This is a genomic window from Streptomyces actuosus (genome assembly GCF_016921115.1).
Lineage (GTDB): Bacteria > Actinomycetota > Actinomycetes > Streptomycetales > Streptomycetaceae > Streptomyces > Streptomyces actuosus_A.
This window is the reverse complement of record NZ_JAFFZS010000048.1, coordinates 1-45,696: the sequence shown is the minus strand read 5'-3', so window position 1 is coordinate 45,696 and position 45,696 is coordinate 1. Positions and strand designations below refer to the sequence as shown.

The 45,696-nt window shown below is 71.2% G+C and carries 37 protein-coding genes and 1 pseudogene; 18 read left to right on the top strand and 20 right to left on the bottom strand.

All coding sequences use genetic code 11. From position 1 onward, the window contains the following. Positions 1-105: 105 nt before the first annotated feature. The 3 genes from JS756_RS33060 to JS756_RS33050 form a co-directional block, all read right to left on the bottom strand. A complete protein-coding gene (locus JS756_RS33060; protein ID WP_205386960.1) occupies positions 106-843 on the bottom strand; it encodes a hypothetical protein in 738 nt (245 codons plus the stop codon). Between the two features lie 1,102 nt (positions 844-1,945). Continuing rightward, positions 1,946-2,281, bottom strand: a complete 336-nt coding sequence (locus JS756_RS33055; protein ID WP_205386959.1) for a helix-turn-helix domain-containing protein — start codon at positions 2,279-2,281, stop codon at positions 1,946-1,948. Then, a complete protein-coding gene (locus JS756_RS33050) occupies positions 2,278-3,444 on the bottom strand; it encodes a tyrosine-type recombinase/integrase (RefSeq protein WP_205386958.1) in 1,167 nt (388 codons plus the stop codon). Before JS756_RS33050 ends, JS756_RS33055 begins: the two co-directional genes overlap by 4 nt. Positions 3,445-3,990: 546 nt before the next feature. On the opposite strand from JS756_RS33050, the gene JS756_RS33045 reads away from it, so the two are divergent. Together JS756_RS33045 and JS756_RS33040 are read left to right on the top strand one after the other, a co-directional pair. After that, positions 3,991-5,484 (top strand): sugar transferase, encoded by a 1,494-nt coding sequence (locus tag JS756_RS33045; protein WP_205386957.1) that lies wholly within the window; start codon positions 3,991-3,993, stop codon positions 5,482-5,484. Positions 5,485-5,498: 14 nt separating this feature from the next. Beyond that, positions 5,499-6,698 (top strand): hypothetical protein, encoded by a 1,200-nt coding sequence (locus JS756_RS33040; protein WP_205386956.1) that lies wholly within the window; start codon positions 5,499-5,501, stop codon positions 6,696-6,698. Here the strand turns inward: JS756_RS33040 and asnB are convergent. Together asnB and JS756_RS33030 are read right to left on the bottom strand one after the other, a co-directional pair. Continuing rightward, positions 6,677-8,581, bottom strand: coding sequence for an asparagine synthase (glutamine-hydrolyzing) (gene asnB / locus JS756_RS33035; protein WP_240204724.1), 1,905 nt, complete (start codon positions 8,579-8,581; stop codon positions 6,677-6,679). The two genes, JS756_RS33040 and asnB, sit on opposite strands and share 22 nt — an antisense overlap. Next, positions 8,581-10,857, bottom strand: coding sequence for a bi-domain-containing oxidoreductase (locus JS756_RS33030; protein WP_307791338.1), 2,277 nt, complete (start codon positions 10,855-10,857; stop codon positions 8,581-8,583). Before JS756_RS33030 ends, asnB begins: the two co-directional genes overlap by 1 nt. Positions 10,858-11,132: 275 nt before the next feature. Between JS756_RS33030 and wecB the strand changes: the two genes are divergently transcribed. The 3 genes from wecB (at position 11,133) to JS756_RS33015 (ending at position 15,163) form a co-directional block, all read left to right on the top strand. Beyond that, entirely contained in the window at positions 11,133-12,461 is a 1,329-nt protein-coding gene (gene wecB, locus JS756_RS33025; RefSeq protein WP_307791335.1) for a non-hydrolyzing UDP-N-acetylglucosamine 2-epimerase, read from the top strand. 427 nt (positions 12,462-12,888) lie between these two features. Beyond that, the gene (locus JS756_RS33020) at positions 12,889-13,623 is read left to right on the top strand and encodes an O-methyltransferase (RefSeq protein WP_205386953.1); all 735 of its coding nucleotides are present in this window, start codon (positions 12,889-12,891) and stop codon (positions 13,621-13,623) included. 361 nt (positions 13,624-13,984) lie between these two features. Then, complete coding sequence (locus JS756_RS33015) at positions 13,985-15,163, top strand: glycosyltransferase family 4 protein (protein WP_205386952.1); 1,179 nt, start codon at positions 13,985-13,987, stop codon at positions 15,161-15,163. Between the two features lie 70 nt (positions 15,164-15,233). Here the strand turns inward: JS756_RS33015 and JS756_RS33010 are convergent, their stop codons facing one another. After that, positions 15,234-16,646, bottom strand: coding sequence for a lipopolysaccharide biosynthesis protein (locus JS756_RS33010; RefSeq protein ID WP_205386951.1), 1,413 nt, complete (start codon positions 16,644-16,646; stop codon positions 15,234-15,236). Between the two features lie 263 nt (positions 16,647-16,909). After that, positions 16,910-18,253 carry an O-antigen ligase family protein gene (locus JS756_RS33005; protein WP_205386950.1) on the bottom strand — a complete coding sequence of 448 codons (1,344 nt, stop codon included), beginning with the start codon at positions 18,251-18,253 and terminating at the stop codon, positions 16,910-16,912. Positions 18,254-18,571: 318 nt separating this feature from the next. Between JS756_RS33005 and JS756_RS33000 the strand changes: the two genes are divergently transcribed. Continuing rightward, complete coding sequence (locus tag JS756_RS33000) at positions 18,572-19,594, top strand: glycosyltransferase family 4 protein (RefSeq protein ID WP_205386949.1); 1,023 nt, start codon at positions 18,572-18,574, stop codon at positions 19,592-19,594. A gap of 128 nt (positions 19,595-19,722) precedes the next feature. On the opposite strand, the gene wecC is transcribed toward JS756_RS33000, so the two are convergent. Together wecC and JS756_RS32990 are read right to left on the bottom strand one after the other, a co-directional pair. Continuing rightward, entirely contained in the window at positions 19,723-20,964 is a 1,242-nt protein-coding gene (wecC, locus tag JS756_RS32995; RefSeq protein WP_205386948.1) for a UDP-N-acetyl-D-mannosamine dehydrogenase, read from the bottom strand. A gap of 118 nt (positions 20,965-21,082) precedes the next feature. Next, positions 21,083-21,853, bottom strand: coding sequence for a WecB/TagA/CpsF family glycosyltransferase (locus JS756_RS32990; protein ID WP_240204723.1), 771 nt, complete (start codon positions 21,851-21,853; stop codon positions 21,083-21,085). Positions 21,854-22,416: 563 nt separating this feature from the next. On the opposite strand from JS756_RS32990, the gene JS756_RS32985 reads away from it, so the two are divergent. Continuing rightward, a complete protein-coding gene (locus JS756_RS32985; RefSeq protein WP_205386946.1) occupies positions 22,417-23,286 on the top strand; it encodes a class I SAM-dependent methyltransferase in 870 nt (289 codons plus the stop codon). A 376-nt stretch (positions 23,287-23,662) separates the two neighbouring features. Here the strand turns inward: JS756_RS32985 and JS756_RS32980 are convergent, their stop codons facing one another. From JS756_RS32980 to JS756_RS32965, 4 genes are all read right to left on the bottom strand, one after another. Beyond that, entirely contained in the window at positions 23,663-24,289 is a 627-nt protein-coding gene (locus JS756_RS32980) for a cytochrome b/b6 domain-containing protein (protein ID WP_205386945.1), read from the bottom strand. Then, complete coding sequence (locus JS756_RS32975) at positions 24,273-25,019, bottom strand: molybdopterin-dependent oxidoreductase (protein WP_205386944.1); 747 nt, start codon at positions 25,017-25,019, stop codon at positions 24,273-24,275. The genes JS756_RS32980 and JS756_RS32975 overlap by 17 nt, the downstream gene beginning before the upstream one ends. 267 nt (positions 25,020-25,286) lie before the next feature. Beyond that, the gene (locus JS756_RS32970; RefSeq protein ID WP_205386943.1) at positions 25,287-26,819 is read right to left on the bottom strand and encodes an APC family permease; all 1,533 of its coding nucleotides are present in this window, start codon (positions 26,817-26,819) and stop codon (positions 25,287-25,289) included. Positions 26,820-27,076: 257 nt separating this feature from the next. Then, positions 27,077-28,033 carry a hypothetical protein gene (locus tag JS756_RS32965; RefSeq protein ID WP_307791332.1) on the bottom strand — a complete coding sequence of 319 codons (957 nt, stop codon included), beginning with the start codon at positions 28,031-28,033 and terminating at the stop codon, positions 27,077-27,079. A gap of 488 nt (positions 28,034-28,521) precedes the next feature. Between JS756_RS32965 and JS756_RS32960 the strand changes: the two genes are divergently transcribed. From JS756_RS32960 to JS756_RS32945, 4 genes are all read left to right on the top strand, one after another. Then, positions 28,522-29,415 carry a DMT family transporter gene (locus JS756_RS32960; RefSeq protein ID WP_205386942.1) on the top strand — a complete coding sequence of 298 codons (894 nt, stop codon included), beginning with the start codon at positions 28,522-28,524 and terminating at the stop codon, positions 29,413-29,415. Between the two features lie 195 nt (positions 29,416-29,610). Next, the gene (locus tag JS756_RS32955) at positions 29,611-30,144 is read left to right on the top strand and encodes an NUDIX hydrolase (RefSeq protein WP_205386941.1); all 534 of its coding nucleotides are present in this window, start codon (positions 29,611-29,613) and stop codon (positions 30,142-30,144) included. 9 nt (positions 30,145-30,153) lie between these two features. Further along, a complete protein-coding gene (locus JS756_RS32950) occupies positions 30,154-30,546 on the top strand; it encodes a YidH family protein (RefSeq protein ID WP_205386940.1) in 393 nt (130 codons plus the stop codon). Next, complete coding sequence (locus tag JS756_RS32945; RefSeq protein WP_307791329.1) at positions 30,543-30,851, top strand: DUF202 domain-containing protein; 309 nt, start codon at positions 30,543-30,545, stop codon at positions 30,849-30,851. Before JS756_RS32950 ends, JS756_RS32945 begins: the two co-directional genes overlap by 4 nt. Positions 30,852-30,952: 101 nt before the next feature. On the opposite strand, the gene JS756_RS32940 is transcribed toward JS756_RS32945, so the two are convergent. Next, positions 30,953-31,900, bottom strand: coding sequence for an NADP-dependent oxidoreductase (locus JS756_RS32940; protein ID WP_205386938.1), 948 nt, complete (start codon positions 31,898-31,900; stop codon positions 30,953-30,955). Between the two features lie 111 nt (positions 31,901-32,011). Here JS756_RS32940 and JS756_RS32935 point away from each other — a divergent pair, with 111 nt between their 5' ends. From JS756_RS32935 to JS756_RS32925, 3 genes are all read left to right on the top strand, one after another. Then, the gene (locus JS756_RS32935; RefSeq protein WP_205386937.1) at positions 32,012-32,314 is read left to right on the top strand and encodes a hypothetical protein; all 303 of its coding nucleotides are present in this window, start codon (positions 32,012-32,014) and stop codon (positions 32,312-32,314) included. Between the two features lie 451 nt (positions 32,315-32,765). Next, positions 32,766-33,800, top strand: coding sequence for a phosphotransferase family protein (locus JS756_RS32930; protein ID WP_205386936.1), 1,035 nt, complete (start codon positions 32,766-32,768; stop codon positions 33,798-33,800). Between the two features lie 6 nt (positions 33,801-33,806). Next, positions 33,807-35,021: an acyl-CoA dehydrogenase family protein gene (locus JS756_RS32925; RefSeq protein WP_205386935.1), complete on the top strand. Its 1,215-nt coding sequence runs from the start codon at positions 33,807-33,809 to the stop codon at positions 35,019-35,021. 366 nt (positions 35,022-35,387) lie between these two features. Here the strand turns inward: JS756_RS32925 and JS756_RS32920 are convergent, their stop codons facing one another. Genes JS756_RS32920 through JS756_RS32910 form a run of 3 tightly spaced genes read right to left on the bottom strand, consistent with a single transcriptional unit; the run spans position 35,388 to position 38,430 of the window. Further along, the gene (locus JS756_RS32920; RefSeq protein ID WP_205386934.1) at positions 35,388-35,981 is read right to left on the bottom strand and encodes a TetR/AcrR family transcriptional regulator; all 594 of its coding nucleotides are present in this window, start codon (positions 35,979-35,981) and stop codon (positions 35,388-35,390) included. A 26-nt stretch (positions 35,982-36,007) separates the two neighbouring features. Next, entirely contained in the window at positions 36,008-37,669 is a 1,662-nt protein-coding gene (locus tag JS756_RS32915; protein ID WP_205386933.1) for a class I adenylate-forming enzyme family protein, read from the bottom strand. Beyond that, positions 37,666-38,430: an SDR family oxidoreductase gene (locus tag JS756_RS32910; protein WP_205386932.1), complete on the bottom strand. Its 765-nt coding sequence runs from the start codon at positions 38,428-38,430 to the stop codon at positions 37,666-37,668. Before JS756_RS32910 ends, JS756_RS32915 begins: the two co-directional genes overlap by 4 nt. A gap of 217 nt (positions 38,431-38,647) precedes the next feature. On the opposite strand from JS756_RS32910, the pseudogene JS756_RS37320 reads away from it, so the two are divergent. Beyond that, a pseudogene (locus tag JS756_RS37320) lies at positions 38,648-38,779 on the top strand (DUF1343 domain-containing protein); the annotation flags it as partial. 105 nt (positions 38,780-38,884) lie between these two features. Next, positions 38,885-40,210 carry a serine-threonine protein kinase gene (locus JS756_RS32905; RefSeq protein ID WP_205386931.1) on the top strand — a complete coding sequence of 442 codons (1,326 nt, stop codon included), beginning with the start codon at positions 38,885-38,887 and terminating at the stop codon, positions 40,208-40,210. Between the two features lie 24 nt (positions 40,211-40,234). On the opposite strand, the gene JS756_RS32900 is transcribed toward JS756_RS32905, so the two are convergent. Then, on the bottom strand, positions 40,235-43,024 hold the full coding sequence (locus tag JS756_RS32900) for a penicillin acylase family protein (protein ID WP_205386930.1): 2,790 nt from the start codon (positions 43,022-43,024) through the stop codon (positions 40,235-40,237). A gap of 341 nt (positions 43,025-43,365) precedes the next feature. Here JS756_RS32900 and JS756_RS32895 point away from each other — a divergent pair, with 341 nt between their 5' ends. Then, complete coding sequence (locus tag JS756_RS32895; RefSeq protein WP_205386929.1) at positions 43,366-43,971, top strand: hypothetical protein; 606 nt, start codon at positions 43,366-43,368, stop codon at positions 43,969-43,971. A gap of 138 nt (positions 43,972-44,109) precedes the next feature. Here the strand turns inward: JS756_RS32895 and JS756_RS32890 are convergent, their stop codons facing one another. Continuing rightward, positions 44,110-44,385, bottom strand: a complete 276-nt coding sequence (locus JS756_RS32890) for a hypothetical protein (protein ID WP_205386928.1) — start codon at positions 44,383-44,385, stop codon at positions 44,110-44,112. A gap of 79 nt (positions 44,386-44,464) precedes the next feature. Between JS756_RS32890 and JS756_RS32885 the strand changes: the two genes are divergently transcribed. Then, positions 44,465-44,692 carry a recombinase gene (locus JS756_RS32885; RefSeq protein ID WP_240204722.1) on the top strand — a complete coding sequence of 76 codons (228 nt, stop codon included), beginning with the start codon at positions 44,465-44,467 and terminating at the stop codon, positions 44,690-44,692. A gap of 20 nt (positions 44,693-44,712) precedes the next feature. Here the strand turns inward: JS756_RS32885 and JS756_RS32880 are convergent, their stop codons facing one another. Beyond that, complete coding sequence (locus JS756_RS32880; RefSeq protein WP_205386927.1) at positions 44,713-45,525, bottom strand: phosphotransferase family protein; 813 nt, start codon at positions 45,523-45,525, stop codon at positions 44,713-44,715. Positions 45,526-45,696 lie beyond the last annotated feature (171 nt).

Here is a 45,696-nt window from a genome sequence, read left to right as displayed (position 1 = left end):
TAGTCGTCGCGCACCTCGGCGACCATGCGCACCGCGCGACGGCGCAGCTCAAGCGGGTAACGGGAGGGTCGTGCCATGACTCAATCCTTTCACGGAATCGAGTCTCTACCTGACACGGGGCGGTTCAAAGAGCCCGGCCAACCGGTCGGGTGCCAGAGTTGTGGGCAGCAGTTCCTGACGGGTGATGCGGAGTCCACGGGTGGGGTCGACGAAGACGAGCTTGGCGTGTTTCAGGGCTCGAAAGAGCGACCGGATCGCCACAGCGCGCTCGTGGGCGCGTGGGCCTTTGACCGCGGTGACAGCGGCTGTGACGTCAGCCTCCGTCACCTGACGCAAGGTGGTGTAGCGGGTGGTCCAGGCAGCAAGTGGCGCGGCCAGGTAGATGAGGTAGCGGCGCAGGGTGGCGTAGTCGGTGACGCGGTGGTGGGGCCTGCTGGCGCCACGCAAGACCCCGACCCACGTGCCGAGTTCGTCGCTGATTCGTGGAGGGAAGGCGGCGATGGTGCGCTGGACGAAAGCCTCGTGGCGGTTGCGCCGCGGCGGCGAGGTGACGAGCTGTTCGCGTTGGTCCAGGAAGGCGAGAAGCCCGCGAATACGACCCTTGCCACCGGCCACGCGGTGCAGCGCCCGGAGCTCATCCTCGCGGAAGACGGTGTCGGCGCCCAGCCAGGTGGCGGCCACTCGTAGAACCCGAGCCATCGGCTCGTAGACTTTCTGGTGCCAGCGGTTCTCGGAGGTGTACCGGGCGAAGTCCGCCAGGAGGGCCTTCACCGGCGGTAGCGGGGCCGGCAGCAGGGCTCCGGCCAGCGGGCGCCAGTCCCGCTCGACCTCGAAGATCGTCACCTGACCTTCAAGTACGGCTGGCGGACTGAGCTCTGGGCGATCCGCGCGGAGCTCGCGACGGGCCGCGCTGCCGTTCGCCAAGGACGGTCCGGCAAACCGGAGTTGTCGCCAGGAAGAGGCGTCGGTGTCAGGTCCCAGGCGAAGGCGCTGTCGAGTGCAGTCGCGGCATCGACCGTTCCGAAGAGGAAGCGGCCCGGCGCCACACCGACCGCAGCATCCTTGCTGGTCAGCGTATACGCGACGCCAATGCCTACAGCCGTCGCATATCTGGTTTCGGCCCCACGAAAGGCAGTGATCGCAACTTCGTGGCTGAGATTGGGGGCGGGCCCGCTGGGCGTGCGGCAGCAGGACCACCTCACGGTCCAGGTCAGGGGCGAGCCAGCCAGCCTTGTTCAGGACCTGAGTGACTCCGACGGGCCGGTGAGGCAGGGCGTCAAGGATCGCGGCGTCAACCACGTCCTGGCCGGCCGCGTCGCGCGCCGCCAGCGCAAGGGCCAACATGTTCATGGCACTGACGCGCCAGGCACGCCCGAGGCAGTGCTCGGCCTGCACTTGACCGACCATCGGTTTGAGTCGGATCAGATCGTCTTGGAATCGGCTGCGAATCGCGACGGCGTGGCGCTCCAGCAACCGGTACGGCGCAGGGAACAGGGCCACCTGTCCACGCACTGCCGGCGGACAGATCCGCTCGTCGTCCACGACGTGGGCGGGGCGCTGGGCGCGTGCCCAGCCAGGTGCGTGGTAGCGGCCGTCAGTCTGCAGGCGGTAGGTACCGGTGGGCAGGGCAGGCCGGCCGACGGAAGCGGGCAGACAGAACGCGAGCTGGGTCGATGTCGGCTGCTCTGCGGCCCGTGCGGGTTCGAAGTACCAGGCCGCGTCGTACTCGGTGACAGCTACGACGCACGCCCGGCAGAAGCCTTCGTCGTTGATGCGCCACAGCCGCTTGCACCGTCTGCACTCGCCCTCCGGGTGGTTCCGTTTGGAGCGCCACTGGTGGCAGGGGGAGCAGAACGGTGACTGGACCCGCAGCCCCCAGCCGAGGCAGCCGGTGCACTGCCCCAGCGAGGGCAGGCGCTTGGGGCGCTTTCGTATTGGGGCCACCTCAGTTCGGTGGGAGTGACCTGGGCCGCCCCGCCCCGGTGGACCGGCGCGGCACCGGCCTGGGCGGCTCGCCCGCAGCCGTCGCGAGCCCCTCGTCCTGGGCCACCGGCGTCTTCCCGGCTACAGGTTCGGCGACGAGCAGGTCCGCGACCGTGCACTGAAGGGCAGCGCAGATCAGGTCCAGGTCGTCCAGCCGCACCGTTACCGGTGTGCCCGACCAGAGCGCGGAGACCTTCGACACCGACGGAGTGAAGCCGACTTCTTTGAACACGGGCATCAGGTCACTGGGCCTCCAGATGCCTCGGTTGGCCGCCGCCCACCGCAGGTTCCACTTCACGACAGACCCCCCGTGTCTACGCGTAGGCGTTGTGCGGCCCGAGCCGACGAACGTCGGCTGGCCATCTCTGGATCGCTCTGAGCGGACAAAATGTACCGAACCGTGGTCGTCGTCCAGTCATGACCGAGCAACTTCTGCACCTCCCACAGCGACATCCCCGCCTCGTAACGGTGTGTGGCACAAGCATGCCGAAGCAGATGAGGAAAGATCCGCTCGACCGGACCTGCCAGGTGGGCCTCCGAGGCTCTCGCCAGGGCCTTCCGTAGCGTCGACGTTGTCACCGCCGGGCCGACAGGGTTCGGCACGCCGCCAAGATCTCGCGCCAGGCGCTCCGAGGGCCAGACCGGCGACTCAGGGTGCTCCGGGTCGTCTGAGAACAACCCGCGGACTTCCTCCACGTACCACCACAGCAGCTCACGTCCCTCGGCGAACAGAAACGCTTCTCGCTGCCGGGGCCCCGACCCTCGGGCGCCCTTGCCCTGGACCACGAACCGCCCGAAGTCGCCGGCCTCCCAGTGCAGGTCCTTCATGCGCATCTGGCACAGCTCCGAAGCCCGCACCCCGGATATGTAGATCAACTTCGCCATCACGTAGTCCCTGCACGCCACCGCCTCCTTGCGTGCGTGCGCCAGCTCCTGCCGCCAACCGGCGAAGAACTCGTTGACCGCCCGGGCCGACGGTGGCACCCGAAGGCCGAAGTCACCGCGGTGTGCGTGTCGGTTGAACGGATCGACCGGCGACTCGACCACCGCCCCGAACCGCCGAAAGATCTCGTGCGCGTAGCGTTGCTCCAGGAACGCGAAGAAGTGGTCGATCCGGTTCAGCTTCGATCGCACCGTCGGCGCCTGGCGCTTGCCGACCCCGGCGAAGTAGGCGTCGACGTGACGCGGCGTCAACCGCCACGGGACCACACCGTAGTGGTCGCACACCTCGATCACCGGTTTCGTCAGGCCGTCCAGCGTCGAGGACGCCAAGCCCGCCACGTCTCGCGCCCACTGGTACTCGACCAGCGCGTCCATGAAGAACAGTTGCTCGTCTTCCTCGTCCGCCCCGCCTGCATACCGGCGTTGCAGCAACAGCACGTCGCTCAGCCCCGGCTCGCCTCCCAGCAACTCCGCCTCTGCGGGCGACGGTTCGCTGGGAGGCGGTACGAGGGAGAGCACGCGAGTCCCGGGATCTGCCACGGACGTTGAAATTACAGCAGAGAGTCCTGAAATTCAGGAGAACGGCCTAACATCCTGAGCAGCAGATGCAGGAGCCCATCGAACCTCCTGCCAGCTGAAATGGAACGACGCGCCGATCAGCCCCTCAAAGAACCCGCCCGTACTCCAGTTGTCCCCAGCACCGCGCGCAGGCCGTCGCTTCGCTCACAGGTCCGCCCTGTCGCGGCCCCGGCGTTGCCGGGCCGGGTGGCTGTCAGGCTCCTCATCAGCGGTCGAGCAGTGCCTCAGGCCATGTGCGCCCGGACCGTCGGCACTGCCGTGCGTACGGCGGGGACGAGTAGTCGTACCGGGGCCGGGAGCCCCGTCGCGGATCCGCGAAGACGGCGAGGGGACCGTCGGCGCGGCCTTCGCGGGGGCCTGAATCAGCACAGCATGCGATCTGCCCATCGGGTGAGATTCACCGTCGTCACCAGCGTCGCACCGCGCTCCCCCGACGGGGGCCGTACACACTCGGCTTGTCCCTTGTTTTGCCATTTGGAGGGCGAAATGTGGCTGTTAGGGAAGATCAAGCCCCAGGTATCAGCGGTACGACATCCGCGGACACAGGTCGTCCAGGAGCAGCCACCGGCCGGACGCCCCACCGGCAAAGCCGTCTGGTACACACCGGCCGCCGTCCTCGGTGACGCGGTCGGCGTCGCCCTGCCGGTGTACCTTGCCGGTGCCCTGATGGGCGGTGCGCATGCGGTGGCCAACGCGGCGGTGGCCGCCGCGTGCTGGCTCCTCGTACGGGCCTCGCGGAACCGCTACGCCGAACGCCGCCTCGGCGAGTACGGTGCCTTCCGCCCCGCGCTGCAGGACTGGCTGGTCCTGGTCGGAACGCTCGCGGTGGTCCGGGCGGCGACGGGTGAGGAGTCCCCCTTCTTCCTCGCGCTCGCCGCCCTCGTGCCCAGCGCCCCGACGAGCGCCGTCGTGCACGCGCTCATCCACCGTCATCTCGCCGCCCGGCGCCATGGCGGCCGCACGGTGCGCCGCGCCCTGGTGATCGGGGAGGTGAGCGCGGTCGACGGGCTGGTCAGCCATCTGGCACGGCGGACGGACCACGAGTTCGCCGTCGTCGGAGTGTGCCCGGTCGGCGACGGGGAATCCTGTGCGTCGGCTCCCGTGACCGCCCGCCTCGACGCCGAGGCACCATCGAGCATGTCGGCCGACTCCGCACCGGTGCTGGAGGCGGCCCGGCAGCTCCGTGTCGAGGCGGTCCTCGTCGTACCGGGACCGGGTCTGACCGGAACACGTCTGCGCCGGCTGTCCTGGGCACTGCACGGCGAGGGGTGCCGGCTCGTCGTCGTACCCGGTCTGACCGAGGTCGCCGGGCGCCGGGTGGGCGTCTTCTCGGTCGCCGGGCTCACCATGCTCAACGTGGCCCCGCCGCTCAGGCGGGGTTTCGCCGCTCTGCTGAAGACGGTGATCGACGGGCTCGGCGCGGCGCTGCTCATCGTCCTTCTCGCTCCGGTGTTCGCGGCGATCGCCCTGGCGGTACGCCTGGACTCCCCGGGCCCGGTTGTGTACCGGCAGACCCGGATCGGCCGTGACGGGGTGCCCTTCACGATGGCGAAGTTCCGCACGATGGTCGCCGACGCGGAACGTCTGCGGTGTCAACTGGCCTGGACCAACGAACAGGACGGCCGAATGTTCAAGATCCGCCGGGATCCGCGGATCACCCGGGTCGGCCGCGTGCTGCGCCGCTGCTCTCTGGACGAGCTGCCGCAGCTGTTCAACGTGATACGGGGGGACATGTCCCTGGTCGGTCCGCGGCCGCCGCTGCCGGACGAGGTCGCCCGCTACGACGAGGTGGAACTGCGCAGACTGGCCGTCAAGCCGGGCCTGACCGGCCTGTGGCAGATCAGCGGCCGCTCCGACCTGTCGTGGGACGAGACGATGACGCTGGACCTGAGGTACGTGGACAACTGGACCCCGTCCGCGGACCTCGAGGTGCTGGTGCGAACGGTCCGGGCCGTCATGACGGGCGCGGGAGCCTACTGAGCAGAAGGAGACGCATGCCATCCCACACCGACGCCTCCGGCGCCGCCACGGACGTGCTCACGTGGGCGGAACAGCTGTTCCGGTGGGCCGACGCCCGCGACTGGGCGGGACCCGACCCGTACGACGGATTGGCCGGTCCGCTCAGGCGACTGGCCGTTCATCGAGTGCTCCGGCAGGCACTGCTGCAGACCGTCAAACGCAGCCCGGTCGACCTGCGGCCGGTCCTGGGCATCCTCCCGCTGCGCACCGCCACGGCCACGGGATGCGCGGCGAGCGCTTGCGCCCGGCTCTCCGCGTCCCCGGTGTGGCGCGAGCGCGCCGTCCGCCTGGGCCGCCGGACGGCCGCCGAGCAGATGGCGGGGCGCTACGCCGGGCTGTGGCGCTACGAGTTCGACGTGCAGACCCGCTGGGCGTACTACCCGGCCACCGTCCCCAACCTCGTGGCGACCACCTTCTGCGCAGAGGGCTGCCTGGACACCGGGACGCTCGACGACGACGCCGTACGGTCGCTGGCACGCGGGCTGCTGGAGCACCTGCACAACGGCACGTACTTCACCTACACCCCCACCAGCGGCGTCCTCGTCCACAATGCCAACCTCATGGGCGCCGCTCTCGCCGCCCGGCTGTCACTCACCGGTGTCCTGCCCGGCGCCTCGGCGGACCGTCTCGCGGACTCCGCACGCCGTGCGGCCGAGGTCAGCCTGGCCGGCCAACGCCCCGACGGCTCGTGGCCGTACGGGCGGGGGCGTCGCCTGGGCTGGGTGGACGGCTTCCACACCGGATACACGTTGCTGCGCCTCGACCAGGCGGCGACGCTGCTCGGCATGGACGTCCGAGCCCCCCTCGAACGGGGCGTGAACCACTACCTGCGGCATCTCTTCGATGGCCCGCTCCCCCGCTACTTCGCTGACGGAGGACCCCGCCGGGACCCGAACAACGACGCGACAGCGGTGCGGATGGCGGCCTGGGCAGCCGAGCGCGGCTTCGTCGCGGCGGACTTCGCCCACGCGGTACTCGCGGCCGTCGCGCACCGCTACCCCGGCCTCGGTACGCCCACCGGGGTTTCCCGGGCGAACAGCGCCCTGTGGGAGTCACCCCGCTGGAGTGCCGCTCCCCTCCTGGACGCGCTGACGGCCCTGCACGATGCCCTGCCGGACGGACCCCGCCCGGCCGCTGCGCCCGCCCCCGTGAGTCAGCCCACCGCTGAAGCCTGATACCCGGCCAGGGCCTCCGCGCTCCGCCCGGCGCCCCCGGCCGCGTTCCGGTCCCACCACACGGCAGCGCACAGCAACCCGAACACGGCGAGTCCGCGGTCGTGCCGGCCCTGCACATGCTCGGCGACGATGCGATCGGCGGTCCGCCGGTCGAAGACGTCGTCGAACAGGGGGGAGCGCCGTACCTCGGACCACAGCTGACCGCCGTGCTCGCGCAACAACGACCGCACCGGCGCCCCGAACCCCGTCTTGGGACGGCGGGCGACGAAATCCGGCACCCCGGACGCCACGGCAGCCGCGCGGAAGCGCGCCTTGCCGTCGCCGAGGCTCAGCTGATCTTCCGCAACGGCCCCGAGGGCGGCGGCCACCACCGGCTCCCCCAGGAACGGAACCCGCAGCTCGACGCTCGCCCGCATCGACGCACGATCGCCGTACAGCAGGTTCAGCCCCGGCAGGAACAGCCGGCGGTCGCACTCCGCCAGCGCCGCGAGGGGCGTCCCGCCCGCATCGAGGACGGCTCCCGCCACCTCACGGTGCCGTTCTGTGACCGCGTCGAGCCCGACGAGCGGCGACAATGACGCCCATTCACGCCCGGAGTAGTACGCCTGCGTCGCCCACGACCAGTCCCGGGCGCCCAGTTGCAGCAGCCGCCCGAACTTGGCCGCGCGGCCCCGGAAGCGGCGAGGGCTCGGCACCGAGGTGGTGGCCCCCAGGGCGGGGCGTGCCCAAGCAGGGAGCCGTTGCAGCAACAGCACAGCCTGGTAGCGCTCGTAGCCCAGGAACAACTCCTCCACTCCCAGCCCCGACAGCAGCACGGTGGCCCGACCACGTGCGGCACGGGAGAGCTGCAGGAGGGCGAGGGCTGCCGGGTCCCCGAACGGCACCTCCATGACGGCGACCAGCTCCGGGATCCGGCGCAGCACGTCGATGTCGAGGTCGACCCAGGTCAATGGCAGGTCCAGCCGATCGGCGACCCTGGCGGCGTAGGGAGCGTCGTCCTCGAAGGGCTCAGTGCCGGCCGCCGCCCGGTGCGGCCGGGCGGCGAAAGCCGGGCCGGTGAAGCCTTCGCGCGCCAGCTCCACTCCGAGCCAGGTGCTGTCGAGGCCTCCGCTGAGCAGCAACCCGACGGCCACGTCCGCACGCACCTGCCGGGCGACCGATGCGCGCACCGCCGCCCCGATGTCCTCCACCGCAGCCACCGCACCGGAGCTCCATCGGCATGACGCCTCGTCGTACTCGGGGGCGCGCCGTGACAGAACCGTCCCCGCCGGAACGGCACGCACGCGCTGCCAGCCGGTGCGCGGCGGCGGCGTCCACAGGAACATGGCGCCCTGGGCCACCGCCACCGGATCGACGTCGCCGGCCAGGCCGGCGGCCCGCAGCGGCTCGATCTCGCTGGCGAGCGCCACCAGACGGCCCGACGGGTCGGACGCGGCGTACAGGGGCTTGATGCCCAGTCGGTCGCGCCCGTAGCGCAATTCGCCGTCGGGCAGAAGCAGGGCGAAGGCGAACATGCCGTCCACCTCGTCGAGCAGGCGTGGCGCATCCGGCTGGAGCAGCAGTTCGTAGAGGACCTCGGTGTCACCCTCCGTCGTGAACCTCACGTGCCGCTTGCGGAGGAGATCGCGGAGGTGGGGCACGTTGTAGATCTCACCGTTGTAGACCAGCACGCCGCGCCGGCGGGAACCGAAGGGCTGATCGCTGCGCGGGTCGAGATCCACGACGGCCAGGCGGCGGAAGTACAGCGCCGCCTGCCAGTCCGGGCCTTCCAGGTTCATGTGCCCGCTCGTGTCGGGGCCGCGGTGGGCGATCGACGCGCAGGGGGCGGGCTGCCGCGGCCGGGCTCGCGCGGCTCGGTTGAGCAGCACGACGAAGCCGCACATCAGGACGCTGCCGTGGTCGAAGGGGATCCACCGGTCTGCTCCTGCGTCCCGGGCACCTCGGTGGCGGGGACCGCAGGGGGTGGCGGGTCCCCCAGTGCTGTGGCCAGGGCCGGTGTGCCGGGGACGCACTCCACGACTCGGTCCTCAGTGAGTGAGCGGGCCGCCAGGCAGGTGACGAGTGAGCTCCGCAGCGCCGATGCGAAGTCGGCGGCGGCCGCCGTCTCCGCGTCCAGGGGCCCGCCCCGCAGGAGACGGAGGAGGGTGCGCATCTCCGCCGCGTGGCCCTTGGGCGCGCCCCGGTACTTCCTGGTGGCCGGACGGCCCCCCTTCCAGACGGTGAGCGAACGGAAGTCGTCGATCCTGGACGCCACTCCGTCACAGGCCACCTCGAGGAGTTCCTTGGGAGCGCCGGGCGGAGTCAGGCCTCCGTAGACGATGGACGCGGCCGATCCGTCGTCGTACGTGAGCTGGAGGACGAGACTCTGCGCGGTGGCCGGGTCCTTCGCGTCCACGCTGACGGTCCGCACGGCGACCGGCCTGCCGGGGGCCAGGAAGTTCGCGGTGTCGATGAAGTGACACACCTCGCCGAGCAGCCGACCGCCCTGCCGGGGGTCGAAGTACCAGTGGTCCGCCGGGAGCCGGCCCGCGAACACCCGGTAGACGACCTGGAGCGGGGCTCCTGGGGGGAGTGCGGCGCGCAGGTCTCGCACCGCGGGGGCGAAGCGCCGGTTGAACCCGGCCAGCGCCGGGGCACCGCTTTCCCGCCATGCTTCCGCGATGTCCTCCAGTTCCGTCTCGCTCAGGCCCAGTGGCTTCTCGCAGTACAAGGCTGCGCCGGTACGCAGCACCTGCGCCGCGTAGCGCGCGTGGCTGTCGTGGCGGCTGAGCACCAGCACACAGTCGGCGTCGCCCGAAGCGAGACCGGTATCGACGGTCTCGGCGACGGTGCGGAAACCCCATCGCCGGCCCTGGTGTGCGGCCGACAGCCCTCGCCCGCCGGCGACCCACGAGAACGCGAGGCCGGGTTCCTTCTTCAGCTCGGGGAAGAGCGTCCTCGTCGCGAAGTTGCCCGCACCGACGGCCGCGATCCGCAGGGTGCCGCGCGGGGCCGACCAGGTGCGGCTGTCGGCCCGCGCCGCCGGTGGCGTCGGGAGCTGCGCGGTTCCGGGGTAGCGCAGCAGCAGGGCGACGCTGCGCCCCGTGTCGGACGGCTTCAGCGCCTCGTAGGCTCGGCCGGCCTCCTCGATGCCGAAGACCCGCGGGTCGAGCAGGGAAAGGTCCACGGCACCCGTCGCCAGAAGCCGCAGTACCTCGGCGAGGTTGCGACGTTCCGTCCAGGGGACGTAGCCCTCGGGATAGGGCTGGCCGCGCTCTTCGAAGCGGGGGTCGTACCGGCCGGGGCCGTAGGACCGCGCGTAACGGATCGACAGTTCCTTGTGGTAGTACGACGACCGTGGCGGCGCGACGCCGACGTCGCCGACCACGACCACCGTGGCGCGGTCGCGGGCGAGCCGACCTGCGAACTCGACGGGATCGGAGCTGGAGGTGGCGGCGGTGACGAGCACCGCGTCCGCGCCCCCGCTCGCCCACCGCCGGCAGACCGCCCCCGGCAGACCGTCGGCGTCGCGCGGCAGGGCCGCGAGGCCGGCGGACTCGGCGAGCGCCACCATGGCCGGATCCGGATCGATGCCCAGCCCGTCGTACCCGTAGGCGCGCAGCAGATGCAGCGTGATCTGGCCGACCAGTCCCAGGCCGACGACGGCGATGCGGGAACCTGGCACGGCATCGGCCTGGTGGATGCCCTGGAGCGCGATCGCACCGACCGCGGCGAAGGCGGCCCACCGGGTGTCCACACCGTCCGGCACGGGAACCACGAGGTTGCGGGGTACGGCGACGATCTCCGCGTGCGACGCATAGCGGGCCCCGGCTGCGGCGACTCGCATCCCCGGCCGGATGTCGTCGATCCCCTCGCCCGTGCGCAGCACCGTGCCCGCGCAGGAGTAGCCGAGCTGCACCGGGCGGTCCAGGCGCGACTGGACGGTCCGGTAGGTGTCGAGGAGGCCCGTGCGCTTCACGCTGTCGAACACCTGCGCCAGCTGGTCGGGTCGCTGTCGCGCCTTGCCGATCAGCCCCTTGGTGCCGGTGGCCACGGTCGCCCGCTCGGTACCCGCACTGATGAGCGACCATTCGTTGCGGATCAGCACCATCCCAGCGGCTGCCTCGGGGGCGGGGATGTCTCCGACCGTGATGGAACCGGTGCGCGGGGACAGGAGCACTGTCTTCAATGTCCAGCCTTACGAGAGAGGGATGCACGGCCTGCGGGACACCGTATGGACGGCTGCGCACCCGGGTGGCCGTCGGTCCCGCATCAACGGACCAGACGGACCAACATCTCCATACGCGGGAGTGATCATGCCGACGGCATGACGGAATTCTCCACGCATTGGCGGTTCGCTGGTGCCCGAACAGCTCTGCTTCCGCTCCGGAGAACAGGGCCACGCATGCGCCACGGCCCCGAGTGCGGACGAGCGCCACTCGGAAGGAGACTCGGGTGAAACGACTGATGGCCGTCTACGGAACCAGACCGGAGGCCATCAAGATGGCACCCGTCATCGAGGCGCTCCGCCGGTCCCCGATGTTCCGGTCGACGGTGGCGGTGACCGGTCAGCACCGTGCACTGCTCGACCAGGTGCACACGTTGTTCGGCATCCGCGCCGACCACGACCTCGACATCCTCACCCGCCGCCAGTCCCTGTGCGACATCACCGTTCGCGTCCTCGACGGGATCTGCCCCCTGCTGCAGCACGAGCGCCCGGACGCGGTTCTGGTCCAGGGCGACACGACGACGGCGTTCGCCGGGGCTCTGGCCGCTTTCTACACCAGCGTCCCCGTGGTCCACCTGGAGGCCGGACTGCGCACCGACAACCGGTGTGCGCCCTTCCCCGAGGAGATCAACCGCCGGCTGGTGACCCAGCTGGCATCGCTGCACCTGGCGCCCACCGGGCACGCGCGGGACAACCTGCTGCGGGACGGCGTGCCCGCCGCGTCCGTCGTCGTCACCGGCAACACGGTCATCGACGCCCTGCGCTGGGCGGTCGGGCGGAAGGCCGACTACGGGGATCCGGCTCTGGCCGACCTGGACGACACCGCCCGCAGGGTGCTGCTGGTGACGGTCCACCGCCGTGAGTCGTGGGGCCGTGCGATCGAGTCCGTCGGAGGCGCCCTCGCCGATCTCTCCCAGATCGAGCCGGACTTGCTCATCGTGCTGCCGCTGCACCCGAACCCGGTGGTGCGGGCGGCGATCCTGCCGCACGTGGGGCGCCTGGAGAACGTGCGGCTGACGGAACCGCTCACCTACGCGGCCTTCGCCCGGCTGATACACCGCTCGCACCTGATCCTCACCGACAGCGGCGGCATCCAGGAAGAGGGGCCCGGCCTGGGCAAGCCGGTACTGGTCATGCGGAACAGCACAGAACGACCCGAGGCGCTGGAGGCCGGTACGTCCCGGCTGGTGGGCACCGATCGGGAGCGCATCGTGAAGGAGGTGCGACGGCTCCTGCACGACCGGCAGGCGTACGCCACGATGGCACAGGCCGTGAACCCGTACGGGGACGGCCGCGCCGCGGACCGTACCGTACAGGCGATCGGGCACTGGCTGGGGCTGTGCGGGCGTCCTGCGGAGTTCGGCGGGACGTCGCATCCCGTGTGTGCTGCGGCGTCAGCGCCAGAGACCGCGGGGGTCGACCACGGCCGTGCCGCCCATCGCGGTTCGCTCGACGCTGCGGAAGGTGTCGTGGCCGACGAGGAGTACGACGATGCCCGCGTCCCGCAGGGCGGTGACGATGCCGACGAGTTCGACCCGGCCCAAGTCTGCCGGTGACTCGCGCACCAGCAGCCGACCGGCCCGGCGTCGGCGAGCCATGTGAGGTGTCACGGGGGCGGGACTCTCCCTCAGGCCGTCGGTGTTCGTCTTGAACACCCGACCCAGGAAGGCGATCACCGGGCCCCTGAACCGTCCGGCGGACCGCACGGCCTCGCCGATCAGTTGGTCGGGCCGGTCGTCGTCGGCCTCACGGGCGAGCCGGACGAGCCGCGGCTGCCGGGGCGCGGCGGAGACGATGAGCCGGGGATCCCAGGCGATGCAGTGCCCGCGGGCTCCCGGGCCCGGCCGCGGACTGTCGACGCGAGGGTGACGGTTGGCCAGGTCGACGACCTCCGCGGCGAGCGTGCCGCGTGGCGCACGAGCGGCACAGCACGGTATGGAGAAGCATAGGGGGTGCCAGGTTGTCAGATACGAACGGAGTTCCATGTCGGACCAGGTCATGCAATCCGCGATGTACCGGCGGTTCAGGCGCGGTTACTTGTTCCTGCGGTACATTGTTTTCGCCGGATCGATCATCTGTCTGGGGAGCCAGCGGAAGCATCTGCTGAAATGGATTCGCTCGGTTACCCCCGGCTATCTTCTGCGTGCTCCCTCTCCCTGGCTCACCTTTGACGCCATCAGCTATCTGGAGGATCAACCCCTCGCCGGGAAGAAGATCTTCGAGTACGGCAGCGGAGGATCGACGCTCTACTGGCTCTCGCGGAATGCAGAGTGTGTGAGCATCGAGCACGACCGTCGCTGGTACGAGACCCTGCGCCCGCTCCTCACCAGGGGCACCGTCGACTGCCGGCTGGTCATGCCGAGGCCGCTTCCGGGCGATGCTCTCCTGAGCGAACCCGATGATCCCGCAAGCTGCCTGTCGTCCGACGAGCGCTACCACGGGTATTCCTTCGAGGAATATGTCTCGCAGATCGATGAATTCCCGCCGGAGCACTTCGATCTGGTGCTGATTGACGGAAGAGCACGCGCGTCCTGCATCCGGCGTGCCGTATCGAAGGTGCGGCCTGGCGGGATGCTGGTGGTCGACAACAGTGAGCGTCCGGACTACTTCCGCCGCACCGGCGAGGACCTGAAGGGCTTCCAGAAGCACTCCTTCCCCGGAGCCAGTCCGAGCACCTTCATCTGGACCCGGACGGATGTCTTCGTCAAGGATGTGTGAGAGGTGACAGGGACCCCGGTTGTCCAGTTGGCGATCCCACTCGTCAGCGCCTGGACGGCTGGGCCCTGTTGCTCCCGGTTCGTGCCGCGTGGGTGGCTGCTGAGCTGCCTCCAGTGCCACAACAGGCAACGTTCGCCCCGTCGCGACGCCCGGCACGCTCCCCCACTGCCCCGAGGGGCGCGGGCGGTGCCCCGACCCGCCGAACCGGGCTCCACACCCGACATCGCCGCCACTCGGATCCATGCGTTGCCCGTGTCGTGCGAAGCGGCCGCCGGCGGACTGCAGCGGAAGCTGTCGGAGTCGTCCAGTTGCACGCGTCCCGTGGGCCGAGCAGCATGCCGATCGACCAGGAGGAGCCGGTATGAACCGTCCGAGGATCACGATCGTCCAGCCCTGCATCCCGCCCTACCGCCTCCCCTTCTTCAGACGCCTGGCAGCCGACCTGCACGAGCAGCTGGGAGCGGAACTGACCGTCGCCTACGGCTCCCGCCCCTACGTCTCTCGCGCCGACGGCGACGCCGAGGGCCGCGATGTCGAGGGCGCCGTACCGCTCGTCGAGCGTTCCTGGCGGATCGGCGGCCTCCCTGTCCGCCTGCGGCGGCTGGGCGACCTGCCCCGGCGTTCGGACGTGGTCATCGTGGAACAGGCCCTGCAGAACCTGGAGACGTATTATCTGCTCGCCAAAAGGTGGTTGGACGCTGCGCGAGGCCGATCCGGGCCGGCCGTGGGCATGTGGGGCCTGGGCCGCAACTACAAGCAGGTCCCTTTCCCGATGGAGTCGGCCAAACGTCTCCTCACCCGGCAGGCGTCGTGGTTCTTCGCCTACACCCTGGGCGGCGCCCGCCATGTCGCCGGTCACGGCTTCCCTCCCGGCCGCATCACCGTCGTCCGCAACGCCACAGACACCACAGCCCTGGTGGCGGCCCGCAACGCCGTCACCGATCAACAGGTCCGCACGTTCGCCGAACATCATCACCTGGTCCCCGAACGCACCGCCCTCTACCTCGGTGGGCTCCACGCGACGAAACGCATTCCCTTCCTGCTGGAGGCAGCCGCACACATCGTCCGCCGTATGCCGGACTTCAGGCTCCTCGTCGTGGGCGACGGCCCCTACCGCCCGGTGGTCGAGGCGGCGGCCGCACGCGGAGACGGCGTGGTGCATCTGGGCGCCGTCCACGACGAACGCCGCGCTCTGTTCGGCGCGGTCTCACAGCTCATGCTCGTACCCGGAACCGTCGGCCTCTGCGCGGTCGACTCGTTCGCGCTGGGCACACCGGTGGTGACGACCGACTGGCATTGGCGCAGCGCAGAATTCGAATACCTTCAGCACGGCCGCAACGCCCTGGTGGTCTCCGGGGACCCGCAGCAGTATGCCCGGGTGGTACTCCAGACACTGTCCGACCCCCAGCGAGTGGCTCAGCTGCAACAGGGCTGCGCTTCTGACGCCCACCGCTACACGGTGGAACAGATGAGCGCCCGGTTCACCCAGGGCGTGGCCGGGCTGCTGGACCTGCACACGTCCACGGCTTCCCGCTTCTGACCGTCCGACGTGATCGCCCTGGTGGCTGCACCGTGAAGGACCCCAGCCGCTCCGCCGCGCAGCCGTGGCCTCACGCCCGGCGGTGGGCGCGGATCAGGCTGGGTACGAGGACGACGAATGTGTAGGACAGGACCGAACCGATGACGGGGCCGTGCGCACCCAGTTGAGCGAGCGGGATGGACAGGGCGATGTTCGCCACGGTCATCAGGCTGAAGGCGATCGCCTGGAAACGCAGCCCTGAGGCGTCGGTCGACCACATGTTGGCCGGATAGCTGGCGGCCCGGACGAACAGCAGTGCCGCGAAGGCTGCCATGAGGTCGGTTCCCACACGGACTTGTCCGTGCAACATCCAGCTGCCCAGGACGGGGCCGACGACGATCAGGCCTGCACCCATCACCAGACCGCCCAGTGCGAAGTACACGGTCAGACGGGCGAGATGTTTCCGGGCTGAGCCCTCGGCCTGTCTCCGCTGGGCGAACAGCGCCCACAGCGGCAGGGCGGCGGCGGCCAGCAGACTGGTGGCGGGTGAGAAGAACTGGGCCCCGGCTGAGTACTGGGCGACTGCGTTCGCGTCGTCCATGTGGCTGAGAACGAGCCGGTCGGTGCCGTACGCCACGACGGTGGCCGCGGTGATGACGGTCATCGGCACGGCGAGCTGAGCGAACGGAATCTGGCTGCTCGAGCTGTGACGTGCACTTCGGACGACGAGTCGCAGCAGCGGCAGGCCGGTCAGCCGACCCGTCACCACCATGCTCACCAGCCCCGTGAGCAGCTGCGAGAAGAAGGCGGCACAGATGAAGACGGCCGTGGAAGCGCCCACCGAGGCGGCGGCCATCACCAAGGCGCTCTGCAGGACACTCCCGGCCCCCAGCAGGAGGAAGGCCACGTCGTTGCGGTTCACCGCCAGCAGCACGGCTCTGCCTACCCCCAGCGGCACGGAACAGCCGTACAGCACCGCAGCAACTGCGGCCACCACGTTCGACCCCGGCTGCGCGGCACTGCCCAGCACCCGGTCCCACATCCCCAACAGGCCGAGCGCCACTCCCGCCAAGGCGATGGCGACTCCGGCCCCCAAGAGGTTGCGCGCCGCGGTGGACACCGTCCTGCGCACCAACGTCCGCTCGCGTGACTGGTCGCGTGCGCAAGCCTCCACGATGGCGGCACCGGCTCCGAGATCGGTGACGGGAAGCATGGCCGGCAAGGTGGTGACCAAGGTGAAGAACGCGTACCCGGAAACCCCGACGGCCCCGACCACGGAGTGGGACATCACCAGGTTCGTGACGGCAGTCACGGGAAGCGTCACCGCCCGCGCCCCCACCGACCGGGTGAGGGAGCTGATCAGACGCGCCCCGCTCTTCCCGCCACCCTGTCCCGGCGTGTCGGCCGCCGGTTCGAGTCCACCGCATGCGGGCGTGTCAGCGGCGTCCAGACCGACCGGTGCTGCCTTGCGTGTCAGGCCGAACGGCTGGTCGGCTGCTTTCACCTGTATGCGGTCCCTTCGGTTTCAGGCCGGACCCCGCAATCAGCGCGGTGCCAGAGAGGCAGACGCGTGAGGGGCATGCACTGCGAGGCAGCCCGACGGGCGATCCCGTGCACCGTGGAGCCCTCTTCTGGAACGCACTTGTGCTGCCCCACAGCGTAGGCGGTTCATCTCCGATCCACCCGTGTTCTGGATACGTGTCGCCCTTGCTGAAAAGTCAGCGCCCGTACAACATCACCAGTCAACCAGGGGGTCTTGGGGGATCGTCACACACTGCTTGAGGAAAGGACCGGAACTCCCTCGCCCTTTTCCGGTGCCACCCGTTGCTCTGTCCGCGGTTGTGCCGCGCCTGCGGAATCTGTCGCATCCTTGTCGGCGATACTGAGCCCGACGACGGCACCGAGCGGCAACATCGCGTAGTAGTAGATCAAAATGTTGTCGGTGATCATCACCACGCCGGTGGCAAGGAGAGCGAGAAGGGCTGCGTAATGGGGTCTTGCGTTGCGGCCGGCATTCCTGCGGGCCAGCAGGGCACAGCGCGCGATGAGGCCGAAGAAGCAGATGACCCACAAACCCAGTCCGACGAGGCCGAAGTCGTGCCAGATCCGCAGCCAGTCGTTGTGCGGTTCCCCTGAGGTCCTGACGAATTGACGGACGAAATTGGTTGCGCTCCCGCCCCCGAACCCGACCCATGGACTGTCAGCCGCATGATCACTCACGACCGACCAGAGCAGGTCCCGGCCCGACACGTTCACCACAGCGCCCTCCACGGGGACCATGTCGCCGGTGAAGAAACGGTCGTGAAGAACCTGGATATGCATCAGTCCGGCGTATCCGGCGGCTGCGACCACCGACATCCGCAACAGGTACCTCACCCTGCGGGCTCCGCTGGTGCTGCACAGCGGAGCGCACGCGAGGAGCAGGCCGGCCACCACCATGGCCGTACGCGACCCGCTGAACACCACCTCGACGAAAAGCGCATAGGGCAGAAGACGAGCGGCCCACCCCGATCCGCGGCTCAGCGGAATGGCCACCGCCATGATGAGTGTGGCCTCAATGGCGAACGACCGGGCGGCGAACACGCCCTGCGCGCCGAACCCGAACCGCATCAGGTCCACCGCGTAGATCCCGGCCCGTGCCCAGCCGACAGCAATCACCGCGCGGGAGAAACGGTGGGCGTCCCCGCTCCTGGCGCAGGAGGCCACCAAGAGGACCGTGCTGACGAACAGGAAATAGCAGGCCAGATTCTGCGCGCCTTGAACCGTGAAGTTCTGCAACGCAGTGTCGAGGACTGTCCAGCACATGAACATCCACAGAATCACGTGCACCCAAGCTGCCGATGTGTGGCGCTTCCTGTTCTTTGGGGCGCCGCCATGGATGAACTCCGCGTGTTTGCCCGGCAGGGAGTCATCGGCGTCACGGAAAAGGGGAAGGGTCACCGTGAGGAGCACCCAGAGGAATGTGAGCAGAGTCGTCACGACCGCGGACAAGGTGACCGACGGGGCGAATTCGACCGCACGGCCGGTGTCTCCGGCCAGAAGGGTCAGCAGCGCTGCTGCCGCAGCGAAACAATGACCACGCTGGGCCGTCGCCCCGGTCGTTTTCATCATGACGCCTGAGTGTGGCACGGCGGTGGCTTCCTCGCCGGGAGGCGCCGCGGCAGGTCGCGTGAGGCGACAGTCGCTGCCCGCAACGTGTCGCACTGGACCCGCTCATACGCAGGTGGTCTGATGGTCCAGGTGAACACACTGCTGCGTAGAAGGCCGGCCGTAGCGCCGCTGTTCTGACCGGTTGACTTCCCTCGGGCCCGGTTGTGTTGGGCACTCTTCACAAAGAAATCGGCAATGATTCATCTCGCCAAGAGGAAAACGTCCGCAAGGCCCAAGCCGAAGGTCCTGGTTCTCAGACACCGGGCAGACCTGGGTGGTATGGGGCGCGCAGCGGAGTTCTTCACCCCGATCCTTCAGGCCCACTGCCGGGTGGTGGGCGTCGTATGCCTCTCGGCCGACCGGGCCGGCAAAGACTTCGACGCACGCTGGTCGGCCAAATTCCGCGCCACCACGGGTGCGGTGTGGCGCTGTGCCGTCAGGCTGCTCACCGCTTCACCCGACGCTCTCTACCTGCCTGTCTCCCAGGGGGGACTTCCGCTCTGCCGCGACTTGCTGATCGTCACGCTGGCCAGGATGTTCGGGTGTGCCGCGGTCGTGCACCTGCACGGGTCGCAACTGCCGGCCCGGCTTGCCTCGAGCCGCGTGCTGCGCGCACTGCTCACCGGGGCGCACTGGATCGTCCTGAGTGAAGCCGTCGCGGCGGAACTGCGTGCCAGCGGCTGCCGGGCACAGTCCGTCGCCGTGGTGAGGAACCCGGCCCCCCCGATGAGCGCGCCGCCCGAGGCGAGCGCGCCGGGCGACGCGCTGTGCGTCGGCTGGCTCGGCACGATGTGTCGGGCCAAGGGCTTCGACATCGTGTGCAGATCCGTGCGACGGCTCAAAGACCGGGGCCTGCCGTTGACGTTCACCGTCGCCGGTCTGCGCCTGGACGGTTCCGCCGCTGACATGGCGTGCGTGGACGAGGACCTCGGCGTCCTCGGACCGGGCCAGGTCGTTGCGTTCTGGCGCAGTGCCGATGTCTTCGTGCTGCCCGCCCGCTGGGCCGAAGGCCTTCCCTTCGTGCTGCTCGAAGGGCTGCAGGCGGGGTGCGTCGTCGCCGCCACGCGGTCTGCCGGGGCTGCTGAACTCTTCGGACAGGGGTGTGTCGAGTCCGTCGACAGCACGGTGGACTCGGTCACCGGATTCCTCCAGGCGTGCACCGCCGACCTGGAGGCGATGAGACGCCGCCAACGCAAGGCTTGGCTGGATCTTGCGCCCCTGTATGAACCCACATGCGTCGAGGAGTCGTTCGTGCGGTTCTGGCAGGACAACGTCCGCCAGAAGAGGGAACGCTCCCGCTGACGCCCAGGACGCCGACGATGCGTCAGCCACCGGGCAGATCACTGACAGGGGCTTCGCCGACGTTCACCCCGCCGAGACGAAGTCAGGAGCACCGCGGGCGACCCGTGCCGGCCGGCTTCCCGCCGCCGTCAGTGCCACAGGCCGCGCGTGTCGAAGACGGCCTTCCCCCGCAGCGTGGTCCGCTTGACCCCACGGAAGGCGTCGTGGTCGACGAGCAGGGCGATCAGGTCCGACTCGCACAGGGCCGTCTCGAGGTCGACGAGCTTCGCCTGCCCGGTGTCCGCAAGGACGGACGGTAGCTCGGTGATGTGCGGCTCGGCCACCAGCAGACGGCCCACCCCCTGACGGGCGAGTTCCGCCGTGATGTGCAGCGCGGGACTCTCCCGCAGATCGTCCACGTTGGCCTTGAACGCCAGCCCCAGGCAGGCGATCACCGGGTCCTTGAAACGCGCCGCGGTCCTCGACACCTCCGCGATCACATGAGCGGGCTTGGCGTCGTTGACCTGCCGGGCGGTCTTGATCAGCCGCGCCTGCTCACCTGCCACGCTGACGATGAACCACGGATCGACTGCGATGCAGTGCCCCCCGACCCCCGGGCCCGGCTGCAGGATGTTCACCCGAGGGTGCCGGTTGGCGAGCGCGATCACCTCACCGGTGTCGATGCCCAGCGTGTCGCAGATCATCGAAAGCTCATTGGCGAAGGCGATGTTGACGTCCCGGAACGCGTTCTCGCTCAGCTTGGCCATCTCGGCGGTGGTGGCGTCCGTGACATGGCACTGCCCCTGGGTGAACAGCTCGTACAGCCCCTTCGCCCGCGCACCGCAGCATTCGCTCACCCCGCCGATCAGACGGTCGTTGGTGACGATCTCGATCATGATCCGGCCCGGCAGAACGCGCTCGGGGCAGTGCGCGACATGCACGTCGGCGGCGGCGCCCTGCGTGTGCGGGAAGGTCAGGTCCGGCCGCCGCTCGGCCAGCCACTGCGAGAGCCGCAGCATCGTGCCCGGCGGCGACGTCGACTCCAGCACCACCAGCGCGCCGGGCCTGAGCACATCGGCCACCGATGCCGCCGCGTCCCGCACACAGGACAGGTCCGGTTCGCGGTCCTCGCCCACGGGAGTGGGGACGGCGATGATGAACGCGTCGGCGGGTTCGACCTCGGTGGTGGCGCGCAGGCGTCCCATGGCCACCGCGCCGCTCACCGCGACGGCGAGGTCCGGTTCCACGAAGGGCGCCTGCCCGGCGTTGATCAGGTCGACCGTGGCCCGGTCGACATCCACACCGATGACGTCCACTCCCTTGGTGGCCAGTGCGGCAGCGGTCGGCAGCCCGATGTAGCCGAGCCCTACAACGGAGACAGTGCTGAACACGCGCGTTCCTTTCGGGGAGTACGTCACTTCGTCTTGAGGGGGTACGACATCTCGTCACGCAGGAGGGCCGGAGGCGGGCCGTCACCGAGGGGACTGGGAGTCCAGGCGCGCCACGGCACTACCCGCGCGGGTTGCGTCGCGCCAGGGCCTCGCGGAGGACCAGCAGGACGAACGCGGTGTTGCCCACGAGATAGCGGGCGAACAGCCGCCCCGGCTCCTGCAGGAGCCTGAAGAGCCACTCCAGGCCGGCGCCGCGCATCCACCCGGGCGCACGCGCCCTGAGCCCGGCCACCACGTCGAAGGACCCGCCGACGCCCACCGCCAGACCGCAGTTCAGGTCGGCCAGATGCCTGGCGAGGAAGTACTCCTTGCGCGGCGTCGGCACCGCGAGGAAGAGGAGGTCGGGACGGGCTCCGCGTACGGCGGCGACGACCTCCGGTTCCTGCTCGCGCGACCAGTAGCCGTCGCGGTATCCGACCACGTCCACCCCCTGGCGCGTGGCGATGGCCGCCACCTGGCGCACCACCGCGGGCTCGGCGCCGAGCAGGAAGACCCGGTAGCGTTCACGCGCCGCGCGGTCCCACAGCGCCAGTATGAGATCGATGCCGGTGACTCGTTCGGGAAGAGGGTGCCCGAGCACCCGGCCCGCCCACACGACGGACTGCCCGTCGGCGTTGACGAGCGAGCAGGAGCGAATGATGCGCGCCAACTCGGGATCCCGCCGGGCCCTGACGACCTTCGCCGCATTCACCGAGACATGTTGGTGAGGTCGCTCGTCGGCGATCAGCTGCTCGGCCGCGGCGACACTTTCCGCCAGGGTGAGCGCGTGCACCGGCAATCCGCAGACGGGAACCGGCGCCGTCTCGCTCGAACGGCCCGGTCGGTTCATCGGCGCAAGAACATTGTCTGGCCCCATAGCCTCCGCCTGACAGTGGACGTGTCCGTCACACTAAGTGCCGTCCGAGCCCGGACGGCCGCAGGATGCGCAACCCGCCGAGACCGCAACTCGAACGGGCCAGTGCACTCGACGCCGGTCGGACACGACGCAGAGGGGAAGGCCCCGCAGGGAGCACCCCGGGCAAAGGCCACGCGGCGAAGAGTCAGGACGACCGGAAAGGGCGATTTCCTGCATCCGGCCGGCCGACCGGCGCGCCTGCCTGCACGGCGCCCGGCGTACCGCGCGATAGCCAGGTGCGCATGCACCAGTGCGGCGATCCCAGCGGGAGGCGAACCGTGAAGCGGGCCACGACCGTCCACGGCACCCGTCCCGAAGCGGTCGACACGGCTCCGGTCGTCGAAGCACTGCACGCATCGGCCCGCTCCGAGCCGCCGGCCGCCGTCACCGGGCGGCACCGGTCCGTGCTCGACCAGGTGAACCGGCTCGTCGGCAGACCCAGTCGGCCGACGGCCCCCGTTGACCCCCGTATGTGCATGCGAACGGCAGGAGAATCCGTGATTGAGCCGGACATCAAGGAGTTCTGGTCCGACCACCCGTGCGGAGACAACGTCTTCGGAGCGCCGGGCGGCGACCAGCGGCAGGACTACGAGGAGTTCTTCTCACGCTACGACGCCGCCAAGTACCGGCTCGAATCGCACATTCCTGCGTGTCTGGACGGACTGGGCGTCCTGGGTCGACGCGTTCTGGAGATCGGGCTCGGACAGGGCTCCGAGGCCGAGCAGTTGATCCGCCGAGGCGCTCGGTGGACGGGAGTCGATCTGACCGGGACGGCGGTCAGAAGAACGGGCACCCGCCTCGCACTGCGCGGGCTGCCGTACGACGGGCTGCACCGGGCCAGCGTTCTGGACCTGCCGTTTCCCGACCGGTCCTTCGACCTGGTCTTCAGTCACGGGGTGCTCCACCACGTCCCCGACATCCGCCGGGCCCAGCGGGAGATCCGTCGCGTCCTGAAACCCGGCGGGGAGCTGGTGGTCATGCTGTACGCCCGCTGGTCCCTCAACTACCTCGTCTCGATCGGGCTGTTGCGGCGGATGGTGCTGCTGGCGGCCCACCCCGTGGCACGGCTGGGCGGGCTGCCCCACCCCAAGGGGCTCCTCGGCGACCACCTGGAGAACGCGCGCAGGCTCGGGCTCGCACGGTATCTGCGCATGGGGACCTTCATCCACAGCAATACCGACGGGCCGCACAATCCGTATGCACAGGTCTACGACGTCCGAAGGGTTCGCCGGGACTTCCCGGACTTCGACGTCCGCCACGCCGAGAAGCACTTCCTGCATGCTCCGCCACTGCCCGTGCACGGCCTTGGCAGCGGGAAGGCACTGGGGTGGCATCTGTGGGTCCGTTTGACGCCGCGCGCCCGCTGACCGGGGCAGGTGTCCTCATCCGAAGTCGTACCCGCCCCGGTCGGTGACCGGGAGGCACCCGGCGCGCCGGTGACGTCGGCCGGGTTCGCGGACCCCAGGAGCTCCCGGTCGCCCGTGGACGGCGCCGCCCGGCAGCCGCACAGCGACCGACACGAGCGCCGATCTCCGGTGCCGCGGCAGGCAGCGTCTGCCCGTCACAAAGCGGCGTCCGGTGCCTGCTCTCAGCACGCCGGCCGGAAGTCCTCGTCCGGGGCAGGCGCGAACCGAGGCGCGGGACCGGGAGGACGAGAGCGGGCGGCGGGTACCAGCGGGCGGGCTCACCGACGGTGGTGCCTGCCCGTCGCGTCCGCGGCCGGGGCGCGGAGCGGCACCGTCGTCAGGGGCGCCACAGGGGGTGCTCCCGTTCGGCCCACTCCCGGTCGACCGCGCCGGTACGCAGGCCGCGCCGGGCCTCCGGGTCGGCGAGGGCCATGCCGATGTGCCCGGCCAGGACGACGCCGATGGTGAGGGCCAACCAGTCGTGGACGAAGGTCGCGCTGGTCCGCCACATCAGCGGCGTGAGATGGGTGAACCACATCAGCAGTCCGGTGCCCAGCATCACCAGCGAGGCCCCTGCGATCCAGGCGGCGTAGATCTTCTGCCCGGCGTTGAACTTGTCCGCGGGCCGTGACGCGTGCCGCCGGTCGCGGCGCAGCGCCGCGCGCAGCCAGCGCCGGTCGTGCGCGCCGAAGCGGTTGAGGCGGCCGAGGTCGGCGCGGAAGGCCCGGGACGCCAGACCGGCCAGGACGGGTACGGGCAGAGCGATCCCGGCCCACTCGTGGATGCGGACGACCAGTTCACGACGCCCGACGAGTTCCGCGAGCTGCGGCAGGTACAGGCAGGCCGCCGTGACCACACAGGTGCCCATCAGGACGGCGGTCGTGCGGTGGATCCAGCGCTCGGCACGGCTGAAGCGGGGCAGGCGCACGGTCTTCGGGGCGGAGGCGTCAGCTCGTAGGGGCATCGTCGCGTCCGTTCGAACGGCCCACCCAGGCGTCGACGTCGTATCCGCGCTCCTCCCAGTAGCCGGGCCGTACTTCGTCGGTGACGGTGATGCCGGAGAGCCACTTGGCGGACTTGTAGAAGTACATGGGGGCGACATAGAGGCGAACGGGGCCGCCGTGGCTGTGGCCCAGGTCCTTGTCCTGCATGCGCAGCGCGACCAGGACGTCGGAGCGGCGGGCCTGGTCGAGGGTGAGGCTCTCGGTGTAGGCGCCGTCGAAGCAGGTGAAGCGGACGGCTCTGCCCTGCGGCCGGACGCCCACCGCGTCGAGCAGTCGGGAGAGGCGGACCCCTTCGAAGGGCGTGCCGGGCACGCGCCATCCCGTGACGCACTGGACGTCCTTGACCAACCGGGTCTGGGGCAGTTTGCGCAGGTCGGCCAAGGTGTAGGTGGTGGGGCGGTGCACGAGCCCGTCGACCGTGAGGCGGTAGTCCTCGGCGCTCTTGTGCGGCACGGACGAGGTGACCGAGTAGTAGCGGAAGCCGCCGCCGTTGGGCAGCAGTCCGGTCAGGCCGGTGGGGTCCTTGTCGGCGGCGTTGCCGAGGAAGGCCTCCAGGCCGCGTTGCAGGGTGGGCGCGGTGAGCACACCCAGAGCGCCCAGGCCGAGGGTGCCGAGGAGGACGCGGCGGCCTATCGGCTTGCCCTGCGCGGGCGGCTCGTCCGGGGGGTCCGCTGGTTGTTCGGGGTTCACCCTGCCATTCGAGCACTCGCGGCCCCCGCCGGAGAAGGGATCCCAGCGGCTCGTCAGGGTTCCGTAACCACTTCGCGCCCGTTCACGTGCACGGGCGGAGCCGGGCCCGGGGCGGAGAGCGGGAGCGTACACGGAAGGCGGGGCGGGCCCGCACCGGAGCGGGGGGCCGCTCGGTGCCGGAACAGGCCCGCCCGGGGCGGGCCGCTCGCGCGGGGCCCGGAGCCGCACCGGGTCGTGGCCCGGCGCGGGCTCAGGGCGGGTGCGGTCTCAGGAGGAGGCCTCACGCTCCAGCCGGAACGCCTCGTTGCCGAGTCCGATCCGGGCGTGCGCCTCGGGGTTGCGGGAGCGCAGCAGCAGGCCGAGGACGAGCCCGGCCACGAGCGCGGCGCCGACGACGGCAGGCAGGATCCAGCTGAGGGCGGATCCGGGCCCCGCTCCGACCAGGACGTCGAAGTCCTTGACCGTGTAGCCGGCGAGCACCAGCAGGGCGAGGCCGGCGAGTGCGGAGGTCGCCAGTCGCCAGGCTTGGGCGCCGGCCGCGCCGCGCCGGGCGAAGAAGACGATCACGGACAGGGAGGAGGCGGCCATCAGCAGGGTCACGCCGAGGGCACCGAGATTGCCGCACCAGGTGAACAGGTGCAGCACGGGCGCCGTCGGGTCGCCCGCGGGGCCGTCGTCGGCGACCGCGAAGGCGGTCACGACGATCGCCGCCACGACCGTCTGGAGCAGGGAGCCGATGCCCGGGGCGCCGCTGGTGCCGTTGGTGCGGCCGAAGGCGCGGGGCAGCAGTCCCTCACGGCCCATGGCGAACGCGTACCGGGAGACGACGTTGTGGAAACTGAGCGTGGCGGCGAACATGCCGGTCACGAAGAGCACGTGCAGGACGTCGGTGAAGGCGGCGCCGAGCCGGGACGAGGTGAGCGTGAACAACAGGCCGGCGCTCTCCTCCTGCGCGGTGCCGACGATCGAGGAGGGGCCGGTGGCGACGGTGAGCGCCCAGGAGCTCAGTGCGAAGAACACCGCGACGGAGCCGACGGCGAGGAACATCACGCGCGGCACCAGGACGTGCGGCCTGCTGGTCTCCTCGGCGTAGACGGGGGCCTGCTCGAAGCCGGTGAAGGCGGCGATGCAGAAGCACAGGGCGGTGGAGACGCCGGCGCCGGCGAGGGTGTCGGGGTTGAAGGCGTGCAGGGAGAGGCCTTCCGCGCCGGGGTCCGTCAGCGCCGCGAAGTCGAAGACGACGACCAGGGCGACCTCGATGACCAGCAGCACACCGAGTACGCGCGCGTTGACGTCGATCTTCAGCCAGCCGAGCGCGCCGACCACGGCGACGGCCACGAGCGCCGGGATCCACCAGGCGATCTCCAGGTCGGCGTACGTGGCGAACAGGCCGGAGACCTCGAAGCCGAAGATGCCGTAGATGCCGACCTGGAGCGAGCTGTAGGCGACGAGGGCCACGAGGGCGGCGCCCGCACCGGCCGTGCCGCCCAGGCCGCGGGCGATGTAGGCGTAGAAGGCGCCCGCGTTGTGGACATGGCGGCTCATCTCGGCGTACCCGACGCTGAACAGGACCAGGACGGCGCCGAGGGCGACGAAGAGGAGGGGCTGGCCGACGATGCCCATCACCGCGAATGTGGTGGGCATGACACCCGCGACCACCATCAGCGGGGCGGTCGCGGCGAGGACGGAGAGAAGCAGCCCTCCGGTGCCGAGGCGGTCGGCACGCAGGGCGCGCTCCCGGCCGAGGTAGGTGCTGATGTCGGCGGTGGGGCGACCGGGGCTCGAACGGCCGATCGTCATCGGTGGTGTCCTTCTCTCGTGGGGGGCCATCTGTCGGAAACGGCCGGTGGCGGCCGGTGGCACACGGTCGATCGGGTCGGGCGGTCGGGTGAGGCAGTCGGCCGACGGGGCGTGGCGGGCGGCGGCCGCTCGACCGCGGGGTTGCCCGCGGTCGGTTGAAGTGGGCGGAGGTGGGCGGCGGGGCGGGGGCGGTCGAGGGGAGGCGGTCGGTTCGAGGTGGTGGGGCGAGGGGTCGACGGGAGGGCGGCGGTCGGGGTTCAGCCCGTGCCGAGCGCACGGTCGCGGGCGGCACGGAAGGCGGCGAGGGGGTCTCGGTCCGGATAGGACCAGGGCTCGGGGGTGGCGTGGTCGCCGATGCGGTGGAAGAGGGCCGCTGCCTCGGCCCCGCGGCCCTCACAGACCTTGGCGTGGGCCAGGAAGTTCAGGTCGACGAGACGCCGGGGGTGGCCCTCGTGCTCCCACTCGAGCCACCAGTCGAAGGCGGCCTTCAGTACCTGCCGGGCCCGGCGCCCGGCCCAGTGCCCCGACGCCACGGGATCGCCGGGTTCGACCCCGGCGGCGGCCAGGACACGGTAGCGCTCGGCGTGCGCGACGACCGGCAGGACCGCGAGCGGGGAGTCGGCGGGGGCGCCTTCCGCGGCCCAGGCGGCGAAGTCGTAGACCTCGTGCAGGGGGTCGGGGCCGGCGTCGGCGCGCCGCTCGGCGAGGCGGGCGATCATCAGATGGTGGGCGTGATGGTGGTCGGTGTGGCGGGCGCGGACCTGCTCGAAGGCACGTACGAACCCCGCGTCGTCGCCCGTCCGGCGCTCCAGCATCAGCAGACCGAGCCAGGGGGTGGGGTCGCCGGGGGCGAGGGCGGCGGCGACGCGGCAGGCCTCGCGGGCGCGGGTCGGCTTCTCCTTGCCGCGCAAGCAGTGCCGGACCAGCGCCACGGCCAGCAGCGCGGCGGCATCGGCGGAGTCGGGCTCGGCGAGCAGCCAGTCCCTCGCCCAGGCGGCGCAGTACGGCTCCCTGGCGAGGACAGCGATGCGGTGGTCCCGGCGGTCCCAGTCGTCGCCGGTGCGGGTGAGCAGCGTGCGGACGACCTGCCAGCGGCCCTGGGCCAGCGCGGCGCGGGCGGCGCAGAGCTCGACGTCGTCGAGTGCGGCGTCGAAGACCTGGGCCGGACGCCTGCGGACGCGGCCGAGCGGAGGCGGAGGCGGGGGTGGGGACACCGCGGGACTACCTCGTGTTCCTATGTTCCTCGTACGGCCACTGGCGTCGGTCCCGCCGGCGGCGCTCCTGTCACCCGATGACGCCGGTGGCCGCCAGGGGGCGTTGTCGCTGTTGCCGTTGATGCTCGTCCTGCCCGTGCGGACATCGGCCCGCGTTCAGTCGATCACGCACAGCAAACCCGCCGCCAACACTTGACGTCAAGGGCCGACGGCGCAGTCGGAAGGTCAACCACCCCTGGAATGGCGGGAATTGATCGATCGGGCGTGGCACCGCGCACCCGGCGGCCGGAAGCTTGGACCCCACCGGTGTGACGTACGCCATAGCGAAGCCGGAGCCGGCGTCCGACCATGGCGGGACTCAGCCGCCCGTTTCCGGGGCCTCCCCGGAGACGGTTCTCTCCGGGCACTCCCCAGGGCCCCGCCGGCCCTGGGACGCTACAGTCGGCCCTTACGACCCGTGTCCCGGCCGGACGATCGAGGTACGCAGCGTGTCGGTTCTCATCCTTGTTCTCGCCGTGAGCGCGGCATGCTGCCTGGGCTTCGGGTTCGTCCTCCAGCAGAGCGCAGCACAGCGAGCACCGCTCGGCGACTTCCTCTCCCCCCGCATCCTCCTGGACCTGATGAAGGTGCCGAGCTGGCTGGGTGGCATCGGGCTGATGGCCCTCGGCATGGCGCTGGGCGCGGTCGCGCTCGGCCAGGGCGAGATCTCGCTGGTGGAGCCGCTGCTGGCGACGAACCTGCTGTTCGCCATGGCCCTGTCCCGCCACCGCACCCGGCAGCCGCTGGGCCGGCAGGGCTGGTCCGGGCTGGCCCTCCTCGCGGGCGGGGTGACCGCGTTCATCGTGGCGGGCCGGCCGCGGGGCGGCACCGCGGTGCCGGACCCCCTGCGGCACTGGCTCATCATCGGCGCGATGACCGGCCTCGCGCTGCTCCTGACGACCTACGCCAAGCGCTCCCGGCTGAGCATCGGCCCGATGCTGCTGGCCGTGGCCGCGGGCCTGCTGTACGGAGTGCAGGACGCGCTCACCCGGATCAGCGGCCAGCGCTTCTCCGCGGGCGGCCTGCAGGAGCTGCTGACCGGCTGGCAGCCGTACGCCGTGGTGACACTCGGGGTCACCGGGCTGGTCCTGGTGCAGAGCGCCTTCGAGACCGCTTCCCTGCGCATGTCCCTGCCCGCACTGACCGCCGCCCAGCCCCTGGCCGGCATCGCCTGCGGCGTGGGGTTCCTCGGCGACCGCCTGCGCACCGACGTAGGTGCCCTGACCTGGGAGGCGGCCGGCCTCGCGGCGATCGTGACCGGCATCGTCCTGCTGGGACTGCACCCCGCGATGCCCTGCGGCTCCGCGAAACCGGAGCGGGTCCCCGCCCTCCAGCCGAGCTGAGCCGGCACGTTCCGCCCGCGCCCGCGCCGGCCCGCCGAGCCCCACCGTCCCGCCCCGCCGACCCCCGTGTGGCCCACCGCCGGTTCCCGGCACCGGTCCGCACACCCGACAGGCCCGGATCGCCCCCGCCGGACGAAGGCGGGACAGGGTCCGGGAACAGCTCCCGGGGCGCGGGCGGGCTGCTTGGATGGGGCCATGAGCGCTGCCGACGAGATTCTCGACATCGTCGACGACCAGGACCGGGTCGTCGGCCAGTGGTCGCGGGGCGAGGCGTACGCCAGGGGCCTGCGCCACCGCTGCGTCTTCGTCCAGGCCCGCGACGGGGCGGGCCGCGTCTTCGTGCACCGCCGCACCCCGACCAAGCTGGTCTTCCCCTCCCTGTACGACATGTTCGTCGGCGGGGTCGTCGGCGCGGGCGAGGCCTACGACGACGCCGCCCTGCGCGAGGCCGAGGAGGAACTGGGGGTGAGCGGGCTGCCCCGGCCGCGGTTCCTCTTCAAGTTCCTGTACGACGACGGCGCCGGACACAGCTGGTGGTCGGCGGTGTACGAGGTGCGCTGCGACCTGCCGGTCAGCCCCCAGGTCGAGGAGGTCGCCTGGCACGACTTCCTGCCCGAGGAGGAGGTCGAACGGCGTCTCGCGGAGTGGACGTGGGTACCGGACGGGCTGGCGGCGTTCGAACGGCTGAGGGAGTTCTGGACCGAGGGGCGCGAGGAGTCCGCCGGGTAAGGTCCTCACGTGATCCCATTCGCCCGCAATGTTCGGTTATGGTTCGCGCCTCAGCGGATCCGCGAAGAGGGCAGCACGCCCGACTACCGGTTCTCACTGGCGAACGAGCGCACCTTCCTCGCCTGGCTGCGCACCGCGCTGGCACTGATCGGCGGCGGTTTCGCGGTGGACCAGTTCCTGCCCGACCTCCGCTGGGCCTGGCGGGTCGGGCTCGCCCTCGCGCTGCTCGCGTCCGGCGTGCTGTGCGCGCTGCGCGCGGTGAACCACTGGGTGCGCGCCGAGCAGGCCATGCGGCGCGGGGAGGACCTCCCGCTGTCGCGCTTCCCGACCGTGCTGAGCCTCGCCGTCGCCGTCGTGGCCGTGGCGATGGTGGTCGTCGTGATCGCGGGGTGGGAGGGGTGAGCGGGCGGGACCCGGGCCTGCAGCCGGAGCGGACGCGGCTGGCCTGGCGGCGTACGACGCTGGCCTCCACGGTGGTCGCCGTCCTCGCCGCCCGGAACGCTCTGCAGAACGGCCCGTCGGCGATCGGGCTCACCGTGTGCGCCGTCAGCGCGCTGCTCTGGCTGGGTTTCCTGCTCGTCGCCCACCACCGCATCAGCACCCTGGCGGCGACCGGCCGCCCCACGGCCCTGGCGCCCAGGCACGCCACGGCGGCGGTGCTGTACACGGTCGCGCTGGCGCTGTGCGCGACGCTCCTCGTGCTCTGAACCGGTCCCCGCCCGGGCACAGCCCGACGGCCGGGGTCCCGGCCGTCCGAGCGGCCGGGACCGTCGTGGGCCCGTCCGAGCGGCCGGGCCCACGACGGGCCTCAAGCGGACTCCCCCTCCTCCCAGCCCACCGTCACCACGACCTTGCCCCGGGTGTGGCCTCCCTCGCTCAGCCGATGCGCCTCGGCCGCCCGTTCCAGCGGGAAGGCCGCGGCGACGTTCACGTCCACCACGCCCTGCTCGGCCAGCCCGGACAGCCGGTCGAGGTCCTCGGCGTCGGGGCGGACCCAGTAGTACCGACCGCCGTAGGTGAGCACGTCCGGGTCGGCGATGGAGGCCAGCCTCCCCTCGGAACCCAGGAGGGCCACCGAGGCCTGCAGCGCCGCACCGCCGACGGTGTCGAAGGCCGCGTCGACCCCCTCGGGCGCCAGCCCCCGCACGCGGTCGACCAGTCCCTCGCCGTAGGCGACCGGCTCACCGCCCAGCTGCCGCACGAAGTCGTGGTTGGCCTCGCTCGCCGTGCCGATGACGCGGGCACCGAAGTGCCGGGCGAGCTGGACGGCGATCGAGCCGACACCGCCGGCGGCGGCGTGGACCAGCACGGTCTCGCCGCGCTTGACGCCGAGCGCCCGGGTGAGCACCTGGTAGGCGGTGAGCCCGGCCAGCGGCAGCCCGGCGGCCTGCTCCCAGGTGAGGTTGCGCGGCTTGCGGGCGAGCGTGCGCACGGGGGCGGCGACGTACTCGGCGAAGGTGCCGCGGGAGAGGAAGTCCTCACGGACGTACCCGATCACCTCGTCACCGACGGCGTACTCGGTGACGGAGACGCCGGGCTGCACCACGACCCCGCAGACGTCCCAGCCGGGGACGACCGGGAAGACGGCTTCGAGCATGCCGTCCAGATAGCCCTCCCGGCACTTCCAGTCGACGGGATTGACGGCCGCCGCCCGGACCTTGACGAGGACGGCGTCGGGCCCGACCTTGGGCTCGCCCACCTCCCCGTACTCCAGCACCTCGGGACCGCCGTACCGGCTGTAGCTGATCGCCTTCATGGCTCCGACCCTCGGGGGTACCCTGACGCCACGCAAGCCGGATGCCCCGATATGCGCCGTTCGCGTGGCAGCCTGTCCGTCGGCATCCCCGCGTCACCGAAGGTGAGCACCATGACGACCCTGCACCACGCACACGACTCCCACTCCCACACCCACACCCACGGACCGGAGTGCGGGCACACCGAGGTCCCGCACGGCGACCACGTGGACTACGCGCACGACGGCCACATGCACCGCGAGCACCAGGGTCATTGGGACGAGTGCGAACGCGACGAGCACGTGGTGCACGAGGGGCACGAGCATCGGCACGGGCAGGACTGCGGGCACGAGAGCGTCCTGCACGGCGACCACGTCGACTACCTCCACGACGGCCACCGCCACGCGGAGCACGACGGCCACTGGGACGACCACTGACCGACCCGGGCGGAAGGGCGCGGCGCCGGTTCGCCGGGTCCGGTTTTGCCGGGCCCGGAGCGGCGGGCCCGGAGCGGCGGGTCCGGTTTCGCCGGGCCCGGAGCGGCGGGTCCGGTTTCGCCGGGCCCGGAGCGGCGGGTCCGGAGCGGCGGGTGCGGAGCGGCGGGTCCGGCGGGCGCGAGCCGGCACCCAGCGGGTTCGACGGGCCCCGCGGGCGCGGCGCACGTGCGGCGGACACGGGTGCCGACGCGTGGGCGCGGGGCGGGGCCCGGGTTCCGGGCCCGGCCGGAAAGGACCGCCCGCGCACCGGCGCGCGGCTCTCGGGGTACTGCCCCAAGGGCCGTCGGCCTATCGTGTCCCCGATCACGTTTGCACCTCGCACTGGACGACATACCGACTGGTCGGCATGATAAGTCGAGTTCTGTTGCCCAGTGACCCGTAGGAGCGCCGCATGAGCCCCGACCATCCGCCCGGACTCGATCCCGAACGGCTGCGCGACCTGCTCGACCGTGAGCGTCCCGGCCTGGTGCAGGGGCCTCTGACCGGCCGGCTGATCGAGGGCGGACGGTCGAACCTGACCTACAAGGTCTCCGACGGCACCTCGACCTGGGTGGTCCGGCGGCCCCCGCTCGGCCACGTGCTGGCCACCGCGCACGACATGCGGCGCGAGCACCGCGTGATCAGCGCGTTGCACCCGACGTCGGTGCCGGTGCCGCGGCCGGTCCTGCTGTGCGAGGACGAGGAGGTGCTCGGGGCACCGTTCTACGTCATGGAGTTCGTCGAGGGCACCCCGTACCGCACCGCCGACCAGCTCGCCCCGCTCGGCCCGCAGCGCACCCGGGAGACGGTGCTGTCCCTCGTCGACACACTCGTTGGACTGCACGCCGTCGAACCCGCCGAGGTGGGTCTGGAGGACTTCGGGCGCCCGGAGGGCTTCCTGGACCGGCAGCTGCGCCGGTGGGGCAAGCAGCTGGACGCCTCCCGCAACCGCGAGCTGGCCGGCGTCGACGAACTGCACGCCGCGCTCGGCCGTGCGCTGCCCCGCTCCCCCGCCCCCGCGGTGGTGCACGGCGACTACCGCCTCGACAACGTCCTCATCGGCGCCGACGACACGATCAAGGCCGTGCTCGACTGGGAGATGTCCACGCTCGGCGACCCGCTGACCGACCTGGGGCTGCTGGTGATGTACAGCACGCCGCTGGGCATGGCCGGCTCGCCGGTCTCCACCACAGCCGAGGCACCCGGCCATCCGGCTCCCTCCGCACTGATCGCCCGGTACGCCGAGCGGTCCGGGCGGGACGTGTCGGCCGTCTCCTGGTACACGGCGTTCGCCTGGTTCAAGCTCGCCGTGATCCTGGAGGGCATCCACTACCGCTACACGCTGGGCCAGACGGTCGGGCGGGGCTTCGACCGCATCGGCGACCTGGTCCCCGTCTTCATCGAGCACGGCCTGACGACTCTTCACGACGGTCTCCAGGAAGGCTGACCCGCCATGGACTTCGCGTTCGACGCCCGTACCGAGGAACTGCGCGCACGACTGCTCGCCTTCATGGACGAGTACGTCCACCCGGCCGAGCCCGTCGCCCACGAGCAGCGCGCACGGCTCGCCTCCCCGTGGGACACCCCGGCGGTGGTGGAGGAGCTGAAGGCCGAGGCCCGCCGGCAGGGCCTGTGGAACCTCTTCCTGCCGGACGCCGCGTACGGCGCCGGCCTGACGAACCTCCAGTACGCGCCGCTGGCCGAGATCACCGGGCGCTCCCCGCAGCTGGCGCCCACCGCGACCAACTGCGCCGCGCCGGACACCGGCAACATGGAGGTGCTGGCGCAGTTCGGCGACGACTGGCAGAAGAAGCAGTGGCTGGAGCCGCTGCTCGCCGGTGAGATCCGCTCGGCGTTCGCCATGACGGAGCCGGACGTGGCCTCCTCGGACGCCACCAACATCACCACGCGCATCGAGCGGGACGGCGACGAGTACGTCATCACCGGCCGCAAGTGGTACATCTCCGGGGCGATGGACCCGAACTGCTCGATCTTCATCGTGATGGGGAAGACGGACCCGGACGGCCCGGACATCCGCCGCCAGCAGTCCATGGTCCTGGTGCCGCGCGACACCCCGGGCGTCACGGTGCGGCGTGCCATGCAGGTCTTCGGCTACGAGGACCACTTCCACGGCGGCCACGCCGAGATCGTCTTCGACCACGCGCGTGTGCCGGTGTCCCATCTGATCGGCGAGGAGGGCGGTGGCTTCGCCATCGCCCAGGCCCGTCTGGGTCCGGGCCGCATCCACCACTGCATGCGGCTGATCGGCATGGCGGAGCGGGCGATCGAGCTGATGTGCCGCCGGGCGGTGTCCCGGACGGCCTTCGGCAAGGCGCTGGGGCAGCAGGGCGTCGTCCACAACTGGATCGCCGACGCGCGGGTGACGGTGGAGCAGCTGCGGCTGCTGGTGCTGAAGACGGCCTGGCTGATGGACACCGTGGGCAACCGGGGCGCCCACACCGAGATCCAGGCCATCAAGATCGCCACCCCGCGTGCGGTCGTCGACATCATCGACCGGGCCATCCAGTTGCACGGCGCGGGAGGCGTCAGCCAGGACTTCCCGCTGGCCGAGCTCTACGCCGGAGCCCGCACACTGATGATCGCCGACGGTCCGGACGAGGTGCACCAGCGGTCGCTGGCGCGGCGGGAGCTGAAGAAGTACCTCTGAAGTGCCTCTGAGGCGGCGCGGGAGGGGCGGACGCGGGAGCGGTCGCCCCTCCCGCGCCGGTCCGCGTGTCGGATCCGGCCGACGCCGGTCCGGCGCCCTCGCCCGTCCACAGTCCCGTGCCTGTGCCGGTCCGCGTCCGGGCCTGCCGAGGCACGGGGGCGGATCTCGCCCGGTTCACGCCTCGGTCCTCGGCCGGTCCGTGACGCCGGTCCGAGCCGGTTCCGGCACCGTGCGCCCGCGGTCACGGCGCCCGACCGGTCACCTCGCAGGGCCGCCCCCCGCGTCCCGGGCCCGTACCCGAGCGCGCCGCACGGGTGCGGGCCCGGTGGGCGGTGCGCCCGGGAGCGGGCGTGGCACGGGCCCCTGTCAGGGGCGCAGTGCGCGCAGCAGCAGGTCGGCCAGGTGGTCGGCGACCTCCTGCGGGCTGAGCGGGCCGTCGGGGCGGTACCAGGTGGACAGGTGGTGGACCGAGCCGAAGTGGTAGTCCACCACCAGGTCCGCCGGCGTGGCCGTGGAGAAGACGCCCTCTCGCTGCCCCTCCTCGATGAGGGCGCGGAAGCGCTCGTGGTAGCGGCGGCGCTCGGCACGGACCTGCTTGTTCTTCTCGGGGCTGAGATGGTGCATCGACCGGAAGAAGATCGACGCGTCGTCGAGGTTCTCGATGGTCGTGACCACGACGTCGGCCGCCGCGCCCCGCAACCGCTTCTCCACCGGCGCGTCCATCTCGGCGAAGTGGTCCAGCCGTTCCTGCTGGACGCGCAGGACGCGCGCGTACACCTCGTGCAGCAGGTCGTCCTTGGAGCCGAAGTAGTGGTAGAGCGCCCCCTTGGTGACGCCCGCGGCCTCGACGATCTCCTGCACCGAGGTCCGGTCGTAGCCCTGCTCGGCGAAGAGCCGGGTGGCGGCGGCCAGGAGCCGCTGCGGCACGGGTGTGCCGTCCGTGTCCGTCGTCCTGGGCACTGCCGCCACCTGCCTTTCCGTGGTTCCTAACGGTTCTGTTGCGTGCGGGAACGCAGTTCCCGCCGGAGGATCTTCCCACTTGCCGTCTTGGGCAGGTCGGGCAGGATCTCCACCTGACGGGGGTATTTGTACGCGGCCAGTCTCTCCTTGCAGTAGGCCGCCAGGTCGTCCGGGGCCGTCTCGGCGCCCGGACGCAGACTGATGTACGCCTTGACGGTCTCCCCGCGGTACCCGTCGGGCACCCCGACGACGGCCGCCTCGCGTACCGCCGGGTGTGTGTAGAGCACGTCCTCGACCTCACGCGGCCAGACCTTGAAGCCGGACGCGTTGATCATGTCCTTCTTGCGGTCGACCACGTACAGCCAGCCCTGCTCGTCCATGAAGCCGATGTCGCCGGTGCGCAGTTCCCCGCCGGGGAAGGTCTCGGCGGTGGCGTCGGGGCGGCGCCAGTAGCCCGGCACGACCTGCGGTCCGCGCACCAGGATCTCGCCCTGCTCGCCGAAGGGCACCTCTCGGCCCTCCTCGTCGACGATCCGGACCACGGTGTCGGGGCCGGGCAGGCCGACGGCAAGGGTGCCGGAGACCGGATCGACGGGTGCCTCCAGGTGCGGGGGCACGGCGGCGCAGGGGGCGGTGCACTCGGTGAGGCCGTACCCGTTGCGGATGTACGGTCCGAAACCGGCCCGGAACTTCTCCACCAGGGCCGGCGGCAGCGGGGCGCCGCCGGAGGCGATGGCGGCGAAGGACGCGAAGTGCTCGCGGGTGCAGCCGGGGTGGGCGGCCAGCGCCATGAACGCGGTCGACGGGCCGACCGTGTAGTGCGGGCGGTGTGCGGCGAACGCGTCCAGGACGACGCCCGCCTCGAAGCGGTACGCCAGGACCAGCGTGCCCGCGCTGGTCAGACAGGCAGCGAACTGGGCGACCATGCCGGTGATGTGGAACAGCGGGGCCATGGCGAAGTAGACCGGTGCCTCGGGCAGCGCCAGCCCGGTCCGCTGCCGCTCGGCGTTGTACATGATGTTGCCGTGCGTGTTGGTGGCGCCCTTGGGGGTGCCGCTGGTGCCCGAGGTGTAGCTGATGAGCGCGATCTCGCCGGACGCGGGGACGCGCCCCTCGGGGGCCGGGTGGCCGGCGCGGGCGACGGCGGTCAGGTCGTCGGCGTCGGCGGCCAGCGGGAGCCGCTCGAAGGAGAGCACGCGCGCGTCGTCGGCGGTCTGGAAGTCCCGCTCGCAGGCGGTGAGCACGACACGGACCGGGGAGTCGGCGGCCGTCGTCCTCAGGTACGACTCCCAGGCCCGGTCGGAGCAGATCAGCGCGGAGGCCTCGGCGTCGCGCAGTACGTGGGCCACCTCGGCGGACTTGTACATCGGGTTGACGGGGACGACGATCGCGCCGGCCTTCCAGGCACCGAGCACCGCGAGCACGAAGTGCGGGGAGTTCTGGAGCAGGACGGCCACGCGGTCGCCTCGTCCGACGCCGCCGGCCGCGAGACGGCCGGCGACGGAGTCGCTGAGCTCCTCGGTCTCGCGGTAGGTCAGGCGCCCGTCGAAGTAGGTGAGGAAGGTCCGCTCCGGCACCTCGGCGACGGCCCGGCGCAGGGCGTGCACCAGGGAGGGGGCCGGGTCCACCGGGGCGCGCTGGACCTCGGTGAGGAGGTCCCGCCAGGGCTGGGCGGCGTACCCGGTCACTCTGCGGCCTCCCACTTCTGCTGGATGTGGTTCATGTTGACCAGCCAGCGCTCCGGGTCGGCGGCCCGGGCCCGGTAGTACTCGGCGACCTCGGGGTGCGGCAGGACCAGGAACCGGTCCTCCTCGATGCCCCGGAACAGGGCGTCGGCCACGTCCTCGGGCTCGATCGCGGTCGGCCTGAGCACCAGGTCGCCCGCGCTGCCGCTGCCGGCCAGCATGTCGGTGCGCACGCCCTGCGGGCAGACGGCGTGCACCTTGATCCCGCGGTGGCGGTAGGTCAGCGACAGCCACTCGGCGAAGGCGTAGGCACCGTGCTTGGTGACGCTGTAGGGGGCGGCGCCGATCATCGTCAGCAGGCCGGCGGCGGACACGGTCGAGACGAATCGGCCGCTGCCGCGCGCCAGCCAGTCCGGGAGCAGCAGATGGGCCGCGCGGACGTGCGCCATGACGTTGACGTCCCAGGCGAGCGCCCAGACGTCCTCCTCGGCGGACTCCGAGCCGCCGGAGGGGACGCCGGCGTTGGCGCAGTAGACGTCGACGGTGCCGCCCAGCACCTCGCGCGCCTCGGCGACGATCGCGGAGGCGTCGCCGGGCACGGCGCTACCGCCGATCTCGTCGGCGACCGCCTTCGCCTTGTCCGCGTCGAGGTCGTTGACCACGACCCTGGCCCCTTGTGCGGCGAACCGGCGGGCCAGCGCGGCCCCGATCCCGCCGCCGGCACCCGTGACGACGACCCCAGCACCCTCAACGGCTTCCACCATCGGTCTCCTTCGACGCGACGCGATTCGGCTCCGGCCTCCTGCCGCGCCAGACTAACCGGTCGGTATGTGTGAAGGAAGGGGTGACCGGCCCAACCTGTATGCGCCAGGAGGTGCTCACCGTGCCACTCCGCCGGCCGAAGCCCGACCGGATCCGGACAGGGCCGGACCCGGCAGGAGCGAACCGGACACGACCGGACCGCGCCGAACCGCCACAGCCGACAGGCTCACGGGCTCTGTCCGGGTGAGCGCCACGATCGACGCCGACACCGACACCGACGCGGTCGCGCGGGGATGGCGGCGGGAGCTCGCGGCCTTCCGCCGGACGCGCGAGCGGTACCTGCTGTACCGGCGACGCGGTCGGCGCGTCCGTACTGCCGTGACGTATGGCCAAGTCCCTCTGTTCGCAGGACGATGCGCCCGTATCGACGCGCCGTTTCGGACGAGGGGGTCTGGCATGGCAGGGACGGAGATGAGCGTGGCTCCTTACTGGGAGCTGACCTTCGATGCGGACGGAGACGCCGACGGCCGCCGGCGGGACCGGCTGACGGCCGAGGTGACCGCTCGCGGCGTGCGGCACCTGGTGGTCTTCGCGCACGGCTGGAACACCGACCGCTCCGGTGCCACCCGGTTGTTCAGCCGCTTCCTCGCCCCCTTCCCCGGGCTCGCGCCGCGGGCCGGGCTCGGGTTCGCCGGTGTGGTGTGGCCGTCGATGCGGTTCTCCGACGAGCCGATCCCCGACTTCCCGCGGTCCGTGGCCGCGACGGCGGCACGCCGACCCGCGCTGGACGAGGACACCCTGGAGGCCCTGCGGGCGACCTTCCCCGGGCAGGAGCAGGCCGTCGACCGGATCGCGCTCCTGCTGGAGCGGCAGCCGCGCGGGCAGGCGGAACTGGAGGGATTCGGGCGACTGGTGCGGCTGCTGGTGGAGGCCGCGCCGTCCGGGACGCAGGCGGTGTTCGCCGCGGACACCCTGGTGGACGGAGTGCCGCCGGACGGCCCTGCGATGTTCCACCGGCCGGTGGCCGAGGTGTGCCGGGAGTTCTCCGAGGCGCTGGCGGGACTCGAACCGGTCGGCGGGGGCGAGGGGTTCTCGCTGCCGAACCCCTGGCACGGCGCCCGCGAGCTGCTGCGGCAGGCGACGTACTACGCGATGAAGCGGCGCGCCGGCGTGGTCGGCGAGCGCGGGCTGGGCCCGGTGATCGGGCGGCTGGCCGCGGCCGGCCCCGGTGTGCGGGTGCATCTCGTCGGCCACAGCTTCGGGGCGCGGCTGGTGTCGTTCGCGCTGCGCGGTCTGCCCGAGGGGGTCCGCACGGTGAAGTCGGTGACCCTGCTCCAGGGGGCCTTCTCGCACTACGCGTTCGCCTCCCGGCTCCCGCACGACCCGCGCGCGGGAGGTGTGCTGCGGGGCCGGCAGGGCCGGGTCGACGGCCCGGTGGTGTGCTGTCACTCCCGGTACGACTCTGCGCTCGGCACGCTGTATCCGATGGCCTCGCGGATGGCGGGCGACGCCGCCGGGGTGGCCGCCGAGGAGATCCGGATCGGGGGCCTGCTGGGGGCCCGGTGGGGCGCGATGGGGTACGACGGCGTCCAGGCGGTGCCGGGAACACGCGCGGTGACGCTGGCCGAGGCGGTGCGGGGCTCGCTGCCCGCGTCGGGGTGCGTCAACGTCGACGCGGCGTCCGTGGTGCGGCGCGGCGGGCCGCCGTCCGGGGCGCACAGCGACATCCTCCACCGGGAGCTGGCGCAGGTGGTGGTGGCGGCGGGCCGTATCGCCCCGTGAGGCGGCCCGCCGCCACCGCGGCCGTCACCGGTGTCCGGTGAACTCCACGACCTGCTGGTAGGTGGGCCGGTTCTGCCAGCCGATCCGGCGGTGCTTGATGCCGCCGAGGGTGCGCTGGACGATCGAGTCGGCGCACCACTGGTCACCCGCCGAGCACTGGTCGTCTCCCGGGTAGACCTGGGAGGCGGTCCTGCCCGCCGCTTCCTTCAGGGTGCCGATCAGCACGTCCCGGCAGCCGGTGAGGCTGCCGCCGCCGCAGTAGGTCCGGGCGAGGGGTCCCCGGACCGGCTCGCCGAGCACCGCACGGATGTCCTTGTCGACGTAGCTCCACCAGCCGTACTGGAAGGAGCTTCCGGCGTGCGCCCCGGTGGGGCCGTGGCCGGCGGACGGCGCCTCGTCGACCGGCAGGTCGGCGGTGAAGGCGGAGTACAGGTCGCTCCCGAGACCGGGCTCGAACTCGGCCTTGACCAGCAGCGGCCACCAGGCGTCGAGGATGCGGATCGCGTCGGCGTCGGCGTACTTCCCGGATCCCGCCGACGTCTCGGTGCGCCGGGCGCCGGCGGCGACCCAGGACTGGAGCCGGCTCGCCGCCGCGGCCGCCGTGGGATCGGTCACCGGAGAATCGGTGACGACCCTCAGCAGGTCCGGCAGCACGTCCTCGGCGCGCAGATCGGAGACGCCCGCCTCGGCCATCGCCTGCACGAGGGAGGTGCGGGTGACGCCGCCGGCGGCGACCAGACGCTTCACGCGGTCGTCGAGCAGGTTGCCGCGGTGCACCGGCCCGTTGCCCCAGGAGGCGGCGGCGTACCCCTCGGCCTGCTTGTTGTTCCAGGAGATGTAGTAGTCCTGGTCGACGGAGTTGGGGTGGGCGGACGGCGGGGTGTAGTCGGCGGTGTTGGGCGCCGGGTCCCAGCCCCGCCACTCGTACTCCGGCCGCGCCCACACCGGGAACTCGGCGTCCACGCCGGCCGCGCGCACCGGGTTGTCGCCGCTGTTGTAGTACGCGGTGTGCCGGTCGTCGGCGTAGAACCAGTTGAAGGTGTAGTTGATGTGCCGCACCGCGCTCTGGAAGGACGCGGGACCGGTGACGTAGCCGGGGTCGTTCAGCATCTGGAAGCCGATGATCGAGTCGGCCTCGTGGAGGAACGACGAGCGCAGGCTGGTGTAGGCGACCTTCTTTCCGCCGACGGTCGCGCGGTACTCGACCGGGCCGTAGGCCGTGCGCCAGACCCGCATGGTGTACGAGCCCGCGGCCGTTCCGTCGGCGACGGTCGGCTTCCAGGCGTTCTTCCGCTCGACCTTCTCCATGGCGGTGCAGGTACCGCGGTAGAGGTAGTGGTAGTCGTCCTGGCACAGCTCGACGGCGTAGGTGTCGATGATGTCCTGGCCGGAGGTGGTGGCGCTCCAGGCGTAGTCCTGGCCACGACCGAGTTCGACGTAGAAGCTGAGTCCGGCGAACGAGGCGCCGCGGGCGCTGATGCCGGGGCCCTGGATCTCCTGGAGCATCAGCAGCTGCGGGGCGAAGTAGCCGGTCTGCGGGCCGAAGACGGCGACGGGGTGGCCGCTCGCGGTGTGCTCGCCGCTGACCACGAGGGCGTTGGACATGCCGCGCCGGGCGGAACTGACGGCGGCCTTCGCCACGGCGCCGGAGGCCGCGGTCGCGGCGCTGGTCGCGGCACTGCCGGTGCGGTCGTGGACGAGGGGCTCCGAGGTGACCGAGCCGGGGTCGGGCAGGGCCGTGCCGCGGGGGTCGTCGGGGCGGGTGGCGTACGGGAAGCTCCGGCCGTCGTGGACGGTGAGGACGGCCTCGGGGTCGTTGCGCTCGCGGAAGGACTCCCAGACCTCGGTGCCCTCCTCCACGCCGTACTTGGCCTGTGCGGCCAGCAGGGAGAGCGCGTTGTTCACCTCACCGCCGCCCCCGGATCCGAAGAGGGCGCCGACGACCGAACCGAGCGCCACCAGGTCGGTGATCTTGAAATGGGCGATGGTGCCGGAGTTGGTGATGGCGTTCTTGTGGCCGGTCAGGACGTACTCGCCGGGGAAGTACCGGCCCCTGTCGGAGGCGTCGATGTAGGCGTTGATGCCGGCCAGGTAGGCGTCGGCGTCGGCGAGGGCCTGCCGGCCCCGGTCGCCGTTGGTCGTGACGGCCCGGTCGATCTGGGCCTGGAGCTCGGCCTCGGTGTAGGGCGCGTTGCGCCAGAACTGCTGCTCCAGCCCCTGGTTGGCGGCGGCGCCGCCCGCGAAGGAGGTCAACTGGCCCCGGCCCACGTGCCGGAAGATGTCCATCAGCCACAGCCGGTCCTGGGCCGCGGCGTAGCCGGCACCGAACTCGGTGCCGTAGCGGGTGGTGCCGGTGATGTGCGGGACGCCGGTCCTCTTGTCGCGGACGATGGTGACGTCGGTGCGACCCGCGGGCCTCCGGGTGGACGCGATCTGGTCGGAAGGGACACCGAAGGAGGCGTCGTTGAAGAAAGTGTTGATCTTGTCCGCGGTGAGGGCGGGGTAGCCGGTGGCCAGGTTCGCGTACGGGCCGAGTTGATCCTCGGCGTGCGCCGGCTGGGTGCCGAAGGCCTGGTTGAACAGGATCTGGACGAGGGTGGCGTTGCCGTTCTCGCCCGGCGGGAGGATGTCCGAACACCTGCCGCCGCAGTAGTCGTTCACAGCGGAGGTCCCGGTGGCCGCCACCGCGGGTGTGGAAAGCGGCGACAAAAGCCCGGCCAAGAGCGCGCATGCGCCGGCGGCCTTCAGGAACCCGGGGAATCTGCGAGGAGTTCTCTGTCTGTCAGCGGTGCTTCGTGGGGTGCGCCATGACATGGGCGGCTCCTACCGACGTGGGGTTGGCCGGACGTTACCGGCGGTATCCCCGCGTGTGAAGATGAACATGCGTCAACTTTCGGCGTTTCAACGAGAGGCCGAGAGGTCAAGCGGGGCGGCGTTATGGGCCGCATCGGGAAACGGATGGAGCCGAATCGCCTGTCGACGCGTCTACTCGGCGATGTCGAAGGGCGACGGGGGCGGACGAAGGAGGATCGACGACGGACGGCGCCGACGGACACCCGACGGCGACGGACGCCGTCGGGCCGCACACGCGGATGGCGTGCGACGCGGCCGACATGACCGAAGTACAGGTGCAGGTGTGAGGGAGGTGCAAGGCGATGGCCGGTTTCCGAAGCCTGGCGAGACAGGTGCGGGACCCGCGGTGCGATCTGGCGCTGCGGCGGTACTCACTGCGCAAGTGCCTTGAGAGGTTCGCCCCTTACGGACACAGGGCGACCTGGGACCATCTGTGCACGCACTGGGGCTTCGGCCCCGAGGACAGGTCCCCCGACCCGGTGCGGCTCGTGGCCGCGCTGGACGAGTTGGAGGAAGCGCGGTCGGTGTGGCTGGCCTATGAGGCCGGGTTCGCCGAGCGCCGCAGGAAGGAGAAGCACGACGGGCTGCGCAGGCCTGGCAGCGTGGACGACTGGCACCGGCTGACGTGGGGCGGCTTCGGCGTCGCCTGGTGCGACGACCCGCGGATCCACCCCCGGGAGCCGCTGGCGGAGGTGCTGCGGCGGCTGATCGCGGCCCTGGAGCGCGCGCCGGGGGCAGGCTGCCCGGTCTGCGGCGGGGCGCGTCTGATGTGGAGGTACGACCTGGACCACGAGCCCTCCTCGGGCCCGGTCTGCGCGGACTGCGGGATTCTCGTTCCCCGTCCGGTGCTCACGCCCGAGGCCCTGGCGCACGCCAGGCGCGGCGGGCGGCTGCTGGTGTCGGCCTAGAACCGCGGGGGTGCGCCGGGGATGCCGCACCCCCCCTGTGCGGGGCCCGGACCGGGGCTGCCGGCCGCGGGACCGGGCATCATCCGACCATGATGCAGGTCTGTCCCAAGGCGAGGTTTCAGCAGAGGCGGTCGAAGATCAGAACGGAACCGACAGACTGGAGTCGCGCAGGCGGGCCAGAGCAACGGACATGCACTGCTGAACAGTCCTCCCATCGGCTCGCATCCCATGCGCCAACGGGCCGCCGCTGGCAGTGAACGTCCACGCCGGCGCGTTGTCAGCCAGTCTCCCGGCGTCCATCCTGATCATGGCATTCACATCCTGCTCGCCCAGCCACTCCAAGATCAGAAGCGTCACGTCCTCAACGCCGCGTTCCTCATCAATCTTCGGCCAACGGCCTCGGTTCCCAGTCATCACTCCGACTCTATCGAGACCCCGGAGGCGGTCCAGGGGTCCAACCGGCAAGTTCAGAGAAGCCTGCATCCGCTGCCCAATGCTCCAGGTCAACCCCAAGATGCTGCCCCGCCTCGCGGAGATCGAGAAGGACCTCCTCCTGCGCCGCAAGCGAGCCCAGGAAGAGCACTGGCTCGGCGAGGTCGAAGGCATCGACTCGACCCTGACCTTCCTCCGTGCCAAGCAGGCCGAGGCCGCCCGCCTCGTCAAGAGACCCGTCGCCGACCTCGGCATCCCACGCCCACGCCCCGATTCACCAGGAACTTGACCTCGGGGTCTCCCGAGGCTCTATCGCCAATGTGTCCGCTCACGCACCCAATGGAGTGCAGCTTGACCCTGAGCACGCTGAAAGTCCCGCACCGTCGGCAGCCCCGGCGGCGGGGCCTGCACGGACTGACGAAGGAAGTATCCAGCCGCAGCGATGAGCACGGTGGTGACATCTTCCGGGTCGGCACCACGAGCGAACAGGTGCTGATCAAGAAGACTCACGGCATCCGGGGCGCCCTGCATGATCACGCTCGGGCCCATCGCGACGACGTCAAACCACGAAGCTCCGACTGCGGCCCACGGCCAGTCGACGACCATGACGCGGTCGTCGGTCAGCAAAACGTTGTCCGCCCGCAGATCGCCATGGATCAAGGCACTGCCGGCTGCAGCTGCGATCCAGGCGGCTTCTCGGTCGACGAGGTGTCCCAGATTGCGTCGTGCCCAGGGATCGAGCCAGGCCAGGTCGTCTGTCCCATCGGCGGAAGCAGCGGAAAGCCGACGCCAGCCTTGGAACTTCTCGCCGAATCGGTCAGCAACCGGTGGTGCCGCGATCGGCGAAGGATCGAGCAGCACGGACAGCTCGTTAGCCGCTGCAAGAACACGGTGGAGCTCGTCCAGCCGCCACGGCTGGGCCGGCATTCTCCCGTCGACGTCTTCGAAGACCAAAACGACCCAGCCTTCGAGGTCCAAAGTCATGAGCAGCTGCGGCACAGGCGCTGCGATCGGCAAGGCCGCGGTGATCCGTGCCTCGGATCGGTGGAGGTCAGGGGTGTCGGGGTTTGGTTCAGGGCCCACCGCCTTCACGAACACCCGCCGACCGTCGACAAGGCGCATGCGAGCAGCAACCCCAGGCGAGAAGCCCCCTGAAGTTCCCCCCGCGAACTGGACAGCGGGTGTTTACGCTGCCGGGACGAGGTTCTGCCTGAGCAAGGATCTCGTTTCGAGTGGAGTGACGTACCCGTAGTCGGGGTGCCGACGGAGCCGGCTGCGGTTGTACTCGACCTC

Coding starts and splice junctions, on each gene's coding strand:
- JS756_RS33045 (WP_205386957.1), top strand. CDS start 3,991: ATGTGGCTGTTAGGGAAGATCAAGCCCCAGGTATCAGCGGTACGACAT.
- JS756_RS33040 (WP_205386956.1), top strand. CDS start 5,499: ATGCCATCCCACACCGACGCCTCCGGCGCCGCCACGGACGTGCTCACG.
- asnB (WP_240204724.1), bottom strand. CDS start 8,581: ATGTGCGGCTTCGTCGTGCTGCTCAACCGAGCCGCGCGAGCCCGGCCG.
- JS756_RS33020 (WP_205386953.1), top strand. CDS start 12,889: ATGTCGGACCAGGTCATGCAATCCGCGATGTACCGGCGGTTCAGGCGC.
- JS756_RS33015 (WP_205386952.1), top strand. CDS start 13,985: ATGAACCGTCCGAGGATCACGATCGTCCAGCCCTGCATCCCGCCCTAC.
- JS756_RS33005 (WP_205386950.1), bottom strand. CDS start 18,253: ATGATGAAAACGACCGGGGCGACGGCCCAGCGTGGTCATTGTTTCGCT.
- JS756_RS33000 (WP_205386949.1), top strand. CDS start 18,572: ATGGGGCGCGCAGCGGAGTTCTTCACCCCGATCCTTCAGGCCCACTGC.
- JS756_RS32990 (WP_240204723.1), bottom strand. CDS start 21,853: ATGAACCGACCGGGCCGTTCGAGCGAGACGGCGCCGGTTCCCGTCTGC.
- JS756_RS32980 (WP_205386945.1), bottom strand. CDS start 24,289: ATGCCCCTACGAGCTGACGCCTCCGCCCCGAAGACCGTGCGCCTGCCC.
- JS756_RS32970 (WP_205386943.1), bottom strand. CDS start 26,819: ATGACGATCGGCCGTTCGAGCCCCGGTCGCCCCACCGCCGACATCAGC.
- JS756_RS32955 (WP_205386941.1), top strand. CDS start 29,611: ATGAGCGCTGCCGACGAGATTCTCGACATCGTCGACGACCAGGACCGG.
- JS756_RS32940 (WP_205386938.1), bottom strand. CDS start 31,900: ATGAAGGCGATCAGCTACAGCCGGTACGGCGGTCCCGAGGTGCTGGAG.
- JS756_RS32935 (WP_205386937.1), top strand. CDS start 32,012: ATGACGACCCTGCACCACGCACACGACTCCCACTCCCACACCCACACC.
- JS756_RS32930 (WP_205386936.1), top strand. CDS start 32,766: ATGAGCCCCGACCATCCGCCCGGACTCGATCCCGAACGGCTGCGCGAC.
- JS756_RS32925 (WP_205386935.1), top strand. CDS start 33,807: ATGGACTTCGCGTTCGACGCCCGTACCGAGGAACTGCGCGCACGACTG.
- JS756_RS32910 (WP_205386932.1), bottom strand. CDS start 38,430: ATGGTGGAAGCCGTTGAGGGTGCTGGGGTCGTCGTCACGGGTGCCGGC.
- JS756_RS32905 (WP_205386931.1), top strand. CDS start 38,885: ATGGCAGGGACGGAGATGAGCGTGGCTCCTTACTGGGAGCTGACCTTC.
- JS756_RS32900 (WP_205386930.1), bottom strand. CDS start 43,024: ATGTCATGGCGCACCCCACGAAGCACCGCTGACAGACAGAGAACTCCT.
- JS756_RS32895 (WP_205386929.1), top strand. CDS start 43,366: ATGGCCGGTTTCCGAAGCCTGGCGAGACAGGTGCGGGACCCGCGGTGC.
- JS756_RS32890 (WP_205386928.1), bottom strand. CDS start 44,385: ATGACTGGGAACCGAGGCCGTTGGCCGAAGATTGATGAGGAACGCGGC.
- JS756_RS32885 (WP_240204722.1), top strand. CDS start 44,465: ATGCTCCAGGTCAACCCCAAGATGCTGCCCCGCCTCGCGGAGATCGAG.
- JS756_RS32880 (WP_205386927.1), bottom strand. CDS start 45,525: ATGCGCCTTGTCGACGGTCGGCGGGTGTTCGTGAAGGCGGTGGGCCCT.